At 46.7% G+C, this 57,671-nt stretch carries 49 protein-coding genes and 5 tRNA genes (2 of these 54 running past the window's edge); 25 read left to right on the forward strand and 29 right to left on the reverse strand.

Features of this window, described 5'->3' with window-relative positions; genetic code table 11:
- On the forward strand, nt 1–271 hold the end of the coding sequence (locus KRP56_07475; GenBank protein ID UAL07634.1) for a hypothetical protein. It extends 1,073 nt beyond the left edge of the window; the window shows 271 of its 1,344 coding nt (coding positions 1,074–1,344); its start codon lies beyond the left edge, outside the window; the stop codon is at nt 269–271.
- On the opposite strand, the gene KRP56_07480 is transcribed toward KRP56_07475, so the two are convergent.
- Nucleotides 272–646, reverse strand: coding sequence for a Mov34/MPN/PAD-1 family protein (locus KRP56_07480; GenBank protein ID UAL07635.1), 375 nt, complete (start codon nt 644–646; stop codon nt 272–274).
- Entirely contained in the window at nt 643–2,253 is a 1,611-nt protein-coding gene (locus KRP56_07485; protein UAL08508.1) for an NAD(+)/NADH kinase, read from the reverse strand. The genes KRP56_07480 and KRP56_07485 overlap by 4 nt, the downstream gene beginning before the upstream one ends.
- An 82-nt stretch (nt 2,254–2,335) precedes the next feature.
- On the opposite strand from KRP56_07485, the gene KRP56_07490 reads away from it, so the two are divergent.
- From KRP56_07490 to KRP56_07510, 5 genes are all read left to right on the forward strand, one after another.
- A complete protein-coding gene (locus KRP56_07490) occupies nt 2,336–2,995 on the forward strand; it encodes a fibrillarin-like rRNA/tRNA 2'-O-methyltransferase (GenBank protein ID UAL07636.1) in 660 nt (219 codons plus the stop codon).
- Nucleotides 2,996–3,346 carry an NUDIX domain-containing protein gene (locus KRP56_07495; protein UAL07637.1) on the forward strand — a complete coding sequence of 117 codons (351 nt, stop codon included), beginning with the start codon at nt 2,996–2,998 and terminating at the stop codon, nt 3,344–3,346. It begins immediately after the preceding gene.
- A 34-nt stretch (nt 3,347–3,380) separates the two neighbouring features.
- Nucleotides 3,381–3,782, forward strand: coding sequence for a zinc-ribbon domain-containing protein (locus tag KRP56_07500; GenBank protein UAL07638.1), 402 nt, complete (start codon nt 3,381–3,383; stop codon nt 3,780–3,782).
- 88 nt (nt 3,783–3,870) lie between these two features.
- On the forward strand, nt 3,871–4,326 hold the full coding sequence (locus KRP56_07505; protein UAL07639.1) for a 30S ribosomal protein S15: 456 nt from the start codon (nt 3,871–3,873) through the stop codon (nt 4,324–4,326).
- 6 nt (nt 4,327–4,332) lie between these two features.
- Nucleotides 4,333–5,682 carry a DHH family phosphoesterase gene (locus KRP56_07510; protein UAL07640.1) on the forward strand — a complete coding sequence of 450 codons (1,350 nt, stop codon included), beginning with the start codon at nt 4,333–4,335 and terminating at the stop codon, nt 5,680–5,682.
- Here KRP56_07510 and KRP56_07515 read toward each other — a convergent pair.
- Nucleotides 5,669–6,649 (reverse strand): bifunctional N(6)-L-threonylcarbamoyladenine synthase/serine/threonine protein kinase, encoded by a 981-nt coding sequence (locus tag KRP56_07515; GenBank protein UAL07641.1) that lies wholly within the window; start codon nt 6,647–6,649, stop codon nt 5,669–5,671. The two genes, KRP56_07510 and KRP56_07515, sit on opposite strands and share 14 nt — an antisense overlap.
- 48 nt (nt 6,650–6,697) lie before the next feature.
- Nucleotides 6,698–8,092: an MATE family efflux transporter gene (locus KRP56_07520; protein ID UAL07642.1), complete on the reverse strand. Its 1,395-nt coding sequence runs from the start codon at nt 8,090–8,092 to the stop codon at nt 6,698–6,700.
- Nucleotides 8,093–8,199: 107 nt separating this feature from the next.
- Here KRP56_07520 and KRP56_07525 point away from each other — a divergent pair.
- Nucleotides 8,200–8,275 (forward strand) — tRNA-Val (locus tag KRP56_07525).
- A gap of 97 nt (nt 8,276–8,372) precedes the next feature.
- Here the strand turns inward: KRP56_07525 and proB are convergent.
- The gene (gene proB, locus KRP56_07530) at nt 8,373–9,494 is read right to left on the reverse strand and encodes a glutamate 5-kinase (GenBank protein UAL07643.1); all 1,122 of its coding nucleotides are present in this window, start codon (nt 9,492–9,494) and stop codon (nt 8,373–8,375) included.
- Nucleotides 9,495–9,498: 4 nt separating this feature from the next.
- Nucleotides 9,499–10,821 carry a glutamate-5-semialdehyde dehydrogenase gene (locus tag KRP56_07535; GenBank protein UAL07644.1) on the reverse strand — a complete coding sequence of 441 codons (1,323 nt, stop codon included), beginning with the start codon at nt 10,819–10,821 and terminating at the stop codon, nt 9,499–9,501.
- A gap of 91 nt (nt 10,822–10,912) precedes the next feature.
- Between KRP56_07535 and KRP56_07540 the strand changes: the two genes are divergently transcribed.
- Nucleotides 10,913–10,998 (forward strand) — tRNA-Ser (locus tag KRP56_07540).
- Nucleotides 10,999–11,060: 62 nt separating this feature from the next.
- On the opposite strand, the gene dcm is transcribed toward KRP56_07540, so the two are convergent.
- Nucleotides 11,061–12,266 (reverse strand): DNA (cytosine-5-)-methyltransferase, encoded by a 1,206-nt coding sequence (gene dcm, locus KRP56_07545; protein UAL07645.1) that lies wholly within the window; start codon nt 12,264–12,266, stop codon nt 11,061–11,063.
- 32 nt (nt 12,267–12,298) lie between these two features.
- Nucleotides 12,299–12,745: a very short patch repair endonuclease gene (locus KRP56_07550; GenBank protein UAL07646.1), complete on the reverse strand. Its 447-nt coding sequence runs from the start codon at nt 12,743–12,745 to the stop codon at nt 12,299–12,301.
- Nucleotides 12,746–12,796: 51 nt separating this feature from the next.
- On the opposite strand from KRP56_07550, the gene KRP56_07555 reads away from it, so the two are divergent.
- Entirely contained in the window at nt 12,797–14,215 is a 1,419-nt protein-coding gene (locus KRP56_07555) for a hypothetical protein (GenBank protein UAL07647.1), read from the forward strand.
- Between the two features lie 100 nt (nt 14,216–14,315).
- Here the strand turns inward: KRP56_07555 and msrA are convergent, their stop codons facing one another.
- Entirely contained in the window at nt 14,316–14,855 is a 540-nt protein-coding gene (gene msrA, locus KRP56_07560) for a peptide-methionine (S)-S-oxide reductase MsrA (protein UAL07648.1), read from the reverse strand.
- 111 nt (nt 14,856–14,966) lie between these two features.
- Here msrA and KRP56_07565 point away from each other — a divergent pair, with 111 nt between their 5' ends.
- Nucleotides 14,967–15,560: a DJ-1/PfpI family protein gene (locus KRP56_07565; GenBank protein UAL07649.1), complete on the forward strand. Its 594-nt coding sequence runs from the start codon at nt 14,967–14,969 to the stop codon at nt 15,558–15,560.
- Between the two features lie 694 nt (nt 15,561–16,254).
- The gene (locus KRP56_07570) at nt 16,255–16,860 is read left to right on the forward strand and encodes a GNAT family N-acetyltransferase (protein ID UAL07650.1); all 606 of its coding nucleotides are present in this window, start codon (nt 16,255–16,257) and stop codon (nt 16,858–16,860) included.
- Here KRP56_07570 and KRP56_07575 read toward each other — a convergent pair.
- From KRP56_07575 to KRP56_07595, 5 genes are all read right to left on the reverse strand, one after another.
- A complete protein-coding gene (locus KRP56_07575; GenBank protein UAL07651.1) occupies nt 16,845–17,768 on the reverse strand; it encodes a TerC family protein in 924 nt (307 codons plus the stop codon). The two genes, KRP56_07570 and KRP56_07575, sit on opposite strands and share 16 nt — an antisense overlap.
- 54 nt (nt 17,769–17,822) lie before the next feature.
- Complete coding sequence (dnaJ, locus tag KRP56_07580) at nt 17,823–18,968, reverse strand: molecular chaperone DnaJ (GenBank protein UAL07652.1); 1,146 nt, start codon at nt 18,966–18,968, stop codon at nt 17,823–17,825.
- 13 nt (nt 18,969–18,981) lie between these two features.
- Nucleotides 18,982–20,856, reverse strand: coding sequence for a molecular chaperone DnaK (gene dnaK / locus KRP56_07585; protein ID UAL07653.1), 1,875 nt, complete (start codon nt 20,854–20,856; stop codon nt 18,982–18,984).
- A gap of 15 nt (nt 20,857–20,871) precedes the next feature.
- On the reverse strand, nt 20,872–21,414 hold the full coding sequence (locus tag KRP56_07590) for a nucleotide exchange factor GrpE (protein UAL07654.1): 543 nt from the start codon (nt 21,412–21,414) through the stop codon (nt 20,872–20,874).
- Nucleotides 21,415–21,480: 66 nt separating this feature from the next.
- Nucleotides 21,481–23,115: a TCP-1/cpn60 chaperonin family protein gene (locus KRP56_07595; protein UAL07655.1), complete on the reverse strand. Its 1,635-nt coding sequence runs from the start codon at nt 23,113–23,115 to the stop codon at nt 21,481–21,483.
- A gap of 264 nt (nt 23,116–23,379) precedes the next feature.
- Here KRP56_07595 and KRP56_07600 point away from each other — a divergent pair, with 264 nt between their 5' ends.
- From KRP56_07600 to KRP56_07610, 3 genes are all read left to right on the forward strand, one after another.
- A complete protein-coding gene (locus KRP56_07600) occupies nt 23,380–25,194 on the forward strand; it encodes a hypothetical protein (protein ID UAL07656.1) in 1,815 nt (604 codons plus the stop codon).
- A gap of 340 nt (nt 25,195–25,534) precedes the next feature.
- Complete coding sequence (locus tag KRP56_07605) at nt 25,535–26,320, forward strand: hypothetical protein (protein ID UAL07657.1); 786 nt, start codon at nt 25,535–25,537, stop codon at nt 26,318–26,320.
- A 1-nt stretch (nt 26,321) separates the two neighbouring features.
- Nucleotides 26,322–26,894, forward strand: a complete 573-nt coding sequence (locus KRP56_07610) for a hypothetical protein (GenBank protein ID UAL07658.1) — start codon at nt 26,322–26,324, stop codon at nt 26,892–26,894.
- A 276-nt stretch (nt 26,895–27,170) separates the two neighbouring features.
- Here KRP56_07610 and KRP56_07615 read toward each other — a convergent pair whose 3' ends face one another.
- The 4 genes from KRP56_07615 to KRP56_07630 form a co-directional block, all read right to left on the reverse strand.
- Entirely contained in the window at nt 27,171–28,712 is a 1,542-nt protein-coding gene (locus tag KRP56_07615) for an APC family permease (GenBank protein ID UAL07659.1), read from the reverse strand.
- Nucleotides 28,681–30,948: a hypothetical protein gene (locus KRP56_07620; GenBank protein ID UAL07660.1), complete on the reverse strand. Its 2,268-nt coding sequence runs from the start codon at nt 30,946–30,948 to the stop codon at nt 28,681–28,683. The genes KRP56_07615 and KRP56_07620 overlap by 32 nt, the downstream gene beginning before the upstream one ends.
- Nucleotides 30,949–31,283: 335 nt before the next feature.
- Nucleotides 31,284–35,711, reverse strand: coding sequence for a glutamate synthase large subunit (gene gltB, locus KRP56_07625; GenBank protein ID UAL07661.1), 4,428 nt, complete (start codon nt 35,709–35,711; stop codon nt 31,284–31,286).
- An 11-nt stretch (nt 35,712–35,722) separates the two neighbouring features.
- The gene (locus tag KRP56_07630) at nt 35,723–37,906 is read right to left on the reverse strand and encodes a glutamine synthetase III (protein ID UAL07662.1); all 2,184 of its coding nucleotides are present in this window, start codon (nt 37,904–37,906) and stop codon (nt 35,723–35,725) included.
- A gap of 256 nt (nt 37,907–38,162) precedes the next feature.
- Here KRP56_07630 and KRP56_07635 point away from each other — a divergent pair, with 256 nt between their 5' ends.
- The 7 genes from KRP56_07635 to KRP56_07665 all read left to right on the forward strand — a co-directional run bounded on the left by KRP56_07635 (nt 38,163) and on the right by KRP56_07665 (nt 45,181).
- Entirely contained in the window at nt 38,163–38,969 is an 807-nt protein-coding gene (locus KRP56_07635) for a MerR family transcriptional regulator (GenBank protein ID UAL07663.1), read from the forward strand.
- 102 nt (nt 38,970–39,071) lie between these two features.
- Nucleotides 39,072–39,998, forward strand: a complete 927-nt coding sequence (locus KRP56_07640; GenBank protein ID UAL07664.1) for a hypothetical protein — start codon at nt 39,072–39,074, stop codon at nt 39,996–39,998.
- 11 nt (nt 39,999–40,009) lie between these two features.
- On the forward strand, nt 40,010–41,548 hold the full coding sequence (locus KRP56_07645; GenBank protein ID UAL07665.1) for a hypothetical protein: 1,539 nt from the start codon (nt 40,010–40,012) through the stop codon (nt 41,546–41,548).
- A 13-nt stretch (nt 41,549–41,561) separates the two neighbouring features.
- A complete protein-coding gene (locus tag KRP56_07650) occupies nt 41,562–41,939 on the forward strand; it encodes a hypothetical protein (GenBank protein UAL07666.1) in 378 nt (125 codons plus the stop codon).
- A 26-nt stretch (nt 41,940–41,965) separates the two neighbouring features.
- Nucleotides 41,966–42,466 carry a hypothetical protein gene (locus KRP56_07655; protein ID UAL08509.1) on the forward strand — a complete coding sequence of 167 codons (501 nt, stop codon included), beginning with the start codon at nt 41,966–41,968 and terminating at the stop codon, nt 42,464–42,466.
- 5 nt (nt 42,467–42,471) lie between these two features.
- Nucleotides 42,472–43,587, forward strand: a complete 1,116-nt coding sequence (locus KRP56_07660) for an SPFH domain-containing protein (protein UAL07667.1) — start codon at nt 42,472–42,474, stop codon at nt 43,585–43,587.
- 121 nt (nt 43,588–43,708) lie between these two features.
- On the forward strand, nt 43,709–45,181 hold the full coding sequence (locus tag KRP56_07665) for a winged helix-turn-helix domain-containing protein (GenBank protein UAL07668.1): 1,473 nt from the start codon (nt 43,709–43,711) through the stop codon (nt 45,179–45,181).
- A 393-nt stretch (nt 45,182–45,574) separates the two neighbouring features.
- On the opposite strand, the gene KRP56_07670 is transcribed toward KRP56_07665, so the two are convergent.
- Both KRP56_07670 and ade read right to left on the reverse strand, forming a co-directional pair.
- A complete protein-coding gene (locus KRP56_07670) occupies nt 45,575–46,135 on the reverse strand; it encodes a purine phosphoribosyltransferase family protein (protein ID UAL07669.1) in 561 nt (186 codons plus the stop codon).
- Between the two features lie 4 nt (nt 46,136–46,139).
- On the reverse strand, nt 46,140–47,777 hold the full coding sequence (ade, locus tag KRP56_07675; GenBank protein ID UAL07670.1) for an adenine deaminase: 1,638 nt from the start codon (nt 47,775–47,777) through the stop codon (nt 46,140–46,142).
- Between the two features lie 85 nt (nt 47,778–47,862).
- On the opposite strand from ade, the gene KRP56_07680 reads away from it, so the two are divergent.
- A complete protein-coding gene (locus KRP56_07680; GenBank protein UAL07671.1) occupies nt 47,863–48,387 on the forward strand; it encodes an adenine phosphoribosyltransferase in 525 nt (174 codons plus the stop codon).
- A 53-nt stretch (nt 48,388–48,440) separates the two neighbouring features.
- On the opposite strand, the gene KRP56_07685 is transcribed toward KRP56_07680, so the two are convergent.
- Nucleotides 48,441–48,512: transfer RNA gene (locus KRP56_07685), tRNA-Arg, on the reverse strand.
- 146 nt (nt 48,513–48,658) lie between these two features.
- Here KRP56_07685 and hypE point away from each other — a divergent pair.
- Both hypE and KRP56_07695 read left to right on the forward strand, forming a co-directional pair.
- The gene (gene hypE, locus KRP56_07690) at nt 48,659–49,705 is read left to right on the forward strand and encodes a hydrogenase expression/formation protein HypE (protein UAL07672.1); all 1,047 of its coding nucleotides are present in this window, start codon (nt 48,659–48,661) and stop codon (nt 49,703–49,705) included.
- Nucleotides 49,706–49,828: 123 nt separating this feature from the next.
- Complete coding sequence (locus tag KRP56_07695; GenBank protein UAL07673.1) at nt 49,829–51,016, forward strand: DUF1015 domain-containing protein; 1,188 nt, start codon at nt 49,829–49,831, stop codon at nt 51,014–51,016.
- Between the two features lie 39 nt (nt 51,017–51,055).
- Here KRP56_07695 and KRP56_07700 read toward each other — a convergent pair whose 3' ends face one another.
- Together KRP56_07700 and KRP56_07705 are read right to left on the reverse strand one after the other, a co-directional pair.
- Entirely contained in the window at nt 51,056–52,567 is a 1,512-nt protein-coding gene (locus tag KRP56_07700) for an MBL fold metallo-hydrolase (protein UAL07674.1), read from the reverse strand.
- Between the two features lie 152 nt (nt 52,568–52,719).
- Nucleotides 52,720–52,794, reverse strand: a tRNA-Thr gene (locus KRP56_07705).
- A 110-nt stretch (nt 52,795–52,904) separates the two neighbouring features.
- On the opposite strand from KRP56_07705, the gene KRP56_07710 reads away from it, so the two are divergent.
- Complete coding sequence (locus KRP56_07710; GenBank protein UAL07675.1) at nt 52,905–54,842, forward strand: NFACT family protein; 1,938 nt, start codon at nt 52,905–52,907, stop codon at nt 54,840–54,842.
- A gap of 37 nt (nt 54,843–54,879) precedes the next feature.
- Here the strand turns inward: KRP56_07710 and KRP56_07715 are convergent.
- The 6 genes from KRP56_07715 to KRP56_07740 all read right to left on the reverse strand — a co-directional run.
- Nucleotides 54,880–54,956, reverse strand: a tRNA-Arg gene (locus KRP56_07715).
- A 33-nt stretch (nt 54,957–54,989) separates the two neighbouring features.
- Entirely contained in the window at nt 54,990–55,190 is a 201-nt protein-coding gene (locus tag KRP56_07720) for a 30S ribosomal protein S17e (protein ID UAL07676.1), read from the reverse strand.
- Nucleotides 55,191–55,220: 30 nt separating this feature from the next.
- Nucleotides 55,221–55,883: an FAD-dependent thymidylate synthase gene (gene thyX / locus KRP56_07725; protein ID UAL07677.1), complete on the reverse strand. Its 663-nt coding sequence runs from the start codon at nt 55,881–55,883 to the stop codon at nt 55,221–55,223.
- Nucleotides 55,880–56,605 carry a TraB/GumN family protein gene (locus KRP56_07730; protein UAL07678.1) on the reverse strand — a complete coding sequence of 242 codons (726 nt, stop codon included), beginning with the start codon at nt 56,603–56,605 and terminating at the stop codon, nt 55,880–55,882. The genes thyX and KRP56_07730 overlap by 4 nt, the downstream gene beginning before the upstream one ends.
- Before the next feature lie 34 nt (nt 56,606–56,639).
- Nucleotides 56,640–57,083 carry a hypothetical protein gene (locus KRP56_07735; protein ID UAL07679.1) on the reverse strand — a complete coding sequence of 148 codons (444 nt, stop codon included), beginning with the start codon at nt 57,081–57,083 and terminating at the stop codon, nt 56,640–56,642.
- Nucleotides 57,084–57,240: 157 nt separating this feature from the next.
- Nucleotides 57,241–57,671 carry the 3' end of an aminotransferase class I/II-fold pyridoxal phosphate-dependent enzyme gene (locus KRP56_07740; protein UAL07680.1) on the reverse strand. It continues 730 nt past the right edge of the window, so the window shows 431 of its 1,161 coding nt (coding positions 731–1,161); its start codon lies off the right edge, out of view; it ends in the stop codon at nt 57,241–57,243.

Here is a 57,671-nt window from a genome sequence, read left to right on the forward strand (position 1 = left end):
TCCTAAATACGTGATCGTGAATGACGTCATACATTTCTCAGGAAATCGTGAGGTTTTCACCAAAAAAATAAACGATAAGCTTACCAGCATCGAATCCAAGAGTGTCTTCGCCATCAAAGGTTGGAGAGTGGAGATGAGGAACGGATGGTTCACGATATCCTTCAACGAGGACATCCCCGATTACATTAACCTCGTATCAGAATCCAGGGACAAGGCCTATGCCATCACCATGATGGAAATGGCAAAGAGCCTGGTCTTCAGATGCGTCTGATCAGAAAACCACTTCGAGCTTGACTTCCTCACCGTTCGAATTGTAGGCTCTCCAACTCTTCCTGTCGTAAGGCTGACAGGTGATGAAATGGACACCTCCCATCTGACTGAAGAACGTAAGGTCCGCATTGGAAGGTTGATTGGAGAACCCTGGATGCGAATGCGCACTACCTGATCTACTGTAATCTATCGGTGTCATCCACTCGTTGATGAAACTGTGACTTTCTCCGAAAATGGATCCGGGCACAAGCAACATTTCTGTAACCACGCCTTCCTCCGCCCTATGATAACAGATGAATTCGTCAGGATAGGTGGATTTTGCGGATTCGTTGAAACCATCAATGAAATCGACGCTTACTCCGTATAATTTCTTCATATCGTGTTCACCAGCTTCTCACGTACACGCCTATAGAACTCTGTATTGAATCTTATGAATCTTGACTTACGGCCGGATGCACTTATGTCTATGGAGGATCTGCCTGCCATCTGGAACTCCTCCTGACCATCTGTTACGATGAGACATCCCTTGTCCATGATGGATTCCACCGTGACCTTCGCCCCCAACGGTACCACGAATGGTCTGGATGCGAACTTGTAAGCGGCCATTGGAACTATTACCATGCCGTTGACATTTGGATCGATTATCGGGGCACCGAGGCTCATCGCATAACAGGTGGAACCTGTTGGTGTGGAAACGATTATCCCGTCCGCACGTACCTCTGTCATCAAGTTATCGTTCACGTAGACCTTGAAATGCCTTATCTTGGCAATAGAATCGGTGTGGACCACGACCTCATTGACAGCATCTGCAAGATCCATACCGTTATAACGCGCCACGACCCTGGTTCTATCCTCTATGGTATATTCTCCGCGACGAAGCTTTGCGATCCCGTCCTCTATATCTTTGACATCTATCTCTGCAAGGAAACCTACGCCTCCGGCATTGATGCCGATCAAAGGCGCAGTATTATTGTTGAGCGCCCTTAGAATGGTCCCATCACCTCCGATGGTGATGATTATGTCCACTTTCATCTCACAGATCGGACATCCTTTTATCCCGAATTCCTTGGCGATGGCATCATCCAAGATTATATCTTCACCGTCGAGCGCGTTCATCACACGTTTTGTATATTCCTTGACGGTCGGTATGTTGATATTGGCACTTATTCCGTATCTGGCCTTTTCCTTGGGACTTTCCTTTCTCATTATGAAATCGTAAACTTTCCTGTCGCCGAATGCGATGAAATTCGAACGTATCTCCAAATCGAACGGCATATTCAAAGGATTTCCCTGAAGGTCCATGACCTCCCCTCCCGCTTCTTTGAGCAGAAGATAACTGGCAGCGATGTCGACGACCCTTATGGCGCGGGTGTACTTCTCGGAATACATCATGTACCCATCCGCCTGTCCTTCCGCAACGAGTTCCATCTCCAAGGATGCACATCCGTATGAACGTGAGGACTTGACCCTCTTGACCAATGCAAAACTGTCAGGATGGGCCCCGTTGCCGAGATATATCATCATGAACAGGTCGTCCATGTCGGAATTCTTCTTGGCTTTTATAGGGAGGCCGTTCTTGAACGCACCTTTTCCCTTCTCTGCGGTCATAACATCACCGGTAACAAGATTCTTGAGATACGCTGTGTGTATGCCCCTCAGATCATTCTTGCCTATGGCCATGGATATTGTGAACAGAGGGACCCCTGCCACTGCGTTGGATGTCCCGTCGATGGGATCTAGGACCATTGTCTCCTCCGCACCGTTGTCGACATAGCCTATCTCCTCACTGAGGACGTTCAGAGGTATGTTGTTCCTCGTGATGTAGTCCAAGACCGTGTTCTCTGCTATCTTGTCTATCTGAGATGTGTCCGTGCCGTCGGCCCCCATCCCCAAACAGTATCCCTTTTCGCAGGATGGGATCTTTGCGATTGCCTCCCCGACAGCATCCGCGATGCAGGCGAGGGTCTCCATGAGTGTCATGATGAGCACATATAGCGTACCCTCGCTTTTTAGGATTTTGTAAGCAAAACAATTGTTGTTATATCCGGATGGCATCCTGGATCACATGCAGCCTTTGGACGGGACCGATGAGACCGTGTTCTCGGAACGCGGCAGGATCTATACTCTCTCAGCGGACCCTGGCAACAGGGTCTACGGAGAGAGGCTGACGACCGTCAGAGGCAAAGAATACAGAGAATGGTCCCCTCAAAGAAGCAAACTTTCTGCCTATATCACCAACGGCGGCAAGGAATTCCCATTCACCAAGAGCAGCAAGGTCCTATACTTGGGAGCGTCAAGCGGCACGACCCCCTCCCATGTATCGGATATCGTATCCGAAGGAAAGGTCTACTGCGTGGAATTCGCCCCTAGGATGTTCAGGGACCTAGTCGGAACATGCGACCGCAGACCGAACATGATACCTATCCTCGCGGATGCCACGAACCCATCGGAATACCAATTCATGATAGACACCGTAGATATCGTCTATGCGGATGTAGCTCAAAAGAATCAAGCGGACATAATAGCGAACAACCTTGATCAGTTCAACGCCAAGAACGGCATGGTGGCAATAAAGGCCAGATCGGAGGATGTGACCTCGGACCCTAGAACGATATTCAAGATCGCCGAGGAAAGACTCAAAAACAGAGGATTCCGGATATTGGACTCGAGAAGTCTGGAACCTTTCGAGAATTCCCACCAGATGATCGTGTTCAGGAAGGATTGAATGACGAAAAGGACCGTGTATTCCGTAGCCTTCAAAGACGAAAAATTCCTGATGGTCTACCACCCTAAAAGAAAAGGTTGGGAGATGCCAGGTGGAAGTGTGGAGAACGGCGAGACCGTAGAAGAGGCCGCAAAAAGAGAATTCCTCGAAGAATCTGGATATTCCATAGAGATCGTTAGAACAAGGGATCTTGGACCTTGCGATGTCTGTGCCTGCAGACTCCTGAACAAGGTAACGGACGAATGCGAGATGGCATCAGAACTTTTCACTGAGATACCTTCAGAACTCTCCTTCGATAGGTCAGAATACGAAGAGACCATACCCTGGGCAAGGTCCGTCCTAAAGGAGTAAATACGCATAATATATCACGTATTTTGGAGATAACATGGTATTCTGTCCCAACTGCGGAGCAAACAACGATACCGGTTCGAAATACTGTGCCGTGTGCGGAAAGGAATTCCCCAATCAAAATGCGGGATTCAATCCTTCCGACACCACAAGAAGCGATCCCAATTCGTGTTGCAACACGAAATACGAAGAAAAGAGCATGGCCTTGGCGGTGTTCTTCAGCATCCTATTGCCTGGACTTGGAGTGATATATGTAGGGAAGACCACCGAAGGATTGATGATGTTAATCCTCGCAGTATTGTGTCTAATCTTAGGATTCTTCTTCGTATTGCCCTGGTTCGGTTGCGTTGTGATCTGGCTAGTATCTCTGGTATACACGGCAGTGAAAGCCGGCGAATATAACAACAAACTAAGCAGCACAGGTCAGCCACCCTGGTGATACTAGTATAAAAGTGAACCTTTTAATACTCGGTATCATTTGGTATGCTCAAGCCTCGCCGCCTATATAATGATCGGAGAATCAACATATGGCAAGAATGCAAACAAGAAGAAAAGGTAAGTCTTGCTCAAGACGCCCCATGATCAGCGAAAACCCAGCTTGGGTACCCCTCAACGCCACCGAAATCGAGGAGCTCACTGAGAAGTTCGCCAAAGAAGGAATGGTGTCTGCTAAAATCGGACTCGTTCTCAGAGACCAGTATGGAGTTCCCAATGTCAGATTGGCAACTGGAAAGAACCTAACTGAGATCATGGAGGAAAGAGGAGTTTTATCTTCCCTGCCAGAGGATCTCGCGAACCTCATGAGACGCGCCATCGACCTTAATGTTCACGTAAAAGAGCACAAGGGAGATTACGCCAACAAAAGAGGACTCGAGTTGATCGAAGCTAGGATCAGAAGGCTTGAACGCTACTACAAAAAGAATGGCGTCATACCGAAGACCTGGAAATATTCGCTCAACAACGCAGAGCTAATGCTTAAGTGAGAAATTATGGACGAATTCGTCCTACCTCCCAAACTTTTTTCCCATTTATCTCAAGCTGCAAACATAGTTCGCAGCCATGATTTTATTCAGATATTCTCACATTATGATGCAGACGGCATCTCGGCCGCTGCCATCGTAGCAAAGGCCTTATTGCGTGAGAAAAAAGAATTCAGAGTAACATTGTTCACTACACTCAATGATCCAAATATGGAAATCATAAAGAGCACTGCGGCAGAATGTATGATCATAACAGACCTCGGCGCATCCTACATCAAAGAATTCGATGCAATGAACTGTGATGTGATCGTTCTGGATCACCACACCATATGCGACCAGGCGAAGAGGATATGCTATGCCAACCCGCATCTTTACAACATAGACGGGATGACCTCTGGTTGCGGTGCCACGATGGCGCTGCTGTTCGCTGTCACCTTGAACGAAAAGAATTGGGATCTGGTTCAGATCGCCTTCGCTGGTATCGCGGGAGACAGACAGCATATCAACGGCCTTTCTGGCCTTAACACATATCTTTTGGATGAGGGAACGAAGAGAGGATTCATAGAGGTCACAGATGGCTCCTTGATACCCATCGGAGAACTTACGGCCGAGCTCTTCACATCCACAGACCCGTATATACGTGGAGTGAGCGGGAGCGTCGACGGTGTGGCTAAACTTCTGGATGATGCGGGCATAGAACACACCAAACACTTCAAAGACCTGACCGAGAACGAGAAAAGAAGGCTTACCTCACTGATAACCGTAAAATTGGTACAGCAGGGAGTTTCACTGCAAACCCTGATGGAGGTCTCTCACACGAGATATTATCTGTCCGAATGGAAAATGGATGCCGAAGCACTTTCATCCTTACTCAACGGATGCGGACGCCTGGGACTTATGGGCGTGGGCGTGGGAGCAGGTTTAGGTGACAAGGAATGCCTTAGAAAAGCAAAGGACATAGAGACAGAATCCAAGAAACAGACCATCAACGGTGTTCTGATCATCGATAGGATCGGATTGACCCAGATGAAGAACATTCAATGGTTCGACAGTTCGACTTCAGGGTTCACCGGAATGATATGCGGCATTGCTATGCAGTTCATTGGCGACCACAGAAAACCTACAATCGGTATCAACAGTTCAGAAGGTCTTGCTAAAGTTTCATCCAGAGGGATGTGGGAACAGCTCGACAGAGGTGTCGACCTTTCCAAAGCACTCAAGATCGCCTGCGAATCGGTAGGCGGTAACGGTGGCGGTCATAAGATAGCCAGCGGCGGTTCTTTCGATCCTTCCAAGATCCAAGAATTCCTAAATAACTTGGATAAGGTGGTAGGAGAACAACAGGTCACCGCCAAGTGACCCTAACCTCATCGGTCCTGAATCTTTGTCTCACCACGGTGTCGTTGATATTCATCCTGACACCTGAATTATACATTATATTGCCCAACCAAGCGATCATCGCACCATTGTCCATGCAGAATCTCCTGTCGGGACAGAACATCTTTGCCCCGCGTTCCTTGGCCATGGTATCGACCATCTCGCGAAGACGCATGTTCTGTGCCACCCCTCCGCCCAACAGGACCTCTTCCTTGCCTATGTGCGCCATGGCACGTTCTGTGACCTCTGTCAGCATCCCAAAGGCTGTCTCCTGTATCGAGAAGGCTATGTCCTCTACACGCTCGCCTTTATTGCTGAATGCGAGTGCGGCCGTCATTATACCGGAGAAGGCCATATCCATACCTTTCACTGAATAAGGAAGCTCTAAAAGCTTGTCTCCCTGCTTGGCCAATTTCTCTATCGTGGGGCCTGCGTAATATCCTAGCCCGAGTTCCCTTCCCAATTTATCGAGCATATTTCCTATGCCCACATCCTGAGTTTCACCGAATATACGATATCTCTCATCGGAATATGCGATGATCTGGGTATTCCCTCCGGATGCGTAAAGGAGCACCGGGTCCGTACATCCTGTGGTCGCATTGCCTATCTCAATATGCGCGATACAATGATTGACGCCTATTATCGGAATTTCCAATATGCTTGAAAGCGAACGCGCTGCTGTAGCGGCCACCCTGAGACACGGGCCGAGCCCTGGACCCATGGAGAATGAAATGAGGTCCACATCATGGAGTGATACCTTTGCTTCCTCTGCAGACCTGGTGATTATACTTGAGACCACATCCGCATGATGATTGGCTGCCTCTCTCGGATGGAGCCCACCCTCTGGAGGCTTATACATGTCCAACACATTGGACAGGACCTTCCTCTCGGAATCCACGATGCCTACGCCCAAAGTATGGGCCGTTCCCTCGATGCCTAGTGTGATCATCTGTCCCGCTGATTCGGTTCTTACAATAAATATGTGGTCCTCGGGACCTCACTCCATATGGATAAGCTCATCCTTTGGAGGTTTCCAATTCTTCATCAATGTCCTCAATAATGTAATTCCCCAAACACCCATGATCAGCGACCCCAATATCTCTGAGATCGTGACGCCCCACCACATATACGTTACAACACCAAATGTGGCAAGATACAAACACACCGGTACCTGAAAGATATTTCTGATCACTGTGGATATCAATGATTTGATGCCTAACCCCAATGATTGGAAGAACCCGGAACTTACAAAACCCAGTGCTAGGAATGGAAGGAACAATCCCATTATCCTCAACGTATTGACCATATCTTCCCTCAAAAATATGGTATTGTCAGAATAAGAGAATAATATGCATATCTGCGGAGCAAAAACGTATATCAAAACCATTAGCGCTAACATGACCACTATCATTACCTTCAAGGCATAGTAATACGCGATATTGATCCTATCATAACGCTTCGCACCATAGCTTGCAGCACACACTGGCACTATCGCCCATGACATTGCCATAAGAGGAATTGTAGCAATGTCTATGATCCTCCACACACTTGAATACACAGCAACTGAGTCCGTACCGCCGACGTCGTTGATGATCGTATTCATCAGCATAGCGACCACAGAGATCATTATCATCTCCATTGCAGCAGGCAATCCCACGGACAATATGTCCTTAGAAATTATTTTATCAATTTTGAATTTCTTGAATGACAGCCTGAGGTATGTGTCTTTTTTTATCTTATACCAATAGACGCACATCAATAAAGGTATCCCCATCGCAACAATAGTGGCCAACGCAGCACCAGCAAGACCCCAGTCGAACACATAAATGAATATAGGGTCAAGAACGATGTTTATTGCTGCTCCCGCTATCTGTATGTTCATGGATCTTTTCGCTGAACCTTCTGACCGTAATAGACTGGAAAAATAGCTAGAAAGGAATATCACAACGGTGCCGGCAATTATGGGTATTATGTACGCCAAACACTCATCTTCTATCCCTGCTCCACCGATCTTTCCGATCAAGAAGGGAGTTATCAACAACATGAGGACGGTCATGATAACGCCGCAGATTATCACAAGTATCATTCCCTGGACCGCGGCCTTGTCTGCTCCTTCCACATCCTTGGAACCTATCCTTCTGGCTATTGCTTGAGAAGCTCCAACACCTATACCGCTGCCTATGGCGATGAGTATGAAGAATATCGGGAAGACGACACCCAAAGCGGCCAAAGCATCTGAACCAAGACCAGTGACCCAAACGGCATCGATGACATTGTTGAGTGTCTGAATGATCAAAGCAACAGATATTGGAATTATCATTGCTATGATGGCCTTTTTGGGGTCTCCAGTTAGGATGTTAACATCCTTGGTTCTTCTAGATGTCTCTTCCATATATTGCCCCCCAGCGTCAGCCCGTACATATATCTGTTTCTTTTTAAAGATTGAAAAGAGCCACTCTCAGAAAGTTTAATAAGGATAAGCGAATACACGGTCACGCTGGGCTCGTGGTCTAGGGGTTATGACGCCACCTTGACATGGTGGAGGTCGCCGGTTCAAATCCGGCCGGGCCCACCACTTTTATCATTTATGCTTTGACAGGAATGACGATTTGGATCCTTTGTATTCCAATCAAAAACAAATATTTTTTGTATTATGCTTGAAAAAAATAGTTTCATAAAAGAACTATGTTCTCACTCAGAATGACATCGTCATGCGTCCTCTTCCCAAGGATCTTCATGATCTTATCGCTGTGTATCCCCCTTATGCGATAGATCTCCTCAGAACTATAGTTTGGGATGCCCTTGGCGACCACTTCGTCATTGCAGACGATCTCGATCACATCTCCCTTTGAGAATTGTCCTTTGATATCCTTCACTCCCACTGGGAGAAGGGATTTATGGGACTCCAAGGCCTTCAATGCACCTTCGTCGATCACAATGGTGCCTGCGGCGTGGGCGGCTTTGACCCAGCGCCTCTTCTTGCTGATACAGATATCGGAAACGAATATCGTTCCGACTTCCTGTCCAGTGGCCGCCTTTATCAGCATGTCCTCCATCTCGTTGGAGACTATTATCATCCTGCATCCTGCATCCCTGCATATCTCAGCGGCCCTGATCTTGGTCTTCATGCCCCCTGTGCCGACGCGAGATGTGGTGTCTCCGGCCGCGCCAGCTATGTCCTCGGTTATCTCTGTGACCGCGGGAATGAGTTTGGCATCAGGATGGATCTTTGGATTCTTATCATAGAGCCCGGCGACATCGGAGACGATTATCAGGAGATCGGCATCTATCCTGCTGGCTATCACAGCGGACAAGGTATCATTGTCACCGAACACCGGACCTATCTCCTTCACACATATCGCATCGTTCTCGTTGAATATCGGGACGACATCGTTCTCCAACAACGCATCTATCGTGTTGTTCAGATTCAACACGGTCTCCCTGTCAGAGTAATCATCCAATGTTATGAGTATCTGGGCGACGACGATGCCGTACTTCTGGAAACTATCATTCCATTTCTGCATGAGTATGCTTTGGCCGACCGATGCGGCAGCCTGTCTGATGGGTATCTCCTTGGGCTTCGGCTTCACCTTCATGGCCTTCAAGCCTATGCCTATGGCCCCAGAAGTGACGATCAGGACCTCCTTCCCCAGATCCCTGAGGTATTTGACCTGAGCCGCCACGGAGTCCATGAACATCGATGATGCCGTGTCCCCGCCCATCGTTATCGATGTGGTGCCCACTTTGATGACGACCCTGTCAACATCTCCCAGAAGATCCTTCCTGTCAGCCATTTGATCACAACTCGAATTTCTTGTCCAACGACCTATGGGTGAATTTCTTAGCATCCTTGCCCACATAGTCCTTGACGACCTGACCTTTACCCACTAGGATGTACTTGTAGATCATCAGGCCCTCCATCCCCACCGGACCGCGGGAATGTATCTTGTTGGTGCTGATACCGACCTCCGCACCCTTGCCGAATCTGTAACCGTCCGCGAATCTTGTGGAGGCGTTGATGAACACGTCTGCGGAGTCCACCCATTTGGCGAATTCCATCTGCCTCTCTTTATCCTCTGTTATTATGGCATCTGTATGATGCGATCCGTGGAGATTTATGAAATCTATGGCATCCTTGATCGAATCGACTATCTTTATCGAGACTATGAGATCGCCGTATTCGGTGTCCCAATCCTTGTCTGTGGCCGGCACCGTGTTGAAATCACTCAGTATCTCCTTCGCCCAGCTATCGACCCTCATCTCCACCTTATTCTCGGAATAAAGTTCTGCCATCTCCGGAAGGAAATCCTCGGCGATATCCTTGTTCACGAGCAAGGTCTCCATCGCATTGCATACTGCGGGATACTGGACCTTGGAATCGAATGCCACCTTGAGCGCCAGATCGATGTCCGCGTATCTGTCCACATACACATGACAGATGCCTGCGGCGTGCCCCAGGACGGGGATCTTGGTGTTGTTCTGGATGTAACTGACGAACTCGTTGGAGCCTCTCGGAATCAGGAGGTCTATGTACTTGTCCAAAGTGAGTATGGATGAGATGTCCTCTCTCGTCTCCATCAGGACGAACGCCTCTTTGGGTATTCCGGCCTTGGATGCCGCTTCGACAAGTATCTCGAACAGGACCTTTATCGTGTTGAGGGCCTCGGAACCGCCCTTGAATGCGACGGCGTTGCCGCTCTTTATGCAAAGGGAAAGTATCTGCGGGACGACATCAGGACGCGATTCGAATATCACTCCCAGGAGTCCGATCGGACATCTCACCTGGTAGAGTACGAGATCGTCGTCCAGCTCCAATGTGGACATCGTCTCGCCCACAGGGTCTGCGAATTTCACAACATCGTTTATACCATCTATCATGCCAGTGATCTTCTCGTCGTTGACCTTGAGCCTCTTTACCATGGGATCGGTGATCTTGCCTTGGGCCTTCATGACCTCCGCGGCCTCCATGTCCTTCGCATTGGCGGCAAGGATGTCTGCGCGATGACCGTCCAGGGCGAGCGCCATCGCTTTGAGCGCATCGTTCTTGATCGATGTATCGATGACGGCCAATTTGAGCGCAGCCTGCTTCGCACCCGTGATCTGTATGATGATGTGAGTCATGTCCCTTCGACACCTGGATTGCCTTCATCTCTTAAAGAGTTTGATAAAAGGAACAATCCTTTAATAGGTAAAGTGGATTGTTTCCGCCAGAGCCGAGGTAGCCAAGCCCGGTATGGCGGTGGTCTCGAAAACCACTGGTCCTAGACCTCGGGAGTTCGAATCTCTCCCTCGGCGCCATTACATTTTAAAAATTCGATGATTTTCTTAAACGACGCATAAACCGATAGAATATACCAAAATTACAAAATGGAAATTTTCCTTCCCATGCACTCAATTACGCCAACGACCAATGCGTTCCCCATCACAAAATATCTCTGACGATCCGTCATTCCAACATCTGTCCAACCATCGGGGAATCCGTTGATACGTTCACATTCCAACGGCGTTAATCTCCTCAGACGACCTGTATTTGGATCACATATCAAATGACTGGACCTATTGACCGTTCCTTCACTTGTAAGCATTGTACGAGCAGGCATATCAAGATTATCTGGGAAAGATATTGCACCCTCAGAATAACAGTATTTGTGACCTTGTTTACTAGTACGTTCCAATTTTTTTGATCCTTTTAGATACTTCCATTTATCTGGATCCTTAATGTAATATCTCTCATCAACATCACTCTCAAGAATGGTTCTAAGCATGATCTGATCTTCTGATCTAACAGGAACGATTTCACGAGTGTAGACCCTTTTACCTTTCATTACGCCTGCACTAAAGAACGACTCTTCAAAAGAATCAGAAAGATCCACAAGCGTGGGATAATCTTTATCTGATATACTGAATTCATTGACCTTTTTCTGTATCGGCATTCCTTTCACGGGAAATATATCGGCAAAGAATCCTTCAGTAGATACAATCTCTTCGAATCCGAGGTCCTCTACGGATTTCACAAAATCTAAATCTTTTTTGCATGCAAATATGAATGTTCTCCGCCTTCTTTGCACCATTCCGTAATCTGCTGCATTAATCACACGCCACTCAACATAATAGCCATTATCTGCCAAACATCTCAGTATGACACCAAAATCACGTCCTCTTTGAGAGGCTGGCGATTTCAATAACCGATCTACATTCTCTAATAGTACATACTTGGGAGAATGTGCCTTGATGATATCATCGATATGCCACCAAAGAACACCCTTCTTACCTTCTATTCCTTTTGCACCAGTACTTGCAACGGAATAATCCTGACATGGAAAACCTCCCACTAGAAGATCGTGATCAGGCACGTTCTTTTTTGCAATGCCAATGTCCTCATTGACATTCTTGGAACCTTTTCCTGAGAAATGCGAATTATAACAATTAAAGGCAAATTGAGTTTTGGAATCTGGCTCCCATTGATCTGCCCATATGGTCTCAAACCGATCTGATGCAGTCTCCAAACCGACGCGGAACCCCCCCACGCCTGCAAATAATTCGACCACTCGGATCTTCTCGACCATAAAATGGTGAATGAACATTTGATTTAAAAACATCACTTCGTACTTCGATTATGCTTCAATTTGATTGTTTGTATGACCCTCTCTAAATCTGTTTTGATCTCACATTCCCAAACAACAATGACCTTCCATCCATCTTTTTCAAGAGATCTTATCTTTTCAGCATCTCTTTTGACATTCTGATCAAATTTATTTTTCCAGAAGTCTACATTATTCTTGGGAAGAGGAAGCTCACATATAGGACATCTGTGCCAAAAACATCCATTTACGAATATTGCGATCAATCTACCCGGATATGCTATGTCTGGCTTTCCGGAAACATCCCAGTGGACCCTATATCCTGACATTCCATTGTCCCTTAGTGCTTTTCTAAGGATCATCTCTGGTTTAGTATCCTTTCCACGGTTAGAACTCATCACCTTCGAGACATTGTCACTTTTTGGTATCGGACTTCTCCTATCTCGAACATAATCTTTGTCCATGTGACACAAAATGCACACAGATCTAATAAATCATTACATAGATTATTCATCGTGACGAAGTCCCGCCCTTATGATGAAAAAGATGCCAAATCGGTATTGAACTACGCGGGAAAACTAACTGGTCATACTCTATATGAAATAGGTGTGATCGACCTTGACAAAACGGGGACACCCCTTCATACAAAAGGATTCTTTGGACAATATCTCGAAAAAGGATATTTTTTCATAGAGAACAATAGTTCGCCTGAACCGGATTTTATCGACATAGGAATTGAACTTAAATCTACTCCGATGAAAAAGAACTCCAGTGGTATTGTTTCCAAGGAACGTTTGGTACTCAACATCATAGACTATATGAAATTGAATGAATTGAAATTTGAAGGCTCGTTCAAAAGAAAGAATGGAGATCTTCTAATTGTATTCTACAAATGGGAATCAAATAAGAACTTCTATGATCTAAAGATACTGAAGGTGGTCCACTGGAGATTCCCAGACGACGACCTAAGAATTATAGAGGAAGATTGGAGAACAATCGCAAAAATGGTAGAAGAAGGAAGAGCCGAGGAACTATCTGAGAGATTTACAATCTATTTGGGTGCTTGTCCAAAAGGCTCAGGACATGAAAATGACTATCGTAAACAACCATTCTCCAACATTAAAGCTAGACAAAGGGCCCTATCACTAAAGTCATCATATGTCAACAAAATATACAGGGATTCTACATTAGAAGAGTGCGAAGGCGTATTTTCTTGGAAAGAAAAAAAACAAGAGCCCTTGGCAATGACTTCCTTGTTCGATGGTAAAAAATGGGCAAAAAATGAATCATTTGAACAATACGTCCTTGATAATTTTAAAAAATTCATTGGAAAAACATGTGAGGAGATAGAAATTGAATTGGGAGTTGAACTTAATCCCGCATCAAAAAGTTATCGTGCAACCTTGGCGCTCAGAATAATGGGCGTAAGAACAAAACATGTACGAGAATTCGAGGATGCCGACATATCAATGAAGACCATACTTCTGAAGGACAACAACACTCCACAAGAAAGCATGTCGTTTCCCTATTTTGATTACTGTAAAATAACACAAGAATTCTGGGAAACCTCTGAATTTCATGACGATCTTGATAAGAAATTCTTCTTTATTGTTTTCCAAAAACCGAAAGAAAAGAACAACAAGAACACATTATTCAAAGGAGCATTCTTTTGGTCCATGCCAGAAAAGGACCTCAAAGAAGCTGAAAAGGTCTGGAATATCACTAAATCTATGATAGAAAATGGCAAAATAGACAAATTTCCTGGATCCAGAGACAACTCTGTATCTCATGTACGTCCACATGGAAGAGATAGTAAGGACCTGTGCCTTGCACCAGATGGCAATAAGTACAAAAAGAACTGCTTTTGGATCAATCGCACATACATAACAAAAATAGTAAAAGAAAGTGGGATACTAAACAGTAAAACTAAGTGATAAAATATCAACCGATTGATGTGTCAATCCATAACTGACCCAAATCTGAAATTCATGCATGCACTGCTAAATATACTTCAATAACGAAGAATAATAAAAATCAAAACATTTTGAGAAGACGCATCTTCTCCGGCGAGATATGGCAGTATCCTTTGGGATTCCTATCTAAATAGTCCTGATGCTCCGGTTCCGCCGGGAAAAAATTCTCCAACGGACCTATCTCCGTGAAGAACGAATCATGTTTGGTCATCTCGACCTCTGCGATGCCCCTGACCACGGCCGCAGAACCCTCGTCCGTCCAATATATCCCTGTACCGTATTGCTTCCCTATGTCGTTCCCCTGATGGTCCTTCTCGGTCGGATCGATGACGAGGAAGAATGCCCAGAGAAGACGCTCCAGATGGATTATCTTTGGATCGTATTCCACCCTGACGGCCTCCTTGTATCCGAATTTGCCGGAACATACCAGCATATAATCCGGGACAAGCTTGTCATAACCGTTGGCGTAACCGCACTCCGTGTCCTTTACCCCGCGCAACCCTGCGAATGCCTTCTCAAGCCCCCAGAAACACCCTCCAGCGAGATAGATCACGAATCTTCCCTCCTTTGGTACATATGACCCGTCGGGAACACCGTTCATGATATATTCAGTGCATCGTGGATATTTCAAGGATGCTAATCGAGAAACCCCCGATAAACATCAAATTTTTGCTCAAGCTATATTATCTTCCTAGGTCGATATACGAACAGGATGATGGTCATGGATGTTAACATACTGCTCTTTGATGACTTTGAAACGTTGGACATATTCGGCCCCGTCGAAATATTAGGCATGGTGGAGGAATACGAACTTCACTATCTCTCGAAGTTGGGCGGAACCGTGACAAGCGCACAGGGCGTGAAAGTGGTCACTCGATCCACATCCGACATCAATAAGAACGGCATATTGGTGATCCCTGGCGGAAAAGGTACAAGGACCCTGATCAATGATCATGAATTCATATGTTTCCTGAAGGAAATGGCGGACGCGTCAGAATTCTGCCTTTCGATCTGCACAGGTTCTGCCCTTTATGCAAAGGCCGGTGTCCTTAACGGCAAAAAGGCCACTTCGAACAAAAGAGCTATGAAATGGGTAAGATCGACGAATGACAAGGTCATTTGGATAGACAAGGCCCGTTGGGTCGTGGACGGAAAATACTACGCCTCTTCCGGGATCTCTGCCGGAATGGACATGACCCTGGAATTCGTGAACGATAGGTTCGGTAAAGACAAGGCAGAAGAAATAGCGAACCGTATGGAATACATATGGAACGATGACCCTACGATAGATCCGTTTGCAAAATGAAAAGACGGTCCTTTTGCCTCAAAAAGAACGTGCCCTTTCCCCGAAATATCCAAACTGAGCCTTTGACTATGATCAACTTCTAGTGATCACCTGTCAAATATCAACGGAAGTAAAATTCGACAGTCACCCCTGAAAGCATACGCCCGGGATGGAACGCCCATCGAAGACGGCAAGCAGATCAAAGCATCTTCTTCTCTTTTCTCAGATACATCATGCCAAGCACGCCGAGTGCGAGTATGATGATTACTGCAACGATTACAGCGACACTCATGAGAATGGTATGCAAATCTAAAGATATAACAATAACTGAAAAAGATTAAGAGAGGTTTACGGCCCTGGTGGGAAGGTATAGCACGGTCCTATCAAGGTCTATGTTCAGGTCATAAGGCCCGATCATGCAGATTTCTTTTTCTTGCTCTGCATGTAGTAATAGACACCGCCGACAACGACAACGATCACTACTACTGCAACTACTGCCCAAATCCATGAGTCCATATTTATTTCTCCTTCATTGCTGAAAGGTAACTAGTGCCTTTGTAGCTACCCCTTGACCGATTAAGTACATATAAATATGTTCTTATTGGACAATATATTGCGTATGATGTCCAGACGCCCATCTGTTAACACTATAGGGATAGCAATGACCGCGATATACCAATTTTTAGGACCAGAGAAAAAAGGATAATATATTAACATGAGAAGGAATCTGTGCGAAAAAGAGGGAAGCAACATGCTGACCGCAGGCAAGATAACAAAAGAGGACATCCCAGAGGCCCTAAGCATATCATTGAAGGAACTGGGTTCTGACTATCTATCAGAGAAGGATTTCGAAGAGGCATTGAGCTCGAGGAATGCATTCTGCATCGTCGTACGCGATGACGGAAAGGTCGCAGGATTCGCGATATGTCAGATATTCGGTCCTGATATGGTCGACAAGATGCTCCATCTTCCCGACAGCCGGGAACGCAGCATGCTGATGTCCAAGAACAGGATCGGCCTTTTCGATTCCGTCTCGGTATCGGAGACATCCAGAGGAAAAGGGGTTGGAACCGTCCTTGCCAAGACTTGCATGGACAGATTCAGGGCCGAAGGCACCGAAGCAGTGACCGCGATGGCATGGGAGGATTACACTGGCCATTGTAACATAAGGAAGATACTGGTCAACTCCATGGAACTCACCCCGTCCTATGCTATCAAGGGCTATTGGAATCAATTCGTGAACTCCCCCGAAGGACATCACTGCCCGATGTGCGGATCTCCGTGCAAATGCTTCGGAAGATTGTTTTACAAAGAATTCTGAGCCTTGCACTTCTTCTCGGCGTAAAAGGATGCCACTATCGTCAACGTGAAAGCCACCAGGATGAACAACAACGATGCCAGGACGGATACCTCATAATATTCTGAAATCAGCATCTTGACACCGACGAAGATGAGTATTGCTCCCAATCCGTACTTCATGTACTTCATCGTGACCATCGTTCCCCTGAGGGCGAAGTACAGCGACCTGAGTCCCATTATGGCGAATATGTTAGATGTGTACACAATGAATGTGTCCGTCGTTATCGACAGGCATGCCGGTATGGAATCGAACGCGAACATTATGTCGGAAAGCTCTATGACGACGATACATATCAGAAGAGGCGTCGCCATCTTGACACCGTTCTTTACGGTGAATAATTTGGCACCGTCCAATTCAGGCGATGCCTTGATGCGCCGACATAATTTGACGACAAAAGAATCCTTCTGATCCTTCTCTTTGGCAAATGCCGTCTTTATCGCTGTATATATCAATATCGCACCGAAGATGTACATCACGATGTGGAATGATTCCAGCAATTCAGAACCAACGAATATGAATATCGCACGGAAGACGATCGCACCGACGACACCATAGAACAGTGCCTCGTGCTGATATTCGTCAGGAATCGCAAAATACGAGAATATCACAATGAATACGAAGATATTATCGACACTCATCGCTTTTTCTACCGCATATGACGCCAGATACTCAGTGGCCTTATCCGAGCCCATCTCGACATAGACGAATACCGCGAATATGAGGGCGACCGTGACCCACATGGCGGTCATCAACAAGGCCTTCCTCACAGGTATGTGCTTTGGACCGCGGTTGAAAACTCCCAGATCCAATGCGAGAAGCACTACGACTATAACGCCGAAAACAACCCACATTATGGTCTGGTCAATCATATGATCAAAAATGGGATAGTAAAAAGGGGTTTTTAAAGGAATTGGACCTAACCGTCAAAGACCTTCTAGCTTCTGCCTTATTTTGGACTTCTTTCCGGACTGTCCAGCTGGTTTCTTGCCGGCGTTCTCGTCCAATTTCTCGAGAAGTTCCTTCTCATAAGGTGTGACCTTCTGCGGAATGTCTATGCGGACTCTGACGTACATATATCCGCGTACCGACGAACTGACCTTGGGCAATCCCTTGTTGGGGATCCTGAGGACGCCGCCGATCTGCGTACCGGCGGGTATGTTGACCTCCAAGGTCTCCCCTTCCAGGGTCTTGACCTTCTCGGTCCCTCCCAGTACAAGACGGGAGTATGTCGTGGTGACCTCTGTCCAGAGATTTAGACCATCGCGCTGGAAATCCTTGCTCTCCTTTACGTGTATAAGCACGTAAAGGTCTCCTGGACCTCCGCCGTTGTATCCTGCATCCCCTGCACCTGTCACCCTTATGCGCGACCCATCCTCCATTCCCTTGGGGACCTTCAGAGCGATCTTCGATGTGGTGCTGTAACTTCCTGCTCCACGGCACTTCGGGCACTTCTCGTTGAAGACCTTGCCCGATCCGTGACACGTAGGACATTCCGCTACCGCCACCATGTTACCGAACGGGGTGCGCTGCACCCTTTGGACCCTTCCCTGACCTCCGCAGTCCGGACATGTCTGTACCTTACCGCCTTTGCCTCCGGTCCCGTTACATTCCTGGCAGGCGACCGTGTGCGGTACGTTTATCTCGATCTCCTTGCCATTCAGAACGTCCGTGAGTTCGATAGTTATGTCATAACGAAGGGACTCGCCCGCACGGGCTGTGGTCTTTGAACTGTTGCGGCGACCTCCGAACATGCTTCCGAACAGGTCACCGAATATGTCGCTGACATCATCGGCATGGGTGAAGTCGTCCCAGGAGAAACCTCCGTTGCTGAACTGGCCCTCGACACCGGCGCGTCCGTACTGATCGTACATTTTACGCTTATCGGCGTCCGAAAGTACCTCATACGCTTCCGAGATCTCCTTGAACTTGGCCTCGGCGACCTCCTTATTCTCTGTGGACACATCAGGATGGTATTTCTTGGCCAACTTGCGGTATGCCGCTTTGATCTCATCTGGAGTGGCGTCCTTCTGCACTTCCAGTATCGCGTAGTAATCTGTTTCTCCTGGCATATGGTATCAGCCCTTATTCGTCATCGACTATTTTATAGTCCGCATCGACGAAACCATCATCCTTCTTGGCACCACTTGAGGAGCCTGACGAGGAGGCGTTTCCAGTCTGTTTGCTCTGTTTCTGAGCCTGTTCCTTTTGATCTGGCTGTTGATAGATCCTTTCACTCATGGGGCCCATGGCCTTCATCAATGCATCTATCTTGACCTTTATTGCGGACGTATCGTCGCTGCCTTTGACGGCCTCGAGATCGCTGATCGCTGCGTCGATGTTGACCCTCTCTTCCTGGGTCGCCTTGTCGCCGAGCTCATCCATGGTCTTGCGGGCACTAGCTACAAGCGTGTCTGCCTGGTTGCGCACCTCGATGTTCTCGACCTTCTTCTTGTCAGCATCAGCATAATGCTCTGCCTGCTTGACAAGTTCCTCTATCTCGTTCTTGTTGAGCTTATTGGAGGATGCGATCGTGATCTTCTGCTCTTTTCCGGTACCTTTGTCCTTTGCCGACACGTTGATTATACCGTTGGCATCGATATCAAAGGTGACCTCGATCTGAGGCAATCCGCGTCTCGCAGGCAATATGCCGTCGAGGATGAATTTTCCGAGGGCGGTGTTGTCCGCCGCCATCTTCCTCTCTCCCTGGACCACATTGATCTCTACGGAAGGTTGATTGTCCACTGCTGTGGAGAACACCTGGCTTTTCTTTGTCGGAATGGTGGTGTTCCTCTCGATGAGCATCGTAGCGACACCTCCGAGGGTCTCTATCCCGAGGGACAGAGGCGTGACATCCAACAGGAGAACGTCCTTGACCTCTCCTGACAGTACTGCACCCTGGACGGCCGCACCCATGGAGACACACTCCATTGGGTCTATTCCGCGTTGGATCTTGGGCCCTACTATGTTCTCGACGAAACTCTGGACCATTGGCATCCTGGTCGGACCTCCGACCATGATGATCTTGTCTATGTTGTCGTTGGTGAAGTGGGCATCGTTCATTGCCTGCTCGATGGACTGCTTGCATCTGCTGACGATCGGTTCGACGAGCTGTTCGAGCTTCGCACGTGTAATCGTCTGCACCAAGTGTTTAGGCCCTGACGCATCGGATGTTATGAATGGGAGGTTGATCTCTGTCTGCATCGTTGTGGACAGTTCGATCTTTGCCTTCTCGCATGCCTCTCTGACCCTCCAGAATGCCATGTTATCCTTCGACAGGTCTACACCTGTCTCATTCTGGAACTGTTTGATGACGTACTTGGTCATTACCTCGTCCATATCGGATCCTCCCAGCTGGGTGTCACCGGATGTTGAGATGACCTCGAACACACCGTCACTGAAATCCATGATGGTGACATCCAAGGTTCCTCCTCCGAGGTCGAAGACCATGATCTTCTGCGCTGTGCCGGACTTATCCAATCCATAAGCGAGTGCTGCTGCCGTAGGTTCGTTGATTATACGGACGACCTCCAGTCCTGCAATTGCACCGGCATCCTTGGTTGCCTGCCTCTGATTATCGTTGAAATACGCAGGAACGGTGATGACCGCCTTGTCGACCGTCTCACCCAGGTAGGACTCTGCGTCCTTCTTTATCTTCTGAAGTATGAATGCGGAGATCTGTTGGGGGGTGTACTCCTTTCCCTGTGCGACGACCTTCTGATTGGATCCCATCTTTCTCTTGACGTTCTTGATGGTACCGTCGGGATTCGTCACCGCCTGTCTCCTTGCGGGCTCTCCGACCAGGAGTTGCCCGTCTTTTGTGAATGCTACGTATGAGGGGAATGATTTTCCACCTGCGCTTGTTCCCTCAGCGGAGGGTATCATGGTTGGCCTCCCGCCTTCCATTATGGAGGCGGCCGAGTTGCTTGTTCCGAGATCAATTCCTATTATTCTTGACATCTTGCTCACCTTTCCTTATTTTGCTTCTTCTTGTTTTTTGGTCACGATGACCTTCGCATACCTTATGACGCGACCATCCATCGTGTATCCCTTTTGGAACACCTGGGCGATTTTACCGTCGGTGTCACCGTCCACTGTACACATCGCCTCATGGACATGGGGATCGAATTGCCCTTCAGATGGGATCTCTTTCAGACCCTTCTCCTCGAGCATCTTCATCAGATTCTTCCTTACGCCTCTGAAACCGGTTACAAGGTCCGTCTCCTCGGTCGCGGTCGCCAGTGCGCGATCCAGATCGTCTATCACTGACAACAGTTCTTTGACCATCCCTTCGTTGGCGTATTTCCGGAACTCCTCGTTCTCCTTCTGTGTCCTTTTACGATAGTTGTCGAAGTCCGCCTGCAGCCTCCTTGCCATGCTGAGGTATTCCTCCGCCTTGGATTGCGCCTCGGCGAGATCATCTTTAACAACGCTCTCTGCCTGTATATTAGATTCGGATGCGTCCTCGGCTATCTTGTCCTCTTTTTCCGCGGACTTTTTTTTAGACTTGTCAGTCATCGGGATGGCCTCTGTAATTTCTTGTTTAAAGTAAAGGGGGCCTGGGCCCCCAGTTTTTTAATGTTTTCAATCGTCCATGCCGCCAGGCATTCCGCTTCCGTCTCCCATCTGGGGAACGGGGCTTGCTTTGGATGCGATCACATCATCGATCCTGAGGATCATGACGGCTGCATCGGTCGCAGAGTTGATTGCCTGTTTTCCGATCCTGTAGGGTTCGATGACATCGAGTTTGAGCATGTCCTCGACCTTTCCAGAGAAGGGATTCAGACCAGCGTAGGTCTTGCCTGCCTTGTGCTGTTTCCTCATCTCGATGACAATATCAATTGGGTCCAGACCTGCATTCTCAGCGAGTGTAGAGGGGATTATTTCCATTGCAGATGCAAATGCTTCTATTGCGATCTGTCCTCTTCCACCGACCGACTGTGCGTAGTCCCTGAGGCCCATGGCGATCTCCATTGCTGTCGAGCCGCCGCCTGTGACTATCATTCCGTCTTCGATAGAGACCTTGACCACGGACCATGCATCTACCAAGGATCTCTCGACCTCATCCGCTACATGCTGTGTTCCGCCTCTAACAAGGAAGGATACCGTCTTGGGATCCTTGCAACCTGTAACGAAGGTCATGTCCTCATCCTCGATGCGCCTGAGTTCTACTGACTCCGCATATCCAAGGTCGTTTGCAGTAATCTCAGAGATCTTGTTCATGACGCTTGCGCCGGTCGATCTTCCGAGTCTCTCCATATCAGACTTCTTGACACGCCTGCAGGCATATATGCCCTCTTTCGCGAAGAAGTGCTGTGCGAGATCGTCTATGCCTTTCTGGCAGAAAACGACTGTTGCTCCGGATGCTTTGACCTTTGCGACCATGTCCCTGAGCATCTTCTCCTCCTCCTGGAGGAAAGCACTGAGCTGACTTGGGTCGGTGATCTGGATCTTTGCCTCCATCTCGGTCTTCTTGACCTCGAATGCAGCATCGATGAGCGCGATCTTTGCGTTCTTGACCTTCTTAGGCATCGCATCGGAAACAGGTTCCTTGTCGATTATGAGACCTTTGATCATCTCGGTCTCTTCCATCTTTGCGCCTGCTTTCTTGACGGTCTGTATGTTCTTGAGGTCTGCGAAGTATTTTCCATCCTCGTTCTTGTCGATGATTGTCTTGACGGCCTCTACGACCATGTCTGCGAAGATCGATTTGGACGCGTTGACCTGTTTGCTGATCATCGCGGTCTCAGCGATCTGCTTCAGAAGCTTATCGTCGCTTATCGAGACTTTCTTGGAGACCTTCTTGAGTATCTCCTGTGCCTTATCGTTGGCAAGCCTGTATCCCGCCGTTATTATGGTCGGGTGAACGTTAGAATCGATCATGTCGGTTGCCTTTTTCAGGAGCTCGCCGGCAAGTATGACGGATGTTGTTGTTCCGTCCCCGACCTCTGCGTCCTGTGTCTTTGCGACCTCTACGAGCATCTTCGCAGCAGGGTGCTGTACATCCATCTCTTTCAAGATGGTCACACCGTCATTGGTGATTACAACGTCCCCCATGCTGTCAACGAGCATCTTATCCATTCCTCTAGGTCCCAAGCTGCTCCTTACGGCATCAGCAATTGCCCTAGCGGCAGAGATGTTGTTGAACTGTGCGTCCTTTCCTTTGTCCCTTTTTGTCCCTTCCCTCAATATTATGATAGGAGTGTTACCCATTCCCATGTTTTCATTCCTCCATGTTATTCCCACTATTACGTGGACTCTAGGTGGGTTATAGTTTGTTCTTCTATATAAACATAACCATAGATATATCGTACATAATGACCGTATAAAACAATAAAAAAGACGATGCCAGACATAATTTGGAAAAGGACATGATATTTTGAAAAGCCACCCAGAGAAAGGAGTGTCTTTGAACTGCCCTGTACTATGCCTTGATGAAAAAACATAGAAACTATTTTTATCGATGAATAATGGTGCAGTACTGTGTACCATACGATCAGGACCTGTTTCGAATGCGAGAACGGAAAACTGCATCTCTTTGAGAACAGCCCCAAAGAATGCTACGACATGAACCTTCAGATACAAGAGACCAACAAGGCCATGATCTCTTATGAGATGGAACTCTTCACTTATTATCTCGCCGAGAATTATCCAAGATACGAAGAAGGTCCAGTGTACACGAAGGAATACGAGGATATACTCGCAATATTGGAATTCTATCTCAACAGGTTGACATCCTGCAACGATGACACGATAGGAGAACTGATGACCAATCTGAGGTTCTCCCTGACGAATTACATGAAGATCACTGCGGAGCAAGTGAAAGATGTCTCCGACAGCGGAAGATACAGACATTACACTACAAGGGACAGATACAGTAAGAACATGGACCTCAGGAACATATGCTGTTACGAAGCCCCCCTCTTTACTGTGAAGGACCTTGAACACATAGACAAACTAGAGCCGAAGGACCGCACCAGGGTCGCCGAGGGTTTTAAACATGCTGCATCCAACGATGAATCGATCAATAACTTCGATTATTCTTTCATCGTACGGAACTCCCGTGAGGATACGAGAGACTCCATCTCTTCATTCTTGAATTGCATAAAGAACACCGTCGACGGGAACTTGGAGGGGCCCTCGCTCTATGTCAGGGTATCGGAAGGACCTCTCATGGAACTTTCAGACAGATATTGGAACTCCGGGGATTCCTTCCAGAAGGACACGAGAAAAAAATACATCCCACTGAAAGAATTGATAACATATCTGGAAAATGTCATTGAGATGTCCCCACATTTCCTTGGTTCACAGATCTACAAGGACCTGGAGGACATGAGGGAGAATCACATACGCCCCTACGATGTCCTTCTTGCTGAGATCGGAGAACGGGATTCGGATCTGGAGAGTACTGACAGTACGCCTGCGGACGTATACAAAAGGATGGAGGACAAATGTCAATTGAACGACCTCATCAAAATGGCCATCTTCATACGGGCTGTACATTCGATCTTCAGCGGGTCCAAGGTTGATAAGACAGGAAGTACAAAGTACATATCATTGAAATTCAGCATCAAATCACTAATGAGACTCCTGGACCCCGAGATATTCGGTAAGATCTCTTTTTCCGACATGGTCATCGTATCAGATGACAACAGGATGTACGATGAATATTGCAGATATCTGATAAAAGATGTCGGTTTCAAATACGACGACGAAACGGGAGCCTTCTCCCGCGAATATGATCTCAGCGGGATACAGACTGGCTGGGGCTCTTCTGGAAGACAGAAGGAAAGAGCGCTTCCGACAGGATGCATAAGTCACATCAGATCCATAAGGAAGATAAAATGTGATGATGCGGTCAACATCCTGCCAAAACTCAACAACAACTCTGTCATCCTTGTGGACAAAAAGAACCTGGATCTCGTGGAGACCATGGCCGGTGGACTGAAAAAAGCCGGTAAAAAGAACATCCGGTTCATAATAATCAAAGGCGACGACTCGTTCGTGTCCGTCAATGAGAATATCGATGACGTCATCGAGGTTGGTGTCAAGGACTGCAAGGAATCTTTGTACAACGTACATTCAAACGGTATAGTCATTAAAAGACAGATGGCTTCTGCGAAAACCATTGAGGCCATCTGCATGGACTGCAAAATAGAACTGGACAAGGATGGAATAGCTTCCCAGCTTTTAGAAGAGAAGATAAGCGGAATTACAAATGACCCTTACGAATCCATAAGGAACACGGCCGTAAAGGAATTCCTAGAATTGTCACGGTCACTCACCGAAAGCCATTGAGGTAATGGATTAGAAGCATCGATCGATCCTTGCGATCATTATTTGAATTTCCATTCAATTTCACAAATCCCCTTCATTTCCACTGCGAATGGCCATTTTGGTTATATCTTATCACAAATAATTGATCGTAAAAAAGTTTACCACTTATATTTCACTGAGATCATCCTAATTACGGGTGCAAAAACATCTTATGTGAACGTCTTTGTAAAGATCATTTCCATGTTGACGAACGATAGTAACTGGTCTGGTGATTTTTATAGCCAAATACATTTATATGTTCCGATGCGGGTCTGTACCACGGTGTAGATCTACGAACCGACCCAAAGTAGCCGCACAGATATTGGTATCGGTCGTATCGATACTTTTCGCCATATTCCTGATAACAGCGTTCCTTCCCATTGTAGAAGGTGGGATCGAGATCAAAGAGGATTCATCAGACATAACCTGGGAGGTCTCTGGCCTTAACCTCATAACAGAAGGGGGATTTGAGATATCCTCGAAGATGCCGTATGATCTTAATGATGTAGGCATTGAGATCTCGCTCGATGCAGATGATGTTAAGACCGTCATCGTACAGAACGAGAACAATACGATAACGAGCAATTCTACGAAGTACATATCCATGTCCGGAGAAACTTCCCTTATCGATGCGATATTGATGGTCGCTTATTACAACAACGGCTCGGACACAAATGGGATCATGATGCCTTTGAGCCTAGAGGTACAGGGTTATTACCTTTACTCGATGGTCGGAGTACAAGTGGATCTGGATATGGACATGACCCTTTCAAGCGATGGCACCCTTGTCTATGATGATACCGACCCGAACGTCTTGGTTATCCAGACCTATGGGGTGGAGAGTGGGAGTCTTCTTGCAGATATTGGGGCCTTCGATGCGACCGTGAATGACACAGCCATAGAAATGTCCCTTACCAAGAACGGGAACAACATGACCTTTACGATGGAAACCTCGGATCCCGCAGGGATAATATCAGAATTGAAAGAATGTGCAGAAGAAAATGAAGGAACCATCACCATAACCTCCTCAGGCGTCGGATATGTCCTTGACCCTGAACAAACATCCAGCATGATCCAACTGCTCGAATCTATGTATGGAGGTGCATGAAATGAGCGAATTCAGCCTCGATAAGGGAAACCGTAAAAACGGAATCAAAGGACTGATCGGCAGCATAGTGATATTCGTCGTTCTACCATTAATTGCCCTGTTCTTGATCCAATATATCCAAGATATGGTGCTGTCCGGTATCTCCAGCGATGTGGACAAAGATGATATCAATGCCCTATTCAAAATAGCCAAAGATGTGCTGATATTGTACCTCATATTCGGAATACCCGCGATAGTGCTCAGAACATTGGGAAAATTCTACCCTGCAGGTAACCGCGCAAGATTGACCTTCAAATTACTGTACGGATTCTATATCGCAGCATGGTTGCTCATAATAACGACAGGAGGAGTGATCACAGTAGATGCGACTTCCTTGGCATCCTCCATGGCTGGAGAAAGCTCCGATTACACGATATCTGGATTGACGATGGTTCTGGACATGAGCGGACTGATCCTCATCATTGTCCTCATAACACTATTCAAGAACATAATCCCCCTGGCGGAATACAAGGGAGCTCGCAAGAAATATCTTGAGAAACTCAATAACCCCGAAACAGATCCAGCAAATGCTTAACGCGGATCCCTGAATGATCTGGTATGCGACCTAATAGAGATCACTCACAAGAGGCCGTACGGTTCGAAACGATGCCTTAACCGACCCCCATCCCAAACACTATGATCTGATCGAGACATGACCCATACCGATCTCGAAATAACTTGGATCTGTTATTCGGATATCGATCAAAAATTGAAAAAAAAAGAGTTTGGGCCGTACCGACATTGACATCGATACGGCCATTTTATTACCGATCTTTGAGACAAGTTCTTCGACCCGAGACCCAACGGGACATCACTGGTCGTGGACCTCCCCTGCCTCGAACTCCTCCAACTCTTCCTTGGTAGGCATCCAAGACTCCTTCTTCAACCTCTTCTCGATGATATACGGAGGTAGGATCGCGATGGCTATCACTCCTATGAGCATGCCTGCAAAGTATCCTATTATCTCGAGAGTTGTGTATCCTGTCGGGTCCTCTGGACACAGACCGAATATGAATCCAAAAGAAAGAGTGCCTATCGAGACCACCGCGATGATCCACATTCCGATCTTTCCTCCGGGAAGTTTGAAAGGACGCGGCTTGTCCTTCTGTGTCTTCCTCAATTTTACGAATGCCAGGAACATGAAGAAATACATGATTATATTGATCAGGGAAGTTATTGCCACCAAGACCCAGTATCCATTTATGTTCATCACGACCATTACGACGTAAGATATGACAAATATCGAAGATATTGCACATTGAAGAAGCAACACTCCTGTGGGAGCGCCATTCTTATTCGTCTTGCGGAATATAGGCGGTAGATCTCCGGTATATGCTGCTGGTGCAAGACCCTTTGCAGGACCTATCATCCACGTCGATAACTGAGCGAGGATTCCTACGGTCAACATTATTCCGAGAGGAACGAGTAACCATCCGATACCAAGATCGTTTAAGGCTATACTGAACGCTTCGATGACCCCTCCGTTCATACCATTCTCACTGTTTAGGAATTCATAAGGCACGATGGACCCTACTGCCCATGTACCTACGATCGAAATACCACATATCAATGCAGCAGCAAAGAACATGGCCCTAGGATAGTCCTTTTTCGGATTCTTTGTATCTCTGGCATGGTAACCAGCCATCTCCATTCCTGCGTATATCAGAACAAGACTCGATGCCAGAGTGAATGTCTGGATGAGCGATCCTGAGTTGACATTTGGCAGCAATGCACTTGTGGTCAATTCCCCCAGTTGAGATGTGTGACCGCCCGCCAGCCAAACGCATGCAAGGACGATCAATATACCGATCGGAACCAAAGATCCCAAAAAGGTACCCATCGTACTGAGTTTATTCGAATTCTTCATTCCGGTGAAGTTGAAATATGTCAAAAGCCACATCGAGGCCAACATCACGACCAACATGAAGACTGCATTATTGCCGAATGCAGGCTGCAAGATGGTATACGCCAACGTGACCATTACGAAAGACGCGACGGTCGGGAAATAAACTATGTTGTTGGTCCACGAACACCATATCGTGATGAAACTTCCCTTACCTGGATATGCTTCCTTGACCCATGCATAGATACCTCCTGACTTGGGCCATGTTGATGCCAATTCCGCAGCCACCAGCGACACGGGTATGAGGAAACATATTGCGAACAGGATATACCAAAATATCATGCTCCATCCTTCAAGCGCCATACTTGGGAAATTACGTAGGCTCAACACAGCGGCGACATTGATCATCGCCAGGGATACGATCCCCAACTTCATTCCGGATGATACTTTGGACTTGCCAGTATCACCGGCTGGACTGTCATTCTCTGATGCAGTAGATGTAGTAGTCATGATTTATCACCTCGACACCATGCGAATCATGCGTGAATCCAGGGAATTTTCTGTCGAAGGATTCCAGCGCGCGCAGGTAACTCAATATCGGACCGTTCTTCTTACCAGTCCTCTCGCCAGGCATGAGCAACGGTATGCCAGGAGGATATGGTACAATCCCTGTTGCAACGATACGATCTTCGATATCATCGATCTTCACATGCTCCACGTTGCCCTTCACGAGCTCCGTGTATGCATCCGCCGGGATCATTACCTGCTCAGGAAGGACAGAACATGCCTCGTTTGCGAGCTGGGTCTGCCTCGTGGATTTGATCTGTTCGTGCATTTGCTTTGCAAGCTGTGCAAGAGACATGCCGCCATATCTCTCAGGATACGCGGAGACGATATTGGGAAGTACGTCGTCCATCAAGGCCCCGTTATCGAACAGTCTCTTGAACTCAAAGAGTTCTGATACGAGAGTCCCCCACTTTCCGTTCGTGACTCCCATCGAGAATAAGAACAATATGTTGTAGTCTCCGGACTTTTCATTGACTATTCCACGCTGATCCAAGAATGCAAGGACAACTGCGGAGGGTATACCGAAATTCGAATGCTCGCCATTATTCTCTATTCCAGGCGTGAGGACTGTGACCTTAATGGGATCCAACATGGCCCATCCGTCCTCTATGTTGCCGAATCCGTGCCATGTCTCTCCTGGATGCAATACCCAGCAATCTGGTTCATGCTCAAGGATCTCAGCAGGTACATCCGCAAAATCCTGTTTCTTCTTCTTTCCTGGTATGTGTACCATATCAGGTTGCCACATGCCGAACCACCAATCCTTCTGATCCTTTTCCTTCACGGATCTGGTTATCCTTGCCATGGTCTGCCTGAACCTTATGGCCTCGTCGATCGAGTCCTGTGTGAGCACCTTACCATTGGAATCCATCATCTTAGAGGACACATCCAGTGAAGCGATTATCGCGTATTGAGGAGATGTTGATGCATGCATCATGAATGCCTCATTGAAAAGCGAGGGGTCGATCTTCTTCTTACCTTCCTTTATGTGTATCATTGATGCCTGGGACAACGCTGCAAGAAGTTTGTGCGTCGATTGGGTTGCGAATACCGTAGGGCGTTCATCGGAAGGCGAGTCGTCATCCCTCATCGCATATCTGTCCTTGTAGAAAGGATTGAATCTGGCATATCCATACCAAGCTTCGTCGAAATGGACACAATCCGTCACTTTGCCGAGGATCTTCTCCGCCTTGGCGGCATTGTAACAAACTCCATCATATGTCGAATTCGTGACTACCGCTATCGAAGGCTTACAATTATCGCCATTGACCAATTTATTATCGGCGATCTTCTTCTCTATCACTTCTGGCGCCATACCCTCTGGCAAAATAGGACCCAATATCCCATATCTGTTCCTTGTGGGTATCATGTACACGGGCACAGCATGGCTCATCGTTATCGAATGCTCGATCGATTTGTGGCAGTTCCTGTCCACGACCTCCACCTCTCCAGGAGAGGTGACGGCCACATGTACCACTCTGTTGGAAGTAGAAGTACCGTTGGTGACGAAATATGTCATGTCCGATCCGAAGACCTTCGATGCATATTTCTCTGCATCACCGATTGGACCGCTATGATCTAAAAGGGATCCAAGTTCACCAACCGATATTGAAAGGTCCGATCTGAAAAGTTGTTCTCCGAAGAAGTTGTAGAAAAGGCGCCCGACGGGGGATTTCAAAAATGCCGTTCCGGCTGTGTGTCCAGGAGTGTGCCAGGAATACTCATAATCCTCTGAGAATTCCACCAGGCTCTTGAACATCGGAGGAAGTATTTCCTTACGATATCTTCTCATCGAGGCCTCGATACGACCCGCGATGAATGAAGGCGTATCCCCCAATATCCATAGGTACTCGTTGACCTCGGAAAGGATGTCGTATGGTATGCTGCTCAAGGCCTCGGGATCGGTCATAAGGAATATCCCTATGTCTGGATCCATCGAACGCATGTTCTTAATTATCTGAGATGCGTCCTGAAGATTCCAATCGACCATCATGGCATCTACACCACTACTTATGGCACGTATCCCTTTCTTTACACTCTCTGAATTTGTAGAGGCTTTGACAGACACATCCGAAGACTCCAATTCAACTTTTATGGCATCTAGCATTCTGCCTTTGGAAGAATCAGCTCCGACATCGGAAGATACTATCAATACGGATAGCTTGCTTATTTCTCTCATATTTACCTCGAAACTTGAATTTTTGCGCGTAACGCATTTGTAACACGATGTGTGAGCTTATAAACATATAACCCAACCAATTGTCTATGTTCTAACAAGACGAACAAACGCTGACCAACAAATTCTGTGGAAAAAAATCAATCAATATGAAATAAAAAAAAGCATATTTTGATAGGGTATTGTATTGAATTCCAATTTCAATAATCCACAAGAATGACCCCCATATCATATTGCGATATTATATCTGTAACGCTAAAAAAATTCAAATTTGAAAAAAGAGAACGACTTTTTGAGCTTCTAGATGTAAATAAAAATGGGGGGGTCGCCCCCTGTTTTCACTGGTTCTGAGATTCGAGGATCTTCTTGTAACCTATGGGCATGACCTTTAGGAATCTGGTCACGTTCTTGTCCCAATCGGCCAATATGTCCTTGGCTTTCTGACTTCCTGTATATCTGACGTGGTCCTCCAGGATCCTCCTGAGCTCCGTCCTGTCAGCAAGGGAATCCACGAGTAACAGTTCGACCATGTCCATATTGCAATGTCTATCGAAATCGCCATCGTCATTGAGGACATATGCAATTCCGGCAGACATGCCTGCTGCGAAATTGCGCCCTACATTTCCGAGAAGCACCGCACGACCGCCCGTCATATATTCACAGCAATGGTCCCCGGCACCTTCAGCGACAGCTATCGCACCGCTGTTACGGACGCAGAATCTCTCTCCGACCACACCGGCAATATATACCTCACCGGAAGTGGCACCATAAAGCAAAGTATTGCCTGCGATGACGTTGAATCTGGGAACGTGATCCTCACGGAATACCGCGATGCGTCCTCCTGAAAGACCCTTTCCAACGAAATCGTTAGCCTGGCCTTTAAGATAGAATGTCATACCCTGCGACAGGAAAGCACCGAAACTCTGTCCGGCGGTCCCCTTGAAGGTTATCTGTATCGCACTGTCCTTCAGGGATAATCCCCTCTTGGTGACCACTCCTGAAAGCATGGTTCCCACGGAACGGTCGACGTTGCAGATGCCATATTCCAACTTTACCGAATCCCCGGCGTCCAGTGCTATGTTCGCATCCTTGATCATCCTCTTATCGAGTATGTCCTTGATTATATCGCCCTGACCGGTGGTGCATATCCTGTCCCCTTTGAACATTTTGACGATCTGGACTATGTCTGCATTATCGGACTTTTTACCGATCATGGGCTTGCGGACGATCAGGTCTGCGCGCCCTATTATCTCATCAAGGGACCGATATCCCATTACCGCCAGATGTCTCCTGACATCCTCGGCCAAGAACCTGAAATAATTCATCACGTTCTCTGGAGTACCCTTGAACTTGGCACGTCTCAACGGGTCCTGCGTAGCTATCCCGACAGGACACGTGTTAGTCTGACACTTGCGGCACATTATGCATCCGATGGCCACCATCGGTGCGGTTGCGAACCCGTATTCCTCTGCTCCGAGAAGAGCGGATATGATGACATCCCTTCCGGTCTTCATCTGACCGTCTACCTGGAGTCTTACCCTTCCCCTCAGATTGTTGAGCATCAGTGTCTGCTGCGCCTCGGCTATACCGAGTTCCCACGGAAGCCCTGCATATCTTATCGAGGATAATGGACTTGCACCCGTTCCTCCGTCGGCACCAGAGATCAAGATGACATCGGCGCCTGCCTTGGCAACTCCTGCCGCGACCGTGCCCACACCTGCCTCTGAGACAAGTTTGACGCTGACCCTTGCGGTGGGATTGATGCATTTTAGATCGAATATCAACTGCTTAAGGTCCTCGATAGAATAGATGTCGTGATGTGGCGGAGGGGATATGAGCGTTATTCCGGGTATACAATGCCTGGTGGCCGCTATGACCTTGTCAACCTTGTACTCCATGAGCTGCCCGCCCTCTCCGGGCTTAGCACCCTGGGCGACCTTTATCTGAATCTCCTCGGCATTCACCAGGTACTGGGCTGTGACACCGAATCTTCCGGATGCTATCTGCTTGACCTTGGAACACAGGTCCCTTCCGTCAGCGGTGAGCTTGAACCTCTTCGGGTCCTCTCCTCCTTCTCCTGTGTTGCTTTGAGCCCCCAGCCTGTTCATAGCATCGGCGAGTGTCTCGTGAGCTTCCGTGCTAATGGCACCGAAGGATATGCCTTCAGCCACGAACCTCTTTATGATATTCACGGCAGGCTCAACTTCTCTCAGCGGGACGGCCTTGCCCTTCTTGATCTCCATGATGTCGCGTATGAAGAACGACCCTGAGTCCTCCATCTCGGCGAATTGCTTGTAGGCTTCCTCATCGCTCTCCCTGACAGCCTGATGCAGCCACTTCACCGTGTCTGGATTCCAAGAATGCCTCTCGCCACCTTTCCTGTAGTTGTACAAGCCCTGATCTTCTAGGACGATCTCCTTATCGTTCTGACCGAATGCAGTCTCATGCACGGAAATGGCCTCACCTGCGATGTCTGTGAGTTTCAGACCTCCGATATTCGAGACGGTGTGGGCAAAATACTTTGCACAAACCTCTCTGTCGATACCTATGGCCTCGAAAAGTCTAGAACCGCGATATGACCTGATCGTCGCTATTCCCATCTTGGACATGATCTTGAGAAGACCGCTCTCCAACACTTTGATGTAATTGCGTTCAGCCGTGTCGACATCGATCTTGATGTCCTCCTGTTCCTTCACGATCTTCTCGATGATGTTATAGGCCATGTACGGGTTGATGACATTTGCACCATAACCGAACAGCAATGCGAAATGCATGACCTCCCTGGGCTCTCCGGTCTCCACGATTATGTCCGTCTGCATGCGCTTCTTGTTGTGCACCAGATATTGGTGTACAGCGGATACCGCCAGAACCGAAGGTATCGCGACATGGTCCTTGTCGACGAACCTATCTGAGAGTATGATGTATGAGATATTGTTGTCCACAGACGCCTCGGCCTGCTGGCATATCTTCTTCAGTGCCTTCTCCAGACCCTCGGGGCCATCCGCCAGATCGAATGTCATGGGAATGACCGTGGTGCTGAATCCCCTGTAAGAGATATTCTTCAACAAATCCAATTCCCTATTCGTTATGACAGGATGCTTGACCTTTACTATCTTGCAGTTGACAGGCGTTGGCATCAATACGTTCCTGTTTATGGACCCTATGTATCCAGTTATGGACATCACAAGCTGTTCTCTGATTGGATCGATCGGAGGGTTCGTGACCTGTGCGAATGACTGTCTGAAATAATTGAACAATCTCTGAGGCTTGTCGGACAATATCGCCAGAGGCGCATCGTATCCTGTGGACCCTACCGGCTCTTTCACCTGTGTTATCATGGGGATCAGGATCTTGGTCACATCCTCTTGGGAATAACCAAACTCCACCATCATGGCACTGGTATCATTGACCCAACGATTGACCATCCTTCCAGATGATACTGTGTCGAGGTCCAACCTGTTCGTTTCGAGCCAGGTCCTGTAAGGATATGCAGAAGAGATCTCCCTCTTTATCTCTGGATCGTATATCACTCTGCCTTCGGCCGTATCAATGAGCATCATCTTGCCTGGCATCAAACGCCCGGATTCCTCGAGATCGCTTTCCTGTATCTGTATGACACCTGCCTCGGAGGCCAATATGAATAGACCTTCCTTGGTTATCGAGTATCTTGCAGGACGCAGCCCGTTCCTGTCAAGCATACCGCCTGCGTATCTTCCATCAGTGAACAGGACCGCGGCTGGACCATCCCATGGTTCCATGGGTATGCTGTGATATTCATAATATGCCTTCAGACTGTCCGATATTGGATTCTTATCATTCCATGATTCGGGTATCATTATCGACAGTGCGTTGGCCATGCTCTTTCCGCTCATCGTGAGGAATTCGAACATGTTGTCCAAGGTCGCACTGTCGCTCATTCCATCCTGCATTATGGGGAAAAGTTCCTTTAGATCGGGGAGCAACGGAGTCTCGAGAACGCTTTCTCTGGCTTTGGTCCAGGACCTGTTTCCTTTTATGGTGTTGATCTCTCCGTTATGGCAGAGCATTCTGAATGGCTGTGCCAACTTCCACATCGGAAGCGTGTTCGTGCTAAACCTGGAATGGACCATGGCTATAGCGGACTTGAACTCAGGATTCGTGAGATCTCTGTAATACGTCCTCAATTGGATTGGCGTGAGCATTCCCTTATAATTCACGGTCCTGGTAGAAAGGCTGCAGATGTAGAAATCATCCTTCGAGTCGATGTTCGATCCAGCGACCCTGTTGGAGACCCTTTTCCTCACGCTGTACAACTTATGTTCCAGAATATCCTGTCCATCATAACTGGTCAAGAACACCTGGGTTATGTTGGGCTCGCTATACTGCGCCTGCGGACCGGGGACGTCGTGGTCCACCGGAACTTCCCTCAGGCATATCTCATGAAGGCCGTAACGCTGACATTCCTCTCTCAGAATAGAGAGACAAGCCCCCTCGTCCTTCTTATCCTTAGGTAAAAAAATGATTCCGGTCCCGTATCTTCCGACCTCCGGGACCGAAATCTTAAGAAATTTGGTGATGAAGTCGTGCGGGATCTGCACAGTAATACCGGTACCGTCACCTGTCTTACCATCAGCATTCTCCGCACCGCGGTGCTCCATATTCTCAAGGATCTGAAGACCGTACTCGACGATCCTGTGATCCTTGTTCCCATTAATGTTGACGGCAAGACCCACTCCGCATGAGTCATGCTCATTCTCCGGGTCGTACAGACCCACCGCACTCTTCACTTTATCAAACCTCAGCTTATGAAGAGCAGTTCTCTGTACTTGGGCATGGGCCACATCTGGTCATCAACTATCATCTCAAGCGCGTCGAGATGTTTCCTGATTGCCTCGATGCTAGGTACGATCTTGTCGTGGAACTCCACGGCCTTCTCGCGCTCATTCTCAATTCCATGTAATTTCACACAGAGACTGTCCATCTCGGAGGCCAGGTCCATTGCCGCTGACACGCACTCAGAGATCTCTTTTATCTGCTTGCGCTCGTGAGAAGACAATTGCTCGAATTCCGTCTTTGAGAACAGCTCCTTGAGCTTGAACACGTTGTCCAACAGCAGGGACTGATACTCGATCGCAACTGGGATCAGATGGTTGAGTGCCATGTCACTTATGGTCTTCGCCTCTATCTCGACCTTCTTGCAGTAGATCTCCCAAAGAACCTCTTTCCTTGCATCAAGCTCGACCTCCGTCAAGACCTTCGTATCCTTGTAGATCTTGATTGTCTTCTTAGATGTGAATGCATCGTAGATCACTGGAACGGAGTTCTCACAGTCGAGTTTGCGACGTTTTGCCTCGATCCTCCACTCTTCGGAGTATCCGTTTCCATCGAAGCATACATCCTTGCATGCCCTGTATGTCTCACGGACCTCGTCAAGGACGGCCTGCATTACAGGTGTTCCGGATGCGATCCTCTTATCGACCGCTATCTTGAACTGCTTAAGCTGGTATGCAACGATCGTGTTGAGTACTGCCAGCGGTGCACCGCAGTTGGCCGAGGAACCCACGGCCCTGAACTCGAATCTGTTGCCTGTGAACGCGAACGGCGAGGTTCTGTTCCTATCGGTGTTGTCCACCAATAATTCAGGAACCTGCGGGATTCCGAGGCTGTAGCCTTTCTTCTCACTGATCTTGACCATGTCCTTGGTGTGGAGCAGCTCCTCAAAGACCTGGCTAACCTGTACTCCTAAGAAGGAGGATATGATCGCCGGGGGTGCCTCGTTGGCCCCTAATCTGTGGGCATTGGAGGCTGTCATGATGGATGCTTTCAGCAACGAATCGTTGTCATAGACGGCCTTGAGCACATTGGCCATGAACGTGAGGAATCTGAGGTTCTCTTCGTCCGTCTTTCCAGGGGACATGAGGCCGATGCCGTCTTCTGTTCCAAGGGACCAGTTACAGTGCTTTCCGGATCCGTTTACCCCTCCGAATGGTTTCTCGTGGAGAAGTACCTTGAATCCGTGACGCTCTGCGACCTGCTTCATGATGGACATGAGGAGAAGGTTATGATCGACCGCGAGGTTGACCTCCTCGTAGACTGGTGCGATCTCGAACTGGTTGGGTGCGACCTCGTTGTGCCTGGTCTTGACAGGTATCCCGAGTTTGTATGCCTCGTACTCCAGATCCTTCATGAACTCTAAAGCCCTGGAAGGGATCAAAGCGAAATAGTGGTCCTCGAGCTGCTGATTCTTCGCACTGTTATGTCCCTGAAGCGTACGCTCGGTAAGGATCAGGTCAGGGCGTTGTGCGTAAAGCGCAGAATCGATCAGGAAGTACTCCTGTTCCCATCCGAGATAGGAATTGACCCTGGCGTTCTCCATTCCGAAGTACTTGAGTACATCGGCGGTCGCCTTGGATACAGCAGAAACGGATTTCAAGAGCGGTGTCTTGTAATCCAGTGCCTCTCCTGTGTATGATATGAAAACTGTGGGGATGCAAAGACAGTCGCCCATTATGAATGCTGGAGACGAGGGGTCCCAAGCTGTGTATCCTCTGGCCTCGAAGGTATTCCTTAGACCTCCGCTGGGGAACGAGGATGCATCTGGCTCCTGCTGGCAGAGAAGTTTCCCGCTGAAACTCTCTATTGATTCTCCCTGTCCGTGTGGTTCCGCAAAGGAGTCGTGCTTCTCTGCAGTTCCGCCTGTCAGTGGCTGGAACCAGTGCGTGTAGTGTGTTGCTCCCATGTCCATGGCCCAGCGCTTCATGCCTGCGGCAACATGTTCAGCAACAGATTTGTCCAATGTCGCTCCCTGTTCGATTGACTCGTACACGATCCTCCTCGTTTCGGAGGATAGGTATTTTCTCATTGTCGCTCTGTTGAAAACATTGCATCCGTAGTAGTCAGATGTTGCAGGTGCTGGAGGCTCAACGACGACCGGCGCCTTTTTGAACGCTTCTTCGACGGCTTTGAATCTGCTGTTTGCCATGATGGGGTGTGATACGTATGCAAATATAAATCTTTCTAAAATTTGTCGTTAAATGATTCAAAAAAATGTATCATATTAGACGTTTGTCTACTAAAAACTAAAATTGTAACTATTTTAATATAATTTTGTACAAAAATGAATAAAAAGGCATGATTTCAAATTTTAAAAAGACCGATTTTTCGATATCAATATATACGAAAACTTTCCCCCTAGGGGAGACTACAATAGAATATAGTCACAAACGAGATGCGCTCTCATGAAGTACCGTATTGGTGAATTCTCAAAGATGGCAAAGATGTCTGTCAAGACTCTGAGATACTATGACGAGATCGGATTGCTCAAACCCAGCAAGGTGGATGGATGGAATGGATACAGATATTACTCCACAGAACAACTGGGTACCATACAGACCATATTCTTGTACAGGGATGCGGGCCTATCCATCGATGAAACAAAGCAGATGCTGCTCGGACATGATATCAAAGGACTCTTGGAATCAAGAAGGGACGAACTTACCACAGAAAGGGAAAGGATCAGCACGGAACTCTCAAATTTGGAGAGAATAATAATGAACGAGAAAAAGAACGAACACAATGCCATAGTAAAGGACATCCCAGGATGTGTGGTCTATTGCGGAAAAGGAAAGATTGCCAATTTCCAAGAGATGACAAAATTCATATTGGGGACCGCAGAGGAATGTCTCGAAGCCAATCCAGGACTGGAATGCGATCCTTCTAATTACTGTTTCGTGACATACTTGGACAAAGAGTTCAAGGATCGGGAGATCTCGATTGAATATTCTCAAGCCGTAAAAAGAACCGGTATTGAGACAAAGAACATAACTTTCAGAAAACTTGAACCTGTGACCGCGATATGCGTGATGCATAAAGGAAGTTACAACAAACTAGGCAACGCCTATTCTTGCGCTCTGGAATTCATAGAAGAAAATGAATACCAGGTGTGTGAAAATCCGAGAGAATGCTATATCGCAGGATGCTGGAATAGAGACAATGAATCAGATTATCTTACCGAGATACAGATACCGATAAAAAAGATGGACTGATCCCTTCGAACGCTCAGGTGTATATAAACCAATTATCTTCACAATTTATTACTTGGATAAACTAAATAATACAAAGACACACTTCACCTTATTAGTGAGAATATGGCATTCCTGTTCAAATCTGGAGATGAATTGTTTGACGAGGGAGTAGACCTCGTAAAACGTAAAGAGTACAATAAAGCCAGATCAAACTTTGAAAAGTGCGTTCAAAAAGGCACTACAAATTCCAACCTTGCAACTACGTACATATCGATCATATCGATGATCAGCGATCCGAATAATCCGAATGTGTACACGGCGTTGGCCAAAAATCTGAGATCTAGCAACACGCCCACTTTCGAATTCGGACTGACACAGGTTGAATCCGAGAAACTGGCGGATGAGTGTGACCTTGTCGCTGAACGCATTGTCCTTATGGCAAAAAATGGCAATGCGGATGTCAGGGAACAGAAAGGTAAAGATCTCATCCAGCTCGGTCAAAAGTATCAGATGAAGCTTGGAAAGGACACACTAAAAACCAATGAGCTGATAAACGGTGACACCGCCACATCAGGTATCAAAGAATCTCTGAGCATCCAAGCACTCGGATATGAGACGCTCGCATCTGCATCTGTTCTAACTGATCCTAAAAAAGCCGCTGAATATCTGCAGAACGCTTACAACTACCGTAAACAGGCCGGAGATGACGGATCCCATGATATGGAACTCATTCAGTCCTACTCTAGGTCCGCAAAATGCTGGATCTGTGGAAGGACCACAACCGGTGAAGGCATACACTTCGTAACCATGTCCAGCGAGATCACCCCCTTCATGAAATCCGCACAGGATGACCTACTCAAATCAGCACCTGCTGATTTTGAATCGGTATACGTCTGCAGACCATGTTACTCGGCGATCTCTAGAAGATCGGATGCGATCGCCAATAAATACTATCAGGACGCGATAAAAGACCTCCGCGAAACAGAGATGAGACTTCGTTTGGAGATCGCAGAGGTTCGCGCATCCGTTGCCATGGTAAGGATGAGGTAAGGTGAAAGATTTTGGATGAAATGATCGCTCTAAGGTGCAAACATTGCGGCGCACCACTCGATAAAAAGGATCTGGAATCCGATTCACCTTTCGTGACGTGCCAATCGTGCGGTACGACACAGCAGAGAATGGATGCGAAAGCCTATCTCGACCAGATGATGGGGCAGATCCAGACATGGATCAGCAAATCCATCCCAGGCGGATTCTCCATGGCTCAGTCGGAGAACGTGGACTCTGTTGCAAGATACAACATATTCGTCACGAACATAAAACCGAAGATAGAGACGGAGTACAGCGAATACAGGTTCGCAATAAACACCCTCCTGTCCAACCCGCTCATAGTATTACCGTTCACCACCGATGCCTCAATCAAAGCCTGTCACGAATCCAATCAGGCATTCGAGTTCAACGCAAAGGCGAAGAGCATTGAGGCATTGGCTGTTGACAACAATAGCATGTCCTTGGTAAAAGGTGCAGAGAATATCGCGACCGCTTACGCACTGCTCATAAACAACACCAAATTGTTACATGAGGATAAACCCGGAAGGTATATTCTGCTCAGCAATAATTTCACTGAAGCAGCAAAATCGTTCGCATCGATCAAAGGATATGAATTGGCAGCTCAACGTTTCGAAGCACTAGCGATCGTTTGTAACGGATGCGAGAAACTACTGAACGGCGATGTAATGAGTGCGATGCCGATGTTTGAAAGCGGGCAGACAAAATTGAGTGGCATCAAAGATAAGGTCCTTTCGGATATGAACCTCGGCATAATGTACCAGGCTGTGGATATGGAGATCTCCCAAACAAAGATACTGGCAGATATTGCTGGCTTTGTAACTAACGGGGTCTCTGATGACCCACTTGTTGTGCTCAACGTCATCAGAAAAGTATTCGGATTCAAATTCACAAAAAGCGGGGACTGGGGATATCTTCTTGGAAACAAGGACAGATATAACGAGATATTCAGCTATATCTCGGCCATAATGAAGGCTAAGAACGGTGGGTCATTACCTATCGTTTCTGGTTCAGGACAGGTCCTGGTCCCATTCTGGGATGTGGATCTGAGATATAGTTTCCAGACCGGTGCGATGTGGAAGAAGAAGAGTGTGGAGGTCGTAGAAGATATCCTGCTGCCTGCGGATTTCGTCATCGATGATGCTTGTCTCAGCGACCCTGCATCAGCGTTGACTGATATTTTCGCACTACGTCCGGAAAAAAGCATACTCTCGGGCATAAAAGGAACGGAGACCAGCATCAGCGGCGGAGAAGGGATATCAAAGATCTCACTATTCGCTGAGAACACGCCGGGCGGCAGAAAGGTGGTCGTTCCTTTAAGCACAAAGAGAGAGGCAGAAAAGTTGGTCTCGGACTACCTGAAACAACGTACGAGCAGCGATTCTCAACTGAAATTGAGTAAACCCTACGTCAAGGGATTGATATACATACCCTGTGAAGTTGATAGCAATTTGAAAGTACCAGCCGGATTCGGATCTCTGGTCCCGAAAAGGATCAAGAGAACCAACGTTTCCGATCTGATAATCGTGTAAGGAGAAGAATAAAATGACAGAACTGAACAACAGAACGCTTTCAGCGGTCTCGCTTGGAGTGTTCATAATCGCACTTGCGATCGGATTCCTTGCCTACATGGCATTGGATAAGGGTGTGCTCGTGATCCTATGGGTCACAGCGCTGATATTCGGAGTGGCCCTATGCCTCATGTCAAGTCTATTCAGCGATAAGACCACCGGCGCTGGACCTTCCGACAAGATGTACAGACTTGCAGTTGGTGCATTCGTTGCCTTGGTCGGCCTGGTAGGCTTGATCTATACTGCAACGACTGTTGACTGGATATACGTACTCGTGATATTCCTTATCGGCATCGCGCTGATTGGAATCACTGTAGCATTAATAAATAACAAAAAGGAGGCATCACTTTGACAATCGATCAAACGATCGACAAAAAAATGAACGATAACAGATCGCTCATAGAGAGGATATCCCTTTACATCCCCGGATATAAGGGTTACAGACAAAAGAATCTCAGAAGGGACGAGGATAGAGCCGTAAGGGGAGAGGTCGCACGTGAACTGGAAGCAGTAAAGAACGACCTTGTTACCGTACAGAGGGCTACCGTCGGAAACCTAGAACTGATGAGAGAGACAGAAAGGATCAGATCCAAAGCTGACAAGTACTATATAGATGTGAAAAAAGCAGTTGCTGGATACAGCGCATTCCACGACTCGGTGAAAATAATGGAAAAAGAGCTCGACGGCCTTATCCAATGGGATGCAAAACTCATGGATGATGTTCAATCTCTGAAAACACAGACGAAGGCCATAGTCGACGCCATTGATAACGGTAACACCGCACTTAAAGGCCAGCTCAGAGACTTAGAAAGGACCATCGACCAACTCTCTGAAGACTACCTCGGAAGAGAGAGCATAATGAAAGGATTCAAGGAGTGAACTGAATGGCAGAAAAAAAGACCAACGTAGTATTCTGGGAAAACCAGGGACCTGATGATATAATCTACAGGTCAGAGAACGATGACCTCAGAACTATCACCTCTGTGACAGTTCCAGAACACGCAGTAGCCCTTTTCATAAGGGATGGAAAACTCGAAGGCGTGCTCGAACCTGGCAGACATGTGATCACCTCGGCAAATATCCCCTGGCTGACCAAACTGTACAACATGGCGCTGGGTTACAAAGAAACCCCATTCAAGGTTTGGGTAGTCTACATATCATTGAAGATCTTCAATGGAAAATGGGGCATCAGAAGCATGATGAAGGCCGCCAATGAATATCAGGTCCCAATCACGCTTATGGCCAACGGTGACTACCAATTCCGCATAAACGACGTATCTGTGTTCTACACACAGGTGTTAGGCGGAATGACCCAGTACACAACAGGCAGCATCAACTCATTCATGAAGAGCTTCATCAATGAACAGATCATCCAACAGTTGACCTCGATGTTCTACATGGACATCATGAACAACATCGAGAAAGCATCGACGAGCACGAAAATACTCATCGAACAATACTTCACTCAGAGAGGAATAGAACTTCTGGCACTGAAGATCAACGAAGTTGCTACCACTGAAGAAGAAAAACAGAAAGTATTCGAATATCTCCAATTCAGTAGCTCTAAAGGAGAATCGTTCAAGAAATACGAGGTCATGGATAGGATGGCCGATGCGATCGGAACATCCCAAGGAGGCGCAGCAATGGGTACTGGAATGCTATTGTTCCCACAGATGTATCAACAGCTTCAGCAACAACCGGTTCAAGGTGTACAGTCACAGCAACAGTCCCAGGCACAAAAAGTCATGTGTCCTGCTTGCGGATCCCTCAACGACTATCCGTACAAATTCTGCAACAACTGCGGACAAGCATCACCCATGATGAATCGCACTCAGCCGAGCCCTGCTACTACAGTTGCTGCTCCGGCACCAGCACAAAATGGTGCACCGGCGAATGACTCTCCAAAGGCATTCAAGATCTGTCCATACTGCGGACATGATCTTAGCGGATTGCCTAAGGTACCTAAATTCTGTCCGTATTGTTCTGAACAACTAAATTGAGCTTTATGGCCGGCTCACGCCGGCCAATTTCATTTTTTTGGCAAACACCGACTACATATCGTATTTATGATGTCAGCACGCATTCATTTTATACTCACATGACAATAGAAAAAGGATTACTATGACCGATGTGGAATATGGAGATAAGTATGCTGTATTCATCACCGATACAGGAATAAAATTCTTGACAAACGAAGTAAGTCTCCAAATTATGGAACTCTTAACACGTTCTGGAATGACCGTCACCGAGATCTCTGAATTGTTAGGACAGCAAAAAACATCCATACAATCAAACATGAAAAAACTTGAAAGATGGGATTTCATTTCATCTTACATTGATGAGAACGACAAAAGAAAGACCGTATATGTACCATCATCAGTAAAAATACTCTGCCCGGTAATACCATCGCTGGACATTGACTCCGTCGAAAAAGATATCATTGACACGATAAACAAAGAAAATGAACAGTACAGGGGCATAATACTGTTGATGATCATTGAAGCCATGAAACTTGGAATAGATCTGAGCCCGTTGATGCTGAGGGGCGGATCACTTTTAGCAAAATATGCTGGAAAGGACTTTAAGAACATGGATACGGGAACACTTCTTCGTACAATGGAGAAATATTTTGCAGAGGCCAAATTCCCAACAACAGAGTTGTCGTTTAAAAATGGAGACCTGCACGCAAAGATACACATGGACCGTAATCTAAAAAAATCGTTGATGATGACTCATACGATGATCCTCGGGTATATGATGGAGGCAATAAGCCTCAATACTGGCGTTAGATACTGTCTAGGATATGTCAAAGAGGACTCAGATGGTATAACACATGCAATGATAACGCCGTATATCGGCAAAATATCAAATGGAACTATAATTGATGATATGATCAAAGAGGATACCTACAGCGGATGGCCTCTATCCATATACTATGTGAATGGAAAATCAGTGCTTTTTGGAAATGAAGTACAGGTCAATATACTTCGGACATTAGATAAATCACAAATGTCCCTAAAAGGATTATCGAACAGCCTCAATATCCCGCCAGTAACTGTTCATACCAACATGAATAAACTCGTAGAATCAGGCGTCATCAAATCGGATGCTGCTAGATCATCCAAGTATGTACGTTATGGTCTATCCGGAGAACCGGCAATAATTGCTACAGAAAAAGAACCTCGTCTCAGGATAGAGATGGATGCATTATTCAAAAAATACGCAAATAGCCCATCCCAATACTACAAAGCGTTATTCAGATATGTCAACCACTCTTTTCGCCTTGTCGGATTCGACATAAGCAATATAATCAGACACATAGGCATGAACATCTCCGATTCAACGATAGAAGATGACCCGAATATCTCTGCCATGGAATTCCTGAACACCATGTGTGAAAAGAACATGGGCCTCGGATTCAAACCATCTATAGTGACGTATGTACCACTTACTATCATACTGGAGCGTGATGGCCAAACTCTGAGTGAATTTAGATTCATAAAACCCTTCTATGAAGGCCTGTTTAAATTCGGACTCCTAAAACTTACGGGTGATGACTACAATATAAGATTCCCCTTCGTTGGTAAAAAATGAAACCATTTCAGTCTTTGATTTTTACCCACACGCCATTCCCTACCGTAGCGTTATGATTTTTATGTATTTCGTAATATAAATACGAATAACGTATTTTTTTAATACATTTCAACGAAATACATGATTATTCATGTGAAAAACAAACATTATATATACTCGGAATGTGATATATATTTACAGGAGGCAAGTGACGATCGGCAAAATTAATATGTCAAGACACTGCGGCGAGAACAATTCCAAGTTAGGTATGTACTCTAAAGTGAAAGATAGGTCGGTTGGCACTTTACACTGAAAAGGCAGGCCTTCAGAATTGTTCGCAAGACTCGACTGATGACCGCGACAACCCGATCCTTTGATCGGGACCTTTACCCTACAAGGGGGGTCTTTTGAGGTTCATTCAAAGTAGATTGTTTTTCCTCCCACGACATCAACCTTCAAAAGAGTTTTAATCTTCTGATCGAGTTCCTTTTCTAAAACGGCCTTGTTCTTTGTTTTCTCAAAAACTATCACGACGTCCACGATCTCTGCACCGATAACATTTTTGAAAGCTGTGATGATCGCATGCATCGTACCACCTGTACTGAGGACATCATCTACAATGACTACTCTGTCGCCTTTCTTTATACCGTTTATGTACATTTCACATTTAGAATAACCTGTACATTGGGCGACACTAACCTCACCGGGAAGCCCATACTTCCTTTTTCTTACAATATTCATCGGAACGCCTGTCTTACTTGATATTAGCGTACCTATCGGTATTCCCATTGCCTCTGGTGCAATGATATAATCACAATCAAAATCACCAATGGAGATCATGGCATCGGTGACCTCATCGAGAAGCTCTGGTTCTATGCAGGGTATGCCGTCGGTCAACGGGTGTACAAAATATTGATATCCTTTCATTCCGACAACAGGACATACCTCAAGACTTTCCTTAAGCTTCTCCAACATACGATCACTCTTTGATTAATAGATCTGTGAACTCAAATTTTTCACTATCAAAAAGACCTTTATCGCTCATCTTCAACGATGGAACTACCAGAAGACATTGAAAACCTAATGTCATAAATGGCTCCCTCAATGTACATCCACATGATCTGGCCGAAAATATCACTTTCTCTTCCATGAACGAGGCACATTCTGGCGTTTCAGTGCTCATCAGACCTGCAACAGGTGCAGCGTGATAATATTCCTTGACCCCATCGGTGAAATAATGCCCACCAGATTCAGAGACCGAATTGATAGCGGACGCAAGTAATTCGTATGAAGAAGCTACCGCCACCAGATTGTGGGAATCATGGGATATGGATGAGGCAAGTGCACCGTTCTTGAACCCGAATCCGCTTACAAATCCTACCACAGGCTTAGCCTCCTTGTATCTGTTGATGACCGCCATCAACAAAACATCCTTGTTTGGATCCGGCATGACCACCCAATTATCGGTCTTGAGTTCAACGATCCTTTCCTTGCTAGCTATCTTTTTATCCTCTACCTGGATCGCTCTCACCTTAACAGATGCGACCTTGCATGGGATGTAAAGGTCCTTTGCCGACAGATCACATTTCCTTATGTGCGTACCACACGTCATAGGCTGGACCTCGAACAACGCATTACCTGTATCGGCGACCAATTCTCCATCGATATACACTCTTTTGACAGTAAAACACAAAAGATCCGATACGAAGACCATATCCGCGGGACCGCCGACACGTATGGACCCTTCATCGAGATTGTAATGCCTCGCTGGCCATAATGTAGCGGCCTTCACTGCATTCATCGGGTCCACACCATAATAGACCGCCATCCTCAAAAGTCTGTCCATATATCCTTTGTTCAAACACTGCCCCACATGCATATCATCAGAGCACAGGAAGAACTCGCGATCCTTGACCGCAGGTATCAGATCCTTCATGTTAGAACATGCGGAACCTTCCCTTACCTGTATCTTCATTCCTTTGTCGGCCTTTTCTCTAGCCTCAGCTTCGGTAACACACTCGTGATCTGTGGTTATCCCTGCCGCGATATATTTGTCCAGAGCTTCTCCTGAAAGCCCCGGAGCATGTCCGTCAATGGGTTTTTCTACCTTTTTGGCGGCATCTATCTTGCACATGACTTCATAGTCATCGGCCAACACACCGGGGTAGTTCATCATCTCGGCCAATCCGAAGATCTCTTTTCTGTGAAGAAGACTCTCGACCTCTTTGGACCCTAATCTTGCACCTGAGGTCTCAAAGGCTGTGGCAGGTACACATGAAGGAACCATGAACCTGAATTTCATGGGTGCTCCTTTGGCATCCTGTATCATGAACTCCACTCCTTTTTTGCCCATTACGTTCGCTATCTCGTGCGGATCGGCGATAACGGTACAAACCCCTCTTGGGATCGCGGCCTCGGCAAAACGTGAAGGTACCAACAACGAGGATTCTATATGAACGTGTGAATCAATCAGGCCTGGAAGAATATAATCAGAGTATTGCTCTGAGGTCTCTTCTATCGATATTACCTTTCCACTTTTCACAGTTATTCTAGCAGGGTAGATCCTATCCTTCAAGACGTCCACTAAATTACCCTCGAGTACCTTCGGACCGTTCATATATCGTCGCATCTGCAATCAAGGATATCTTTATTTTGTATAATCGGAGGTTAAAGTTTATACCTCCAATCCCTTTCAAGTCGGCATGAAGGACCTTAAGGACTACGTTACGACCATACCCGATTTCCCAAAAGAAGGCATAATGTTCAGGGACATAACCACTCTGATACAGGACCCCAAGGGTTTCCATTTGGCCGTGGACGGTCTCTGCAAAATGCTCAAGGATGTCGATTTCGATGTTGTATTGGGTTCAGAATCGAGAGGTTTCGTCTTCGGAGCCCCAGTCGCATATGCGATGAACAAAGGATTCATCCTTGTACGTAAGAAGGGCAAACTTCCGCGTAAGGTCATATGCGAAGAATATGACCTGGAATACGGGACCGCCACTCTTGAGATGCACATCGACAGTTTCCCAAAAGGAGCCAAGGTCGTCATCATCGATGACCTGATAGCAACTGGCGGTACCACCAAAGCTATCATCGATATGGTAGAGAAACTTGGCGGACAAATAGTGAAGATCGCTTTCGTCATAGAATTGGAAGGCCTAAACGGAAAAGACAAACTGAAGGGCTACAACGTGGAATCGCTCATCACTTACGAAGGAAGATGATAAACCCCAACAACAAAAACCCCTTACTTTTACTTATCACGATGTGGAATAGGAGGGCCTGCCGGGATTCGAACCCGGGTTTTCGGCTCCGAAGGCCAAAAGGATATCCACTACCCCACAAGCCCGCGTCACTCATCAACACTTGAGCAGTATTAATTTGTTGAGTAAGCCGATATTTTCTTGAACAGGTATGCCAGCATGTGATCGCGCATGCGTGGCCTCTAGTGTACGGTGACAAAAACCAATATACTCGAAAACGAATGCCGAGATCATGCCAAAGATCGTGATGAATCATGGGGCCGGCGGAGAGGTAATGCAGGAATTCCTGACAAAACATATCATATCCCATTTTCCAAAAATGAAGGCGGATGTCCCTCTGGACTCCATGGATGATTCAGCGATCGTCGATGATATCGTGTTTACAATAGACGGCCACACTGTGAAGCCACTGTTCTTCCCTGGAGGGGATATCGGAAAGATATCCGTCTCCGGAACTGTCAATGATATCTCGGTGATGGGAGCAACACCTCTCGGACTGGGTTGTTCAGTCATTATGGAAGAGGGCCTCGATTTCGACGTTGTGGACAGGGTCATGGAAAGTGTAGGTAAGACCTGCGAGTACTGCGGTGTGCCGGTTGTCACCGGTGATACAAAGGTCATGGAGTCCGGTGCTATCGATCAGATGGTGATGACCACTTCCGCTATCGGGAAAAGATCCCCTTACTTGGATAAAAACCTACAGATAGCCGCAGAATACAGATCAGTGGACAACAGATGGTGCACAGACAACAGCGTAAGGCCTGGAGATGCCATCATAGTCTCTGGGTATGTCGGTGATCATGGTGTTGCATTGCTTTCATTCCGTGAGGGATATGGATTCGAAAGTAAGATAAAAAGCGATGTCGCACCACTGAATAAAATGATCGCTGAAGCACTCAAGGTCGGAGGGATAGTCGCCATGAAAGACCCCACGAGGGGAGGTCTGGCCAACACACTCAACGAGTGGACCTCCAAATCCAAGGTCGGAATGGAGATCAACCAAACAGACATACCCCTCAGGGAAGGCGTAGTGAACGCCTGCGACCTCCTTGGGATCGATCCGTTGAGCATTGGAAATGAAGGAAAAGCTGTGATAGCCTGTGTGCCAGATATGGCAGAACAGATCGTCAAGGCTCTCAGACGCACCCCCGAAGGAAAGGACGCCACACTCATCGGATATGCTACGAACGGACCTGTTAGAGTAATACTCAAAACAGAGATCGGCGGTAGAAGGATACTCGAAGCCCCTTCCGGTGATCCTGTACCGAGGATATGCTGACACTTGTCACGCATACTCACTCGATACGCGATAGAACTGGACATGCCAACTTTACCTCCGGCACGCTTGATCGGATGAATATTGAAATATATCTGAATCATACGCACCCAACAGGGCACTATTATGGTAATATTTCTTCCATTTCCTGGATACAGGCCTAACCTGAAAGCCAAAGAATCGATCGGAGACCGCGTCTCACCTCCTTATGATGTGATCGGCCCCGAATACCTGAAAGAACTTCAGAGCCACAAGAACAACGTGACCAACCTCACTCTCAATCCGGATGCAGACAAGAGATACCACTCTGCAAGAAAGGAACTGGAAAGGATGATCTCGGATGGCAGCCTGAAACAGGACGCGAACTCCTTTTACTTCTATCAACAGACATTCGACGATGCAGGCATCCGTAAAACAAGGACTGGTATCGTTGGAATACTTAAAACAGAAGAATACTCGAAAGGCAACATCATACCTCATGAAGAGACCTTCTCGAAAATAAAAGAGGATCGTCTCAACCTATTGAGGGATATGGGATCTCATTTGGAGTCCATATTTGGTATATTCGAAGGTTTCACACCAGAATTGAACAAAAAAATAGACAATTCGGCGCAACTCATCTATAGATTCGTAGATCCACAGAACGTTGAACACAGATACCTTAGGATCGCAGACACAGAGATCTGCAAAGAGATATCCGAACAGATGAAAGGACAGAAGATGCTCATCGCTGACGGTCACCATAGATATGAGACCGCCCTTAACTATGCGAAAGAGAATCCGGACGACGAAAAGAAACAATATGTTCTCACTACAATGATCGCCGCCGATGACAAAGGATTGGTCATCTGGCCTACACACAGACTCGTGGATGCCGGAGATATCTCCGAAAAGAATGCGATCACGAAAATATCAAAAGAAATGACCCTCAAAGAAGTGAAAGTTGAGGAAATGGAATCCGAACTTAAGGACTGGATGATGGGTTTGATGTTCAGATCTGGAAAATGTTTCCTTGCAAAATACGATAAAAAAGATGATCCGATGTGGAAATTGGACACATACGTCGCACAGGAACTCATATTGAAAGATGTGTACAAATACGATGAGGATAAAGCAAAAGTGTCCTTCGACGCAGAATACACCTCAGTCAAAAAGAAGATGGATAACAAAGAACACGATCTTGCAATAATCCTGAACGATCCCAAACTCCAAACCATCTGGGACCTTTCCATGATCGGAAAGAGGATGCCGAAGAAAACGACATTCTTCTTCCCCAAGATCTGGTCAGGATTTGTTTTCTATAAAATGGATTGATCTCAAAGGGTCCGAAAGGACCCTACCTTTTACAAAATATCAAAGATTCCTTTTAATGGCCGTCCCGCTCCCTTGAGACACTGGCTCAAGTTGCTCACGCACCACGAATACCGGTCCGTGTCCGCCTATCGCCATACACGGCCTCCCAGAATCCCTGGACATCTCATGCATGATGTCCATCACAAGCCCCCTCATCCTCTTGGCCTTTGGCGGATCTATATCAACCGTTGTCATCAGATAGGGTGCTATTGAATTGAATCTTCTAAGATCCTCTGAAAAATGCTTTATGTCCAGTAAAAGATCACCAGTGAATATCAGATTCAACTTCTTGCAAATAAATATGCATTCACCGTACATGTGTCCACCTTCTCCCTCCAACACATCGAAGTCATAAGGGCCGACTGAAAAACTTCCGATGTTCAAGAACCCGATATGCTCTTTAGGCGTACCGGTATCTATGATCCTCACCTGGGACATGTTCGGAGGACGATAACTGGTTATGATCCTACTGAGCCTGCTGTATCCACGGCAGAACTCCTTCTCCTCGCGATAATCGTCCTCACCAGATATCTGGCGAGCAAGACTGTCGGCACTCTTCTGATTCATCCATATCTCTGCCTCATCTTCTAAATAATGCAACAGCCCGCAATGATCTATGTCAGCATGAGTTATGTATATTCTCTTTGACAACGAATCCCAATCAGGTACCGCCTGACGGATCTTCGACATTATCTCCTCATGATAGACGGCATATCCAGAGTCTACAACTGTGACCGAATCCCCAGATCTCATGATACAGATATTGCTACCGCAAACCGGCTCCAAAACTATCATGCCGAGATCTGCAGCGACATCTATATCGGTCATTTTACAACCGAATTCATTCCCATGATGCTCTTTTATGAATTTACTGAATTCCCGTATGGAACTGAAGACCTTGTACGGATTCTCTCCATGCTTCTGAAGATATTGAAGGACCCTATTGGCCTCCGAAAGGAACTCCATGGATTCTTCCTTTGTAAGACCCAGATATTCCCTTATCTCTTCTGAGAACTGCGTATAGAAGATCGAATTGTCAAAGCTGTTCTCCGAGCTGTTGCGCCCGGTTATCACGGCACCGTAACGCTCGCCCATTGCTCTGACCGCATTGTCTATGTCGTTCCTGTCATCGAAGAGGACCCCCATAGAAAACTCTTGTTTCTTACCATCGGACCTCACCGAGTTGATGTACGATATGCTTAGATCGAACCTTTCCAATATATCGAGCAGATTGACCAACTCCCCGGGACGGTCCTCCATATATAGACTGACTGTCACCACGGAGCTTTCGGGTATCTCGCCCGCCATGTAACCCATTGTCTGAAGGTCCTCTGACATCTTCACAAGGTCTGTTTCCGAGGCCTCCACATCCAAAAAGACCGTCCGCATGTCCACTGCCTTGTTGTAACTCAGCCTGGTTATGTTGCCTCTGTGAGATGCTATCACCTTGGCTGCCCTCCTGAGAGTTCCTGGCCTATCAGGAGCTGCGAGTATGAAGGTCTCTTTTGCCATTGAAATGTAAAATCCTTCGATCTGTATAAAAGATGATCTTCGACAATCAGCGAATATACGTAAAAATGTCAGTATTGATGCACTTTTTCGATACTCTGTCAAACACGAAAAAACACAGCCGTATCAAAAAAAACAACAAAAGCTGAAAAGTATGGAGCCGCTGATGGGAATCGAACCCACGACCTACGCCTTACCAAGGCGTCGCTATACCCCTTAGCCACAGCGGCGTTAGACCATGCTAATCTGCCTATTGTGTATAAATGTTTCTAAAAAAAATATGACAATGGGAACATTCTTCTAATAAACTTTATTTCGACGTCTTACCTAACCGTCCTTCATGAAGAAGGAAATGAGCTCATTTGATGTCCGTTCAATCGTGTCGGAACTTTCGATACTGGAGAACGCCCATATGGATAAGATCTTCCAATGGGGTTCAGGTAACGTACTTTTTCGCATAAATGCCCAAGGGCCTGGTAAAAAAGATCTCTTCTTCAAGGACAGAAAATGGTTATATCTTGCACCTGAAAAACCAGAGACGCCTATCACTCCCACATCTTTCGCGACGTTCCTTAGGAAATACATTGACAACGCCAGAGTCGGAAAGACCGTACAGGCCGGTTTCGACAGGGTGGTAATTATGGAAGTGTTCAAGGCCGACGCAGAATACAAATTGATATTCGAGATGTTCGGAGGAGGAAATGTACTCCTGGTCCTGGATGGGAAGATCGTGAACTGTCTCATACACAAGACGTACAGGGACCGTTCCACCCGCCCAGGGGAAGACTATGTGGTGCCGAAAGAGAGATTCAATCCTCTAACAGCATCCTTGGAGGAATTCAAGAAGGAATTCATAGCTTCAGAATCAGATACGGTCAGGACATTGGCGACCGTGATAAATCTTGGCGGGCAATATGCAGAAGAGGTCTGCAAACGCTCAGGAATAGCGAAGAATACTCCTCAATCACAACTGACCGATGTAGACCTGGACAAACTCTACGAAGCACTGCATAAGGTCATAGAGCATGTGGTCGACGATAATCAGCCTACAGTATTCCTGAAAGATGGAAAAATGATAGATCTAGCACCGGTATACTTATCCATATATGACGGAGAGGACTCGATCAAATTCGACACGATATCCCTGGCTGTCTCAGCGTATCTCAAAGAGGTCGGAGAAAAAGAAGAAGAGGATTATGTAGACCCAGAGATGGAAAAACTGGAAAAGAGGATAGGCAAACAACAAGAGACCGTTGACGAATATCGGATGGAATGCGAAGATCTGAAAAAGCACGCGGACGTACTCTATACTGAATATCAAAAGGTCACAGGACTACTTTCCGTACTGAATGAACAATCCCAAAAACTTACATGGGATAAACTTAAGGAAGGAGCCATGAAGATCCCTTATGTGAAAAACATAGACCCTTCAAAGAACACAGTTACCGCTGTGATTGGCGATCTGGATGTTACTTTGGACTATACCCAGACCCTTGATGCCAATGCCTCTAATATCTACACAAAGAGCAAGGATATTGGAGAAAAATCAAAAAGGGCCGAAGATGCACTAAAAGAAAGCAGATCCGAATTGGACAAAAAACTTAAAGGCATCAATAAAGCAAAAGCGATAGCCGCATCCAGAGCACAACCCACCAAGCAATTCTGGTTCGAAAGATACAAATGGTTCATAACCACAGCTGGAAAACTTGTTCTCGCGGGAAGGGATACCCACACCAACGATAACGTTGTCAAAAAGCATCTCAAGGAAGGGGATGTCTTCGCACATGCCGACGTCCACGGAGCACCTTCGGTGATATTGAAGGAAGGTAAGACAGCGACACCTGAGGAACTCAGAGAAACGTGTACATATGCATTGGCACAATCAAAATCGTGGATAGCTGTCCTGTCAGAAGGAACTGCATTCTGGGTGTATCCAGATCAGGTCAGCAAGACCCCGAATCCTGGAGAATTCGTTCCCCGCGGAGCCTTCATAGTGCGCGGCAAAAGAAATTACGAACACCACCTGGACATTGAACTTGGTATTGGAGAAATAGAATACGAAGGCAGCAGAAAGATCATGTGCGGACCCGTAAGCACCATTGAAAAATGCACAAAATACATGATCATTCGTCCTGGACGCGAAAAAAGCGGAAGGATGGCCGGAGATATAGCAAAAGAGTTCCAAGTACCAGAAGAAGAGATATCTCGCATACTACCGCCTGGAGATGTGGAGATAATAAAGAAAGTCTGGCCTCAGGAAGGGTCCCCTGAAGTCTGACCAGCTACGTGTTCGCACAAGTGCCAACTAAATGGAATGGCGCCCGTGTTGGGATTCGAACCCAAGTCAAGAGATCCGCAATCTCACAGGATATCCAAGCTACCCCACACGGGCTGATTATGCGGAGATATTTTCAATTAAAAAGTTTTAGACTTCCGGATGGGACAGGTAACGGCTAATGTATCCTGCGATCCTGTTCCTCATTTTTACTGAGGAAACGTCTGTGAGTGTATCGACCATCGCCTTGTTGCTCTCGAAGTCCTTGCTGAAGGCCTGCGGGTATTTGTTAACAAGCTCAATGGCTACTCTCTTGATGTAGGTGGGTCTTATTCTTCCCATATCGTTCACCGAGTAAACCGACTAATTGGTAATCCCTATTTAAGGTTTATTAGACTTCATCGGCCTACCACACGATAATTTACCCTCGGGACACGGACCTCTTACACATGGAGCGCCCGCATCCTTGAATATCGTCGGTGACACCTCCTTGCATAAGGCCATCATGAGCTCGGCCATTTCCCTGATCTCCCATTGGGCACGATTGCAACATCTAAGGGAAAAGAAATGCAAAAGTTCCCTCGCATTCATGGTGATGGTAATGTTGGTTGTACAACCATTGGGAAGAACGTACCTTGCATCCTCTGCCGGGATCTTTTTCTGAAGCTCATTGTAAGCTTTCCAGATCTGATCCATGGTCTTCTCGTATATCGCAAGCGAGGCAGGATCGGCTTTTACTGTCTCTGGTATAACATATGTGGGCTCTTCCAAAGAAACATATCTCTGGCTCTGTTGAGAGAATGAAGCGATCCTATGTCTTACGAGTTGATGTGTGAGTGCACGGGATACATCTTCCACTGAAAATGTGAACGATGCATGTTCTATGACAGAATAATGTCCCATACCGACTATCTTGGACAGGGTCCTTTCCGGATCCTGCAGACCCAAAAGATCTGCTGATGACTTTTCGGAATAACATGACTTACCTGCTGCAGCGCAGATAGAATCAGCATTCTGAGTGTATGCCAATAACTTCACTATCATATGTTCCCCTTCTTACCCAACTCATCATTCCAAACCGCATCCTTTATTTTTTCCAACCTTTCAGGATCCAACAGATCTGCAAGTCTTATCTTATGGATATCCAAATCAGGTAATAAAACAGATAAGCCCTCGACATGTGCGTCTCCGACCACCACTACAATGGATCCGTACTTGGAATGCTCTTCCATTATCTTTCTGGCCATATACTCGTTACGTTCGTCTATGAGTTTCCTCACGAACGTGGGATATTTCTTCCTCATGGCCTCAATGTATGTCTTCTCATCTGCAGAGAATTCCTTTTGGACCTTGTCCACCTTCTTACTGCCAAAAATGCCGTCGGTCCGAATGGACCATGAGTATCTGACCTTCTCTGTGAAGGACATCTCCTTCTCCATATCGGCCATGACTCTTTCTGCATCCATGTCTATGCATACAACCTGCGCCCCGACGATCTTTGCCATCTGGATGGCGGCCAAGAGTTCGCCTCCTGCTTGAGTGTCATTCTCGGCGGACATCTTCTCTTGATATTTTGCCGACTTTTGATACGATTTTGGAAGTTTGGAAAGGTCTTCCTGTCTGGCCGCATTATTTTCTGATGTGAGCGCCCTGTATCTCCTTTCGTCCAATTCAACAAACACTGCGTCTGGCCAGATATTTTTGATGATGAATGATACGGATTCGGAAATGCGGAAAACGTGCCCTGTACCAATTATCACTATCATATTTCACCTGAAGCCATACCGAAATAAATACCAATTACTCAAACTTATTGACTGGACAACTCTCGATCCATTGTCCCTCATATATGACGGAGCCTTCGACGGAATAATGTATCCCATGTCCTTCCATATGATCGTTGAAGAACCATCCCACATATGTATCGCCGTTAGGCCATGAAAGCATTCCTTTGCCATTCATCTTGCCATCTTCGAAATCCCCTTCATACACCGTACCGTCGATCCAAACTATGCGGCCATTTCCGGATCTGATGTCGTCCTTGAATTCTCCATCATATCTTTTGCCGTCAGCCCATACGAACGATCCGTGGCCTGTACGGGACCCCATGACGTACTCTCCCTCGTATCTGTCCCCATTCGACCAAATGAAGAGACCTGTTCCATTCTCTATGGGGACCCCATTCTTCAAATGATATTCCCCAATGTATGTGCCATTATCGTAAGTTATCTTAGTAACTTGCAAATTATCCCATCCCGTAAACCCCATAATAATATTTGGTTAAAATCATACGCATATGTTGGAGATATCATTTGAAGAATAATACAAACGATAAACGTATATTGAAAATTACTCCAACTGCATATATAATAATTACCAGACTGTTGAATATTGATAATATTCACAATAAATTTTGTCTCATATTGGAAAGTCTCTCCAAAGCAGAATTCAACGTGGATTCGTTCTTTGCAAAATGTAAACGGACAAGATGATTAACATCTTCGTGGAAAAAACTTGACCCGGGTACAGCACCTATACCGACCTTTTTAGCCAAATCCTCACAAAATTTCTGATCTGAATCATATCCATACTCTGATATGTCCATCATCACATAGTACGCACCTTGCGGGTCTGTGTGTTTTATTCCGGCCTCATTCAAACCCTTCAAGAATAATCTGCGCTTATTATCGTATACTCCTTGAAGATGCTTATAATAATCATCCCCAAACCTCAAAGCAGTTACTAATGCTTCTTGAAGAGGTGCAGCAGCACCCACAGTTAAGAAATCATGAACCTTCTTTGCTGTATCTGTTATTTCTGGAGGCGCAATGA

It is taken from the genome of Candidatus Methanogranum gryphiswaldense (assembly GCA_019262145.1).
In the GTDB taxonomy this organism is placed as follows: domain Archaea; phylum Thermoplasmatota; class Thermoplasmata; order Methanomassiliicoccales; family Methanomethylophilaceae; genus Methanogranum; species Methanogranum gryphiswaldense.

Excerpts from the sequence above, each read along its gene's own strand:
- KRP56_07730 (UAL07678.1), bottom strand. The coding sequence starts at position 56,605 with ATGATAGTGATAATTGGTACAGGGCACGTTTTCCGCATTTCCGAATCC.
- dnaK (UAL07653.1), bottom strand. The coding sequence starts at position 20,856 with ATGTCAAGAATAATAGGAATTGATCTCGGAACAAGCAACTCGGCCGCC.
- KRP56_07660 (UAL07667.1), top strand. The coding sequence starts at position 42,472 with ATGGCAGAAAAAAAGACCAACGTAGTATTCTGGGAAAACCAGGGACCT.
- KRP56_07550 (UAL07646.1), bottom strand. The coding sequence starts at position 12,745 with ATGGACAAAGATTATGTTCGAGATAGGAGAAGTCCGATACCAAAAAGT.
- dcm (UAL07645.1), bottom strand. The coding sequence starts at position 12,266 with ATGGTCGAGAAGATCCGAGTGGTCGAATTATTTGCAGGCGTGGGGGGG.
- msrA (UAL07648.1), bottom strand. The coding sequence starts at position 14,855 with ATGAACGGTGTTCCCGACGGGTCATATGTACCAAAGGAGGGAAGATTC.
- KRP56_07520 (UAL07642.1), bottom strand. The coding sequence starts at position 8,092 with ATGGAAGAGACATCTAGAAGAACCAAGGATGTTAACATCCTAACTGGA.
- KRP56_07535 (UAL07644.1), bottom strand. The coding sequence starts at position 10,821 with ATGACTCACATCATCATACAGATCACGGGTGCGAAGCAGGCTGCGCTC.
- KRP56_07510 (UAL07640.1), top strand. The coding sequence starts at position 4,333 with ATGGACGAATTCGTCCTACCTCCCAAACTTTTTTCCCATTTATCTCAA.
- KRP56_07655 (UAL08509.1), top strand. The coding sequence starts at position 41,966 with ATGAACGATAACAGATCGCTCATAGAGAGGATATCCCTTTACATCCCC.
- KRP56_07670 (UAL07669.1), bottom strand. The coding sequence starts at position 46,135 with ATGTTGGAGAAGCTTAAGGAAAGTCTTGAGGTATGTCCTGTTGTCGGA.
- KRP56_07630 (UAL07662.1), bottom strand. The coding sequence starts at position 37,906 with ATGGCAAACAGCAGATTCAAAGCCGTCGAAGAAGCGTTCAAAAAGGCG.
- KRP56_07480 (UAL07635.1), bottom strand. The coding sequence starts at position 646 with ATGAAGAAATTATACGGAGTAAGCGTCGATTTCATTGATGGTTTCAAC.
- KRP56_07695 (UAL07673.1), top strand. The coding sequence starts at position 49,829 with ATGGTAATATTTCTTCCATTTCCTGGATACAGGCCTAACCTGAAAGCC.
- KRP56_07700 (UAL07674.1), bottom strand. The coding sequence starts at position 52,567 with ATGGCAAAAGAGACCTTCATACTCGCAGCTCCTGATAGGCCAGGAACT.
- ade (UAL07670.1), bottom strand. The coding sequence starts at position 47,777 with ATGAACGGTCCGAAGGTACTCGAGGGTAATTTAGTGGACGTCTTGAAG.
- dnaJ (UAL07652.1), bottom strand. The coding sequence starts at position 18,968 with ATGCCAGGAGAAACAGATTACTACGCGATACTGGAAGTGCAGAAGGAC.
- KRP56_07565 (UAL07649.1), top strand. The coding sequence starts at position 14,967 with ATGATGGTCATGGATGTTAACATACTGCTCTTTGATGACTTTGAAACG.
- KRP56_07650 (UAL07666.1), top strand. The coding sequence starts at position 41,562 with ATGACAGAACTGAACAACAGAACGCTTTCAGCGGTCTCGCTTGGAGTG.
- KRP56_07635 (UAL07663.1), top strand. The coding sequence starts at position 38,163 with ATGAAGTACCGTATTGGTGAATTCTCAAAGATGGCAAAGATGTCTGTC.
- KRP56_07665 (UAL07668.1), top strand. The coding sequence starts at position 43,709 with ATGACCGATGTGGAATATGGAGATAAGTATGCTGTATTCATCACCGAT.
- KRP56_07615 (UAL07659.1), bottom strand. The coding sequence starts at position 28,712 with ATGACTACTACATCTACTGCATCAGAGAATGACAGTCCAGCCGGTGAT.
- KRP56_07500 (UAL07638.1), top strand. The coding sequence starts at position 3,381 with ATGGTATTCTGTCCCAACTGCGGAGCAAACAACGATACCGGTTCGAAA.
- KRP56_07575 (UAL07651.1), bottom strand. The coding sequence starts at position 17,768 with ATGATTGACCAGACCATAATGTGGGTTGTTTTCGGCGTTATAGTCGTA.
- proB (UAL07643.1), bottom strand. The coding sequence starts at position 9,494 with ATGGCTGACAGGAAGGATCTTCTGGGAGATGTTGACAGGGTCGTCATC.
- KRP56_07495 (UAL07637.1), top strand. The coding sequence starts at position 2,996 with ATGACGAAAAGGACCGTGTATTCCGTAGCCTTCAAAGACGAAAAATTC.
- KRP56_07710 (UAL07675.1), top strand. The coding sequence starts at position 52,905 with ATGAAGAAGGAAATGAGCTCATTTGATGTCCGTTCAATCGTGTCGGAA.
- thyX (UAL07677.1), bottom strand. The coding sequence starts at position 55,883 with ATGATAGTGAAGTTATTGGCATACACTCAGAATGCTGATTCTATCTGC.
- KRP56_07490 (UAL07636.1), top strand. The coding sequence starts at position 2,336 with ATGCAGCCTTTGGACGGGACCGATGAGACCGTGTTCTCGGAACGCGGC.
- hypE (UAL07672.1), top strand. The coding sequence starts at position 48,659 with ATGCCAAAGATCGTGATGAATCATGGGGCCGGCGGAGAGGTAATGCAG.
- KRP56_07570 (UAL07650.1), top strand. The coding sequence starts at position 16,255 with ATGAGAAGGAATCTGTGCGAAAAAGAGGGAAGCAACATGCTGACCGCA.
- KRP56_07515 (UAL07641.1), bottom strand. The coding sequence starts at position 6,649 with ATGATCACACTAGGCATCGAGGGAACGGCCCATACTTTGGGCGTAGGC.
- KRP56_07590 (UAL07654.1), bottom strand. The coding sequence starts at position 21,414 with ATGACTGACAAGTCTAAAAAAAAGTCCGCGGAAAAAGAGGACAAGATA.
- KRP56_07610 (UAL07658.1), top strand. The coding sequence starts at position 26,322 with ATGAGCGAATTCAGCCTCGATAAGGGAAACCGTAAAAACGGAATCAAA.
- KRP56_07505 (UAL07639.1), top strand. The coding sequence starts at position 3,871 with ATGGCAAGAATGCAAACAAGAAGAAAAGGTAAGTCTTGCTCAAGACGC.
- KRP56_07620 (UAL07660.1), bottom strand. The coding sequence starts at position 30,948 with ATGAGAGAAATAAGCAAGCTATCCGTATTGATAGTATCTTCCGATGTC.
- KRP56_07595 (UAL07655.1), bottom strand. The coding sequence starts at position 23,115 with ATGGGAATGGGTAACACTCCTATCATAATATTGAGGGAAGGGACAAAA.
- KRP56_07680 (UAL07671.1), top strand. The coding sequence starts at position 47,863 with ATGAAGGACCTTAAGGACTACGTTACGACCATACCCGATTTCCCAAAA.
- KRP56_07640 (UAL07664.1), top strand. The coding sequence starts at position 39,072 with ATGGCATTCCTGTTCAAATCTGGAGATGAATTGTTTGACGAGGGAGTA.